Below are 55120 nucleotides of genomic sequence, written 5' to 3'. Positions count from 1 at the left end.
CGGGCCGGCGTATTCGGCGTCGAGCGGGGTGGCCAGCGACAGGCGGCAGCCGCCGAAATCGAGGCGGCGCAGGGTGAAGTAACGCGGGTCTTCACCCTGGGCGCGGCGGCTGAGCAGCTCTTCTTCCAGCACGTTCTCGCCGATGATGCCCAGATCGACCACGCCGTCCATCACCAGGCCTGGAATGTCGTCGTCGCGCACGCGCAGGATGTCGATCGGCATGTTCTCGGCGAAGGCGATCAGACGCTGCTGCTGCAGGTTGATCTTGATGCCGCAGCGCGCCAGCAGCTCCTGGGATTCATCGCTCAGGCGGCCCGACTTCTGCATTGCGATCCGTAAACGTGTCTTGTCCAGCATGGTAACCTCTGTTTAATCTGTAATTTTATGAATTTATTGTAAAAACTATTCTTTTCTGTCTGTCCGGAGCCAAAAAAAAACCCTCGGAAGAAATCTTCCGAGGGCTCTCTCTTGCGTTCTGCGCGCCACTGGAAGATTAACAAACCGTCTTCCAGCACTCATCGCCTGAAAGACTAGTCAGGGTGATGGTGATGATGGTGGTTGAACTGAACGCGTGTCATGGTGTTTTCTCTCAGCAAAAGTCGGTAAAAAACCGTATGCCAATTAAGCTAAACTATCCGCTGTCCGCCGTGCAACTCTTTTTTATCGTCATAAATTTAATTTATTGAAACAGGTTGGGTTATTAGCCATAGACGGCTTTACCTAACCTTAAGCCGGGCAGATTGTATCGCCGCGCGCAGTGGCGTAGCCTTAGAAGTAGAGCGCTGCATTCTTCAGGAGAGGAAGAGGATGAAAAAGGTAGCCATTATTGGCCTGGGTTGGTTGGGCATGCCGCTGGCGTTGTCGCTGATGGGCCGCGGGTACGATGTGGTCGGCAGCAAAACCACGCCGGACGGCGTCGAGGCCGCGCGCATGAGCGGTATCGAATGCTATCAGTTGGAGCTGACGCCGGAGTTGGTCTGCGATGCGGACGATCTGGAGTCGCTGTTGCGCGTGGATGCGCTGGTGGTGACGCTGCCCGCGCGCCGCACCGTCGAAGGCAGCGAGAACTATTTCAATGCGGTGCGCATGCTGGTGGACAGCGCGATGGCCTTCGGCGTGCCGCGGGTAATCTTCACCAGTTCCACCTCGGTATACGGCGAAACGGCCGGCACGCTGCGCGAAGAGTCGCCGCTGCGGCCGGTCTCGCCGTCGGGCCGGGTCTTAGCCGAATTGGAACGTTGGCTGCATGAGTTGCCGAACACCTCGGTGGACATTTTGCGGCTGGCGGGGCTGGTGGGCGCCGATCGTCACCCCGGCCGCTTCCTGGCCGGCAAACTCGACGTGAAGGGCGGTTCGCAGGGGGTGAATCTGGTGCATCAGGACGACGTGATCGCCGCTATCCAACTGCTGCTGAAGCTGCCGAAGGGCGGCCATGTGTACAACCTGTGCGCACCGCGTCATCCGGCCAAACGCGAGTTCTATCCGGCGCTGGCCGAGCAGCTGCACCTGGAGCCGCCACAATTCGCCGATGAAGCGGAGCAGGATGAGCGGCTGGTGGACGGCAATCGCATCTGCAATGAGCTGGGCTTCGAGTACCAGTATCCCGACCCGGCGCGCATGCCGGTCAGTTAAACGTCATCATGCCCCGCAAATGCGGGTTTTTTTTCGCCAGCGCGCACCAAATCCTCCAGCAGCGCGTTCAGCGCCTCGTCGGGCTCGACGGGGCGGCTGACCAGGCTGAGTACGGCGCGGTATGAGAGCGCCGCGCCGCCCAGCTGCCGCAGCAGCCCCTGTTCCACCCAGCGCGCCGCGTAGTGGGTGGGCAAATAGCCAAGACAGGTGCCGCTCAACACCAGATGGGCGACGCTCTCCATATGATGAGCCACCGCAGCCAGGTGGGGCGGCGCGATCGGGCATAACTGCTGCGCCAGCAGGTAGCCACGCTTAACCCAGCGCGCGTTTTCGATCTGCTCGCGTTCGGGGGTTTCCACAGCGAACAGCGGGTGATCCGCGCTGCAATAGATCGCCTGCGTCTCCTCCAGCCACGGCTGATAGCGCAGCGCCTCCAACTGCTGACCGAAGTAGCCGATGCCCAGATCGAGCTGCCGGTGCAGCAGCCCCTGTTCAATCTCGCTCGGTGAACAGATGCGGCACTGCAGCTGCACGTCCTGATGCCGGCGTTGAAAGTGTTTGATGGCCTGGCTGAACGGATTGCCCGGTAGCGAGACCAGATTATCTACCAGCCCAATCTGCAGATCGCCGGTCAGCAGGCCGTTCAGCGACTGGCTGACCCGGGTGAAGTCGCGGGCGGCGTTGAACAACGAGCGGCAGGCGATCAGCATGCGTTCACCCTTGGGCGTCAGCCGGAAGCCGGAGCGGCCGCGCTGGCACAGGCGAAAACCCAGCCGGGTTTCCAACGAAGCCAGGTGAGTGCTGATGGTGGACTGATTCATCATCAACGTTTCCTGCGCGGCGCTGACGCCCTGGGATTCCGCCACCGCAACAAACACCCGCAGCAGTTTCAGATCGATATCGCTTAGGTTGGTGAGCATCTGCCCCTCCGCAGAGCATCGGCCGGTTAACTCATTTTTAACATTGCGAAAATGGGTACGGCGCTGAAGATATGGCCTTCCTTATGGCATGAAGTTGAAATAAAAATCAATACTTCAATAGGTTAGTTACATCGCGTTTTTCGATGTTTACATGCAAAAGCGGGAATGGTAGTCGAGGCGGCCAACGGGGTAGTCTGCGAATGTTGCTTAAATGTTTCAATCTATCGCAGACTACGACAAGGAAACGCCATGCTGAACCAACCCCAAAGCGGCAACGACATGCCGCGCTTTGCCGGTATCCCCACCATGATGCGCCTGCCCGCCGCCGAACAGGCGCGCGGTCTGAACGCCGCCTTTGTCGGCATTCCGCTGGATATCGGCACCTCCAACCGCAGCGGTACCCGCTATGGTCCGCGCCAGATCCGCCAGGAGTCGGTAATGATCCGCCCCTACAACATGGGCACCGGCTCTGCCCCGTTTGAACGGCTGCAGGTGGCCGATCTGGGGGATGTCGCCATCAACCCCTACAGCCTGGCGGACAGCGTGCAGCGCATCGAGGCGGCTTATCACGAGATCCTGGCGCACGGTTGTACGCCGTTGACGCTCGGCGGCGATCACACCCTGACGCTGCCGGTGCTGCGCGCCATTGCCCGTCGGCATGGCCCGGTGGGGCTGATCCACGTCGATGCGCATTCCGACACCAACGAGGAGATGTTCGGCGAGCGGCTGGCGCACGGCACCACCTTCCGCCGTGCGTTTGAGGAAGGACTCTTGGCGCCGGAAAAGGTGGTGCAGATCGGTCTGCGCGGCAGCGGCTATGCGGCCGACGACTTCGACTGGTCGCGTCGCCAGGGCTTCCGCGTCGTGCCGGCCGAAGCCTGTTGGCACCGGTCGCTGACGCCGCTGATGGCCGAGATCCGCGAACAGATGGGCGACGCGCCGGTTTACCTCAGCTTCGATATCGACGGGCTGGATCCGGCCTTTGCACCGGGCACTGGTACGCCGGAGGTCGGCGGGCTGTCGGTCTGGCAGGGGCTGGAGATCGTGCGCGGCTGCCATGGGCTGAACCTGATCGGCGGCGATGTCGTGGAGGTGTCGCCGCCTTACGATCGCTCCGGCAACACCGCGCTGCTGGCGGCCAACCTGCTGTTTGAAATGCTGTGCGTGCTGCCGGTCCGCTGAGGCCGGCGCACTGACCCTACCGGCGGAGCGGTTGCGTCGGGCCCCCTGATAACAATAACAACGGTGTGGAGGTACCCATGAATCTCGATCTGCTGGTTGTGGTGTTTTACTTTCTGGTGATAGGCGCGGTGGGGTGGATGGGCATTCGCCGCGCCAATTCCAAAGAGGCGTATCTGGTCGCCGGGCGCAACCTGGGGCCAGGACTGTATCTGGGCACGCTGTCGGCGGTGGTGCTCGGCGGCGCGTCGACCATCGGCAGCGTCAAGCTCGGCTACACCTACGGCATCTCCGGCGTCTGGCTGTGCGGCGCGCTCGGGCTGGGCATCGTGGTGCTGAGCCTGGTGCTGGCCAAGCCGCTGCTCAAGCTGAAGCTATATACCGTCAGCCAGGTGCTGTCGCGTCGCTATCATCCGGCGGCGCGCGTCACCAGCGGTGCGATCATGCTGGCCTATGACCTGATGGTGGCGGTGACCTCGATCATCGCCATCGGCAGCGTGATGCAGGTGATGTTCGGCCTGTCGTTCGCCGCGTCGATTCTGCTCGGCGGCGGGCTGGTGGTGCTGTATTCGACGCTGGGCGGCATGTGGTCGCTGACGCTGACCGACATCATTCAGTTCATCATCATGACCGTCGGCATGATGCTGGTGCTGATGCCGATGAGCATCGTCAAGGCCGGCGGCTGGGAAGCGTTCGCCAGCCAACTGCCCGCCGGTTACTACTAGCTGTCGTCGATCGGGCTGGACACCATTCTGGTGTTCTTCCTGATCTACTTCTTCGGCATTCTGATCGGCCAGGACATCTGGCAGCGGGTGTTCACCGCCCGCAGCGCCAATGTGGCGCGCTTCGCCGGGCTGGGGGCGGGCGTCTACTGCGTGCTGTACGGCGTGACCGGCGCGCTGATCGGCATGGCCGGCAAGATCGTGCTGCCGTCGCTCAACAATACCGATGGCGCCTTTGCCGCCATCGCGCAAGCGGTGTTGCCGGTCGGCGTCAGCGGGCTGGTGGCCGCGGCGGCACTGGCGGCGCTGATGTCCACCGCCAGCGCCTGCCTGCTGGCGTCTTCCACCATCGCGCTGGAAGACGTGCTGCCGGCCATTCGCCGCAAACCGTCCGGCGGGCTGGCCGCCGGGCGCTTTGCCACGCTTTTCATGGGTGCGGTCATGCTGGGGCTGGCGTTTGTGGTGCGCGACGTGCTGGCGGCGCTGACGCTGGCTTATAACCTGCTGGTGGGCGGCATGCTGATCCCGCTGGTGGGGGCGATCTTCTGGCCGCGTGCCACCAGCGTCGGCGCCATCGCCAGCATGCTGACCGGCAGCCTGTGTGTGGTGGGGCTGATGGTCTGGCACGGCATCGACGCTAACAGCCCGATCTACGGCGGCCTGTTAGGCGGCGGCGTCGCCTTCGTGCTGGGCAGCCTGCTGAGCCGCCCTGCGCCGCAGCTGCAGGCTCAAACTGAACGCTGAGGCGCGATCCGGGCTTTTATCACGGCGCCTTTACTGATTTACTGAGGAGCAGGGCGCATCGCCGCCCTGTCGGTTTAACGGTGAGGGTAAGGAGAAAGTGAGTCATGGGTAAAATCAGCGTCGCATGCTGCCAGTTAGCGCTGCGGGTAGGGGAAGCAGAGCATAATCGGGCGCTGTCTGCTCAGGCGATCCGTCATGCGGCGCAGCGCGGCGCCAACGTCATCGTGCTGCCGGAGCTGGTGAACAGCGGTTATGTGTTTCGCGATAAGGCGGAGGCGCTGACGTTGGCCGAGGCCGACGACGGGCCAAGCGTCAGCTTGTGGGTTGCCCTGGCGTGCGAATGGGATGTGGCGATTGTCGCCGGTTTCTGCGAGCGGCTGCCCGATGGCGGGGTGGCCAACAGCGCGGCGTTGATCGATGCGCAAGGCGTGAGGGCGATTTATCGCAAGGTTCACCTGTGGCATGAGGAGAGCACGATCTTTACCCCCGGCGATCGGCCGCCGCCGGTCGTCGAGACGCGCTTTGGCCGGTTGGCGGTGATGATCTGCTACGATCTTGAATTCCCTGAGTGGGTGCGGCTACCGGCGCTGGCCGGTGCTCAGCTGCTGTGCGCACCGGTCAACTGGCCGCTGGCGCCGCGCCCACAGGGCGAACGGCCGGCGGAGATGGTGAAGGCGCAGGCCAACGCCGCCGTCAATCGGCTGTTCATCGCGGTGTGCGATCGCTGCGAAACGGAACGCGGCGTCGAGTGGATCGGCGGCTCGGCGATCGTCGACGCCGACGGTTACCCGTTGACGCAGAGCCTGGCTGGCGAAGGCATGGTGCTGGCGGAAATGGATATCAGTACGGCTGATGACAAGCGCATCGGCCGCTACAATCATGTGCATTGCGATCGGCGGCCGCTACTGTATTGAAGCGGCGGGGCGGGCTGCCCCGCCGAGGTTTTTTGCCGACGGGAACCGCCGCTGTTTTGGCGCTTACAGCCAGCCTGATTTCTTCAGCTTCTGATACAGGAAAATGCAGCCGACGGCGGTCACTCCCAGCGTGGCGTGATAGGCCCACGGGAATTTCAGTTCCGGCATGTCGGCGAAGTTCATCCCGTACAGGCTGAAGATCACCGTCGGGATAGCCAAAATCGCCCCCCAGCCCGCCAGCCGTTTCACCACTTCGTTCTGTTTGACCGTCACCAGCGCCAGATTGACGTGCATGGCGTTGGTCAGCATTTCGCGCATGTCGTCGATGTTGCTGACCACCTGATGCGCATGATCCTGCACGTCGCGCACGTAGGCGCGCAGCTCTTTCGGGATCACTTCTTCGTGCAGACGGATCAGCTGGTTGCAGATTTCATCCATCGGCAGCGCGGCGTTGCGCAGCGCCAGCAGGTGGCGGCGCAGAGTATAGACGTTCTCAATCGCCGCCTGATCGAACTCCGACTGGAACATGTTGGCTTCGATGTTCTCGATGGTGCTCTCGAAGCGCGCCACCACACTGCGGTAGTTATCCACCACGAAGTCCAGCACCGAATAAAGCGCGAAGCCCGGCCCGCGGCACATCTGCTTGTGATTCTCTTCCGCCTTGGCGCGGATCGGCGCATAGCTGGGCGAAGCGCCGTGGCGCACCGTCACCAGAAAGTTTTTGCCGACGAAGAAGTGCGTCTCGCCGTATTCGATTTCGTCGTTCTCGCCCCATTGCGCGGTTTTCACCACGATGAACAGCGAGTCGCCATAGGTCTCCAGCTTCGGCCGCTGGTGTGCGCACAGCGCGTCTTCGATCGCCAGGTCATGCAGCCCGAACTCTTCCTGCACCTTGCGCATAAACGCCGGCTCCGGCTGCCGGAGCCCCAGCCAGATGAAAGTGTCCGGTTGTTTGACCACCTCGCTGATATCGTCGATGGTCACTTCGCCCAGCCGTTGGCCGGCTTTGTACGCCACGCAGTTCACCACCATGCTTTTGCTGTCCATCGGTCCGTCCATTAATCAGTCAGGGTTTTGGTGAGAAAATAGCACTCATGTTCCACCGGATAATCTTTCAACGTCATTTGCAGTTGATAGCCGAGCTTTTCGTAAAACGGTCGCGCCTGGAAGCTGAAGGTGTCCAGACGGGCGTAGCGGCAGCCGCGCGCCTGCGCCTCTTGTTCGGCGGCGCGCATCAATCGGCCGCCCAGGCCGCTGCCGCGTTGGGAGTCCGCCACCCACAGCCACTCGACGCTCAGCCAGTTGCCCCAGGTTTCGGCGGTCAGCCCGCCGATCACTGTGCCGGACTCGTCTCGCGCATAGACGCTGAGCGGCTTGCGGTGACGGGCATCGATATGCGGCAGGTTGTAAGCGCGCAGGCCTTGCCTGATCGCATCAAGGGTTTGTTCGTCGATCGCGTCGGTAACGGTAATGTCCATTTTTCCTCCTGGGTGATGCGTTAACTTAAGCACACTACGGCTAAAAGGCAACCTGTTGAAATGTAATGTAAACGACCATTCCGACTGGGTGAGCTACACTAAACGGGTCATTTTATCCTCAGGAGGACGCCATGCCCCGATTGACTCTGCTGGCCGGGTTGCTGCTGTGCAGCGGCCTGCTGCACGCCGCGCCGACGGTCAGCCAACTGCAGGACGGCCTGGAACATCCGTGGTCGCTGGCCTTTTTGCCGGCGGAGCAAGGCCTGCTTATCACCGAACGGCCCGGCCGGCTGCGGCTGTGGCAGCAGGGCAAGGGCCTGTCGCCGCCGATCGCCGGCGTGCCGCAGGTCTACGCCGAGGGGCAGGGCGGCCTGCTGGAAGTGTTGCCGGCCCCCGACTTTAGCGCCAGTCGCCGGGTATATCTCAGCTTCGCCGAACCGGGCGAGGGCGGCAAAGCCGGTACGGCGGTCGGCTATGGCCGCCTGAGCGACGATGGCCGGCGGCTGGAAAACTTTAAGGTGATCTTCCGTCAGCAGCCCAAGCTGTCGGTCGGCAATCATTTTGGCGGCAAGCTGGCGTTCGACAGGCAGGGCTATCTGTTCATCGCGCTGGGTGAAAACAACCAGCGGCCGACGGCGCAAGAGACCGACAAACTGCAGGGCAAACTGGTGCGGCTGACCGCCGAAGGTGCGGTACCGCCGGATAACCCCTGGGTCGGCCAGGCTGGCAAGCGGCCGGAGGTTTGGTCTTACGGCCACCGCAATCCGCAAGGGCTGGCGTTGAACCCGTGGAGCGGCGCGATCTGGGAACATGAGCACGGCCCGCGCGGCGGCGATGAGCTCAATATCCCGCTGCCGGGTAAAAACTACGGCTGGCCGCTGGCCACCTACGGCATCAACTATTCCGGCCAACCGATACCGGAGGCCAAAGGGGAACGGGTGCCCGGCACCGAACAACCGCTGCACTACTGGCGAGTCTCGCCCGGCCTCAGCGGCATGGCGTTTTATGACGGCCAACGCTTCCCCGCCTGGCGGCACTCGCTGTTCATCGGCGCGCTGGCGCAAAAGGAACTGATTCGCCTGACGCTGGAGGGCGACAAGGTGGTGGCGGAAGAGCGGCTGTTGGGCGATCGCGGCGAACGCATCCGCGAGGTGCGCAGCGGGCCGGATGGCTACCTGTATCTGCTGACGGACGAACGGAACGGCAAGCTGCTGAAGGTCGGGGCGTCGTAGCGCCCCGCATCGATTAGGTGAGCGCGCTCATTACGCCGCGCTGGTAGGCTGGGCGAGCGCGCAGCTGCTGATACCAGCGCTCCATGTTCGGCCGTGAGCGACGGGCGATAGGCATTTCGAACCAGGCGTAGGCGAAGCTGCCGAGCGGAATATCGCCGAAGCCGAACGCTTCGCCGGAGAGGTAGGGCTGGCGCGCCAGCGTCTGTTCGATGACGTCGAAGTGTTTTTCCAGCGTGGCGATCGCCGCATCGATTTTCGCCATGTCGCGCAGCTCGGGCGCGGTACGCACCAGGCCCCAAAAGACGATGGTGAAGGCCGGGACGATGGTTGAGGTGGTCCAGTCCATCCATTTCTCGGCGGCGGCGCGCGCCTGCAGATCCTGCGGATAGAACGTCGCATCGCCGAATTTCGCCGCCAGGTAGCGCACGATGGTGTTGGATTCCCACAGTACGAAGTCATCGTCCTGCAGCAGCGGCACCAGGCCGTTCGGGTTCAGCGCGCGGTAGCTCTCTTCGTTTACCTTGCCGAACGCGCCGCCGGCGTTGATGTGGGTGAAGCTCAGCTCCAGTTCGGCGGCGCACCACAGCACCTTCCTGACGTTGTTCGAATTCTCACGACCCCAAATGGTCAGCATTGGATAGCTCCGTTAGCGGATTAAGGACCCTTAATACCTACGCCACAACGCGCTTTTTGTCACACCGCAGGGCACTTTTTGTCTGCCGCTCAGCGTTCCCAACGGCACACTTCCCAGCCGCGTTCCACCGCCAGCGCGTTCAACTCGCTGTCGGGGTTGATCACCGTGGCGCTGTCGACGAATTGCAGCATCGCCTTGTCGTTGAGGGAGTCGCTGTAGCCGTGGCTATGCTCGAATTTCAGATGTGGATGCTGCGCCAGCCAGTGCTGCAGGCGGATCACCTTGCCCTGCTGATAGGTCATGGTGCCGTAAGTGTTGCCGGTAAAGCGGCCATCGCTGATTTCCACGCCAATCGCCAGCGCATCGTCGGCACCGAGCTGTTCGGCTATTGGCGCCACCAGATGCTCGCCGGTGGCGGAGATCACCAGAATGCAGTCGCCGCGCTCGTGGTGCCACTGCAGGCGTTCACGGGCGGCGGGGTAGACGCGCGGCAGGATGTCGCGCCGGATGTAACGCTGCACCCAGCCGGCCACGGTTTGCACGCTCAGGCCGGTCAACGGTGCCAGCGTAGCCTGCATATAGTCCTCCATCGACAGCTTGCCCTGATAATAGAGCTGCATCAGCTGCTGCTCCTGCAGTTCAAGCTCCGCCGGCGCGAATCCCTGGCCGACCAGCCAGCGGATCCACAGGCTGGCGCTGTCATCGTCAATCAGGGTTTCATCCAGGTCGAATAAGGCTAAATCCATCAGTATTTCTCCGGCAGGCAGGGTATGAGGTCGTTTACAGGATAGCGGATAGCGCACGTCGCCAGCCAGCGGCGTCGGCGAAATTGCGCAGAGCATAAGAAACATTGATGACGCTTTTGCGACAGTTTGTTGAACGTTTGCATAACTTAGAACGCAACAATATTGGCCGCCCCGGCGAACGCGGTGCTAACTAGAAGACCAATGCAGCCACCCGCTGGGGGGAGTGACCATGTTGATTATTCGCCTGTATGGCAGCCCGATCGTGATCGGGGAAGACGAGGAACCGCAAGATGACGCACCTGACGACGCTGAAAACGCTGCCGCTGCTGGATCTTTCGCAGCTTGACGGCGATGCGCGCCAGCGGCGCGCCTTTCTTGACGATTTGCGCGCGGCGGCGCGCGACGTCGGTTTTTTCTATCTGCGTGGTCACGGCGTGGACGGCGCGTTGAATGCGCGGTTGCAGCACGCCGCGCGGCAATTTTTCGCCCTGCCGGAAGCCGACAAGCTGGCGGTGCAGATGGTGCGCTCACCGCATTTTCGCGGTTATAACCGGGCGGCGGCGGAGCTCACGCGCGGCCAGCCGGACTGGCGCGAGCAGTTCGATATCGGCGCCGAACGTCCGGCGCTGACGCTGGCTGACGACACCCCGCGTTGGGCGCGCCTGCAGGGGCCAAATCAGTGGCCGGCGGCGCTGCCGGCGCTGAAACCGCTGCTGCTGCAGTGGCAGCAGGCGATGACCGCCATGTCGTTGCGGCTGCTGCGCGCTTTCGCGCTGGCGCTGTCGCTGCCGGAGCAGGCTTTCGATCGCTTGTACGGCGATAAGCCCAACGAACACATCAAACTGATTCGCTACCCGGGGCGGGACGCTACCGGCAGCGCACAGGGCGTCGGCGCACACAAGGACTCGGGTTTTCTCAGCTTCTTGCTGCAGGATGCGCAAAAAGGGCTGCAGGTGGAGGTCAGTGAGGGGCGATGGATAGACGCACAGCCGCGTGAAGACACTTTCGTGGTGAACATCGGCGAGCTGCTGGAACTGGCGACCAACGGTTATCTGCGCGCCACGGTGCACCGGGTGGAAACGCCGCCGGCGGGGCGTGACAGATTATCGATCGCGTTCTTCCTCGGCGCGCGTCTGGACGCGGTGGTGCCGCTGTATCAACTGCCGCCGCAGCTGGCGGCGCAGGCGCGCGGCCCGGCCAGCGATCCGCTCAACCCGCTGCTGCGCGATGTCGGTTACAACTACCTGAAAGGGCGCATCCGCTCCCACCCCGATGTAGCGCATCGCTTTTATCAGGACGTTATCTGCCTCTGAATATCAGGCATAAAAAAGCCCGGCGTGGCGGCCGGGCTGAGAGGTGCGCTGATGCAGCGGTTATTCCGCCAGCGCTTGCTGCAGATCGGCGATCAGATCTTCCACATCTTCAATCCCTACCGACAGGCGTACCAGCTGTGGCGTGATGCCGGTTTGCAGGCGCTGTTCCAGCGGAATGGAGGCGTGCGTCATGCTGAATGGCTGGCTGATCAGGCTTTCCACGCCGCCCAGGCTTTCCGCCAGGGTGAACAGGCGCGAACGCTTGATGACCCGGCGCGCATAGGCGTCGTCGCCTTTCAACCGTACCGAGATCATGCCGCCGAAGCGCGTCATCTGGCGCGCCGCCAGCTCGTGCTGCGGATGGCTCGGCAGGCCGGGATAGTAGACGTTTTCCACCTGCGGCTGGCTCTCTAGCCATTGAGCGATGCGCAGCGCGCTGTCGCTGTGGCGCTGCATGCGCAGCGCCAGGGTACGAATGCCGCGCAGCGTCAGGAAGCTGCTGAACGGATCGAGAATACCGCCGACCGCGTTTTGCAGGAAGCCGAGCTGTTCCGCCAGCGCCGGGTTATCGCCCACCGCCGCGACGCCGGCCACCACGTCGGAGTGGCCGTTGAGGTATTTGGTGGCGGAGTGCACCACCACGTCAAAGCCCAGATCCAGCGGGCGTTGCAGATACGGCGAGGCGAAGGTGTTGTCCGCCACGCTGATAAGTTGATGCTTTTTGGCGATCGCGGCGATGGCGCTCAGATCCGCCAGTTTCAGCAATGGGTTGGTCGGGGTTTCCACCCAGATCATTTTGGTATCCGGTTCGATCGCCTGCTCCAGCCCGGCGAGATCCGCCGGTGACACGTAGGTGACGCGCAGGCCGGCGGTGCGGCTGCGCACCTTTTCCAGCAGGCGATAGGTGCCGCCGTACAGGTCGTCCACCGCGATCAGGTGGCTGTCCTTGTCGAGCAGCTCCAGCACCGTGGAGCAGGCCGCCAGACCGGAGGCGAAGGCGTAACCGCGGCTGCCGCCTTCCAGTTCGGCGATGGCGCTTTCCAGCGCGGTGCGCGTCGGGTTGGCGCTGCGGGAATACTCATAGCCGGTATGCTCGCCCGGCGCCGGTTGGGCGTAGGTAGAGGTGGCGTAAATCGCCGGCATCACTGCGCCGGTCGCATCCGGGGTGTAACCGGCGTGAACGGTCAACGTATCAAACTTGGCCATAATGGGTCCTTATTAACGTAATTTTTGGCGCCAGGCGTTAAGCACGTCTGTGCGGGTAATCAGGCCGAGGAAGCGCTCGCCGTCGAGCACCACCGCGACGTGGCCATGGTTGAAGGTGGCCTGCAGTTCCTGATAGCCGGCTTCCTTTTGCAGCGTATTGACCCGCTTGGTCATCGCGCTGCTGGCCGGCAGGCTGAAGTGGGCGGCGTCGGCCTGGACGGCGTTCAGCAGATCCCACTCATCGATCAAACCGACCACCCGATCGCCTTCCAGCACCGGCAGCTGCGAGATGTCGTACAGCCGCATGCGGGCGTGCACGATCGCCAGCGTGTCGTCCGGCGCGGCGGAAACGGCGGCGCCCTCGTCGTGGCGGTAGGCGATCAGATCGCGCAGATCGCCGTGCTGTGGCTTGCTCAGCAAGCCCTGTTCCAGCATCCAGTGATCGTTATACATTTTAGACAGGTATTTGTTGCCGCTGTCGCAGACGAAGGTCACCACTCGCTTGGGTTCGGTCTGTGCGCGGCAGTAACGCAATGCGGCGGCCAGCAGGGTGCCGGTGGACGATCCCGCCAGCACGCCTTCCTTGCGCAGCAGGTCGCGCGCGGTGGTGAAGGCTTCGGCGTCGCCGATGCGGTAAGCGTTGCGCACCTGGTCAAAGTCGCTGAGCGGCGGGACGAAGTCTTCGCCGATGCCTTCCACCAGCCAACTGCCCGCTTCGCCGACTTGGCCGTTGTCGAGATAGTCCGCCAGAATAGAGCCGGCAGGGTCGGCCAGCACGAATTCCGTCTGCGGCGATACTTCGGCGAAATAGCGGCTCAGCCCGCCCAGTGTGCCGCCGGAACCGACGCCGACCACGATGGCGTCTACGTCATGTTCCATCTGTCGCCACAGTTCGGGCGCCGTGGTGGTGGTATGGGCCGCCGGGTTGGCCGGATTATTGAACTGGTCGATATAAAAAGCGCCGGGGATCTCTTCCGCCAGGCGTTTAGCGTAATCCTGATAGTAAGCCGGATGCCCCTTGCCGACGTCCGAGCGGGTCAACAGCACTTCCACGCCCAGCGCGCGCAGGTGGAAGATCTTCTCGCGGCTCATCTTGTCCGGCACCACCAGCAGTAGCTTATAGCCTTTCAATGCCGCCACCAGCGCCAATCCCAGGCCGGTATTGCCAGCGGTGGCTTCGATGATGGTGCCGCCCGGCTGCAGTTTGCCGTCGCGCTCGGCCTGTTCGATCATCGACAGCGCCACGCGGTCTTTGATCGAACCGCCGGGGTTTTGATTCTCCAGCTTGACGAACAGCCGGCACGGGCCGGTATCGAACTGGGTCAGTTCCAGCATCGGGGTATTGCCAATCATCTCGATGACGGAATGGGGGATCGCCATGACTCATCTCCAGGATTATTCGGTATAAAAGTCTTTGTGTGGATGATAGCGCTGAGGATAAGCGCTTTAAAAAGAACAAATAACGGCTCTATATGCCATTATGGAATATATTAATCTTTTTTAGACGTATGGATGCGCAGATGTTTAGCGGTGCAGATGCTTGGCCGTGTAGCCGTGAGTGGGCGGAGAAATAGACGGTGCGGCGCTTTTTTGAGCGATAAGCGGGGGCCTGCGTACAGTTATGTAAAAATGCTGAAAATTCACGCTAAACCCTGCAAAAATAAGATAAATCACATAAACTCACAGAAAGGGCATTTTCGGTGCGTTGCGTTACCCATTACGGGCGCCGCAGGGGGTTGCGGCCGGCACGCGCGCACCGGGCCACTCTCGCTGGTTGGCTTAAAACGTGAACATGTTTGAAAGTTAACGCTATTTCAATGGTTTGAATGGACACTCTGGCGACGTCATGATGAAAAAAAACTTATCCACTTCCCTGAAAAAACTGACCTTCAGCGTAGGCATCCTGTTGCTGGCCGCACCGGCCGTGCACGCGGCCGAGCCGCCGGCGCCGCCGCAGGTAGACGCCAAGGCCTTCATTCTGATGGATTACAACAGCGGCAAGGTGCTGACCGAAGGTAACTCCGACACCCGCCTCGATCCCGCCAGCCTGACCAAGATCATGTCCAGCTACGTGATCGGGCAGGCTATCAAGGCCGGCAAGATCAAGCCGGAAGACATGGTCACCGTCGGCAAAGACGCCTGGGCGCCCGGTAACCCGGCGCTGCGCGGTTCTTCGCTGATGTTCATCAAGCCGGGCGATCAGGTGCCGGTGCTGGAGCTGAATAAGGGCATCGTGATTCAGTCGGGCAACGACGCCAGCATCGCGCTGGCGGACTACGTGGCGGGCAGCCAGGATTCGTTCGTCGGCCTGATGAACAACTACGCCAAGTCTCTGGGCCTGCAGAATACCCACTTCCTGACGGTGCATGGCCTGGATGCGGAAGGGCAGTACAGCACCGCGCGCGACATGGCGCTGCTGAGCCAGGCGCTGATCCGCGACGTGCCGGACGAATACGCGCTGCATAAAGAGAAAGAGTTCACCTTTAACAAGATCCGCCAGATTAACCGCAACCGTCTGCTGTGGAGCAGCAACCTGAACGTCGACGGTATCAAGACCGGTTACACCAGCGGCGCCGGTCACAACCTGGTGGCGTCGGCTACCGACGGCCCGATGCGCCTGATCTCGGTCGTGCTGGGCGCGCCGAGCGATCGCGTGCGCTTCAGCGAAAGCGAAAAGCTGCTGACCTGGGGCTTCCGCTTCTATGAAACCGCAACGCCGATCAAGGCCGATAAACCGTTCGTTACCCAGAAGGTGTGGTTCGGCGACGTCAGCGAAGTCCCGCTCGGCGTGGCGAAAGACGCCTCGGTCACCATTCCGAAAGGGCAGATGAAAAACCTGAAGGCCAGCTACAAACTGACCCAACCGACGCTGGAAGCGCCGCTGGCGAAAAATCAGGTGGTCGGCACCATCGACTTCCAGCTGGACGGAAAAACCATCGAGCAGCACCCGCTGGTGGTGATGCAAGAGGTGAAAGAGGGCAACTTCTTCAGCCGCATCTGGGATATGGTGATGATGAAGCTGAGCCAGTGGTTCGGCGGGATCTTCGGCTAAATACCCTGATGTGAGGAGCGCGCCTCAGGCGCACGATCCTTGACCAAGCCGCAACGGAGACGTTGCGGCTTTTTTTTCGCGAGTTGCTGAGATGCGGGTGTTTAAAAGTAGTCCACCAGCATGGTGGCGCCGCTGGTGAAATCACCTTCTGCCAGGGAGACGGCGCTGTTTTTTACCGGTACCGCATCAAGCGTCGGTGGATTGGCGTAATCGATGTTCAGCGGTTTATTGATGGCGAAGGCCTTGCCGTTGGCCAACAGCTTGATGCCCAAGCCATTAACGCTGCTGGTTAACACGCTGCCGTCGAAGGCCGCCGCGCTGCCCATGATCTTCATTTTCAGCTGGCGGCTGTTATCCAGAAACTCGCATTTGATGCTGTAATCGATGCGTTGCATATAGCGAGTGCCGTCGATGCGCTTGATGCCGACCTTGCCGAAGTCGATATCGATGGTGCGCCCGTCGTTGATCACGCAAGGCGGGGGCGCCACCACGGTGGCGGTGATGTTGACCTTGGTACCCTGGTCGGCGGCCTGAGCGGCGGCGCTCATCAGGCTTAGCGCCCACAGCAGAGCGCAGCTCTTTTTCCTCGTCATGTTCATCCTGGCTCCCGTCTCAAGGTGCGCTGAAAATCAGCGTGGCCGAACCCGACAGCGGGCCGGTGGCGATGCTGGTGTAAGGAACATTGTTCTTCACCGGCACAAAGGTCACGGTATCGTTGCCCAGACCGTTGACGATACGCGTTCTGAAGGCATTATTGGGCTTTACCACCGCGCCGTTGTACACCATGGCCACGCCGACGTTGGGGTTGCTGGTCTTGATAAAATCGCTGGAGAAACCGCTGGCGTCGCTGACCATGCGGATCAGAATATCCTGCGTCGCGCTCTGGTCGTCGCATTGGTAGCTGAGCGCTTTGTCCTGTTTTATCTGGGCATCGCTGGCGCTCTGGGTCAGAAAGTCCTGGCGGATCTGACCGAAGTCGACGTTAATCTGCTGGCCATTGTTGATGGTGCAACTGGTGGTGACGAAGTAGGCGTCGTTGTCGGCGATCAGGCGCCAGCGATAAACGCCGCACTGCGGGCAACCCGGCTGATCGTTGGTCTGAATAAAGTTGATTTGGCCGATGACGTCGCCCTTGTTCACCTTGATGTCCGGCGTTGGGAAACGGTTCAACACGATATAGACCCGGATGGCGACCGACTGGGTCTGTAACCCGGTAAGGCTGAGTACGCTGATACCTGATGGCACCGGAGAGTTGTAATCGCTGCCGTTGATGGTGGTACCGCTGCCGATGGTGCCAAAAATCGCACTGTTCATCGACAGCGCCGGACTGTCGGTTTTGAGATAGTCATACCAGCTCGCGACGTCGTTTTTACAGGTGACCTGGCTGACGTTGACGATTTCGTTTTTGCCATAAGAAAGCTGTGGCCCGATGCGTACCCGGACGTCAACCGGCGTGGTCGAGCCCCCAGGGGGAATCAGTCCGCCATCGGACGTGCGGCAGGTAAATGCGTTGGCATTGCCAAGCAGCAGGAAGAAAGATAATGCCAGGCAGCAGCGTAAAAATAGCAGGGCTGTTTTTATCACGATAATATCCCAATATATATAAATAGTGTGCGGCGTTACTCCGCAATGAAATATTGCCAATCAGGCCGGCTACGCCATATTTATTCCGTTAAAGAAGAATGGGGTGTATCTCTGTTGGATCTGTCGTCGTTATCACCGCTCAACAATGCGGTGGGATACCACCTCAATGAGTTGTTGATGGAACCGTCCGTCACAATCACTTTTTGCCGGGCGACAAGATCCAGCAGCAGCCGCCGAGCCCGGTAAACACCGACGTTGACGGCATTGGCCAGTTGCCGCGTCGATAGCCATTGCTGCTGTGGCGGCAGCCCGGCGACGGGGCACTTGCGGGGTGACTTTGCGAATAATATTTGCAGCAGATCATGCTGCAATTGCCGTATTTCCTTTTGTTTCGGAGATAACGCTTCCATAGCACTTCCTCTGTATTCCGATTGCCGTATTCCTAAGAAAAAACAAACTTTCGCTGCCTACCAACAACGAGGTAAAACGCGAACAAAGAAAATTCCTATCTATTTATCAGGATTGAAAAAAAAGGCGTTGCCCGCCCCGTTTTTACCTATGCCTAGGCAGGGGTGGCGTCACGCTGAAACCTAAAATTTTGGTTTATTATATTCACAAAGCGCCACTTTGCGATCTGATTACTTGGGAATCAGAGAAAAACAGGATATTGCTCTATAAAAGTATCTTTTACGATCTATGAGCCTAAAAATAACAGTAAATTAACTTCAATTAGGAAATAAATTGCGAATGTTCGCCTTGATCAAAAAAAGCCTTTTTTTGCCGAGAGGCATTTGCCAGAATATTCATCGCCGAACAAGAAGGGCGGATTAGAAAGTATTGGCCTCGGCTTGTTGTGATTTCGTTTATTTTTGAATGGCGATCTCATTAATGAGTGGGCTGCTGCGAACTTGCCGTTATCGACGAGTTTATTGTCGGTTTCCTTGGGTTTTGGCAGTTAACCAACCAGCAAGATGCTAAAGAATCAGGGCTGCGCACATATAAGCGCGAGCGGGTTTCCTGTTGCTCTTTTTCTTGATTGGAATATGCATTTTTTCTTATAAGGAATATAGGTTCTATGAAACTTAACAAAATCATGATGGCTGCAGTGATTGCATTTGGCGCAAGTTCTTTTGCACAGGCAGCCGATCAGGGACACGGTAAGGTCACCTTCACGGGCTCTATTATTGATGCGCCATGCTCTATTGCGCCTGAGTCGATCGATCAGACCGTAGATCTGGGCCAGGTATCCAACGTGGCGTTGAAAAACGGCGGCAAATCCAACCCGCGTCCGTTTGAAATCAAACTGGAGCAGTGCGACATCACCACGCTGAAAACCGTTAAAACCACCTTCAGCGGCGTAGCATCGTCCACCGACAAGGATCTGTTGGGTATCGCGGGCACCGCCAGCGGCGCCGGTGTCGCCATTTCATACAACGGTCAGCCGATCAAACTGGGTGAGGCAACGACCGCGCAAACCCTGAACACCGGCAACAACACCCTGCATTTCGCTGCCTACCTGCAGGGCGAAGGCGCTTCCGCCGCCATCGTTCCGGGCGACTTCACTGCCGTAGCCGATTTCACCCTGGCTTATCAGTAAGTGAGTCTGAAGGCTTAATCAACCAGGCATGGGGTGCGCCGCATGCCTGGTGAATCTCCCTGTCAAAGGAATGTCGCGATGTTTTTACCAAGGAATCGAGCGGGTGCCGTTCTTTTGGCGTCGTTGGCGTTTGCGCCCGGCTATGCAACTTCCGCCGCGCAGGGGTGGGGCAAAGTCAACATGCACGGCGCCATTATCGACACCGCCTGCGCCATTGCCGCCGGCAGCCGCGATCAGACGATCGATATGGACACTATTCCTCTCGGGCAGATCATTCGTGACGGCCAGGGGATGACCAAACCTTTCAGTATCGAATTGGTCAATTGCATTTTGGAACGGCCGGAAAACAAGCCTGATTGGAAATTCTTTCAGGTCACGTTTGATGGTTATGCGGAAGGCGCTCTGTTTGGCGTACAGGGCGATGCGCGCGGCATCGCATTAAAGATAAAAGACAGCAGCGGCACGGTGGTTATTCCAGGGAAACCTTTGCCGATGGAGGGAGTAATACCGGGAAACCGAGTGCTGAATTATTCCATGACCTTGATGCCGAATCACCAGCCGTTGAAGGTGGGAGCGTATTTTTCCACAGTGCGTTTTAAGCTGGATTATTTTTGATTTTTTCTCGTACTGACGGTTAATTCGTTATTGAAAGGACTTTATTATGCTTTCACCGGCAGGGAAGTTATTTCGTCTTCAGGCCTTGGGGCTTTGCGTTGCCCTTTCTCTGGGAAATCCCATCGCGTTGGTTTATGCCGCCGACGTTATTCAATTCAATACCGACGTATTGGACATCAACGATCGTAAAAATATCGATCTGAGCCAATTCACGCGCAGCGGCTACATCATGCCGGGCGTTTATACCATGGTGGTGCACGTCAATAAGAACGATCTGGCGGAACAGCCGGTGACGTTTGTGGCGCCCGAGACCGATCCTAAAGGCAGCGAAGCCTGTCTTTCGCCGGAGCTGGTCAACCAACTGGGGCTGAAAGAAAAGCTGCTGGGCTCGCTGAATTGGACGCACGGCGGCCGCTGTCTCGATGCCTCCAGCTTGTCTGGTATGGAGGCGCGCGGCGATCTTGCCAGCTCCTCGCTGTATCTCAATATTCCTCAGGCCTATCTGGAGTACAGCTCGGAAAACTGGGATCCGCCTTCGCGTTGGGATGACGGTATTCCCGGGCTGCTGTTTGACTATAACGTCAACGCCCAAACGCAAAAACATCAGAAAGGCGGCAGCAGTTACAGCCTGAGCGGCAACGGCACCGGCGGCGCCAACCTGGGCGCCTGGCGTCTGCGCGCCGACTGGCAGGCCAACCTTAACCATCAGACCGGCTCATCTGAGGCGACCGACAAACAGTTCGACTGGAGCCGCTATTACGCCTACCGGGCGATCCCGGCGCTGCGTTCGCGGTTGACGATGGGTGAGGATTACCTGAACTCCGACATTTTCGACAGCTTGCGCTTTACCGGCGTCAGTCTGCGATCCGACGACAGCATGTTGCCGCCCAACCTGCGCGGCTATGCGCCGGAAGTGACGGGCGTGGCGAAGACCAACGCCAAGGTAGTGGTCAGCCAGCAGGGGCGCGTGCTGTATGAAACGCAGGTGGCGGCGGGGCCGTTCCGCATTCAGGACATCAACGATGCGGTTTCCGGCGAGCTGGACGTGCGCGTCGAAGAGCAAGACGGCAGCGTGCAGGAGTTCAAGATGAACACCGCCAACATCCCTTATCTGACGCGGCCGGGTACGGTGCGCTACAAGCTGGCGACGGGCAAGCCCTCGGAGTGGGGGCACCATCTGCGCGGGCCGATGTTCGGCACCGGCGAGTTCTCCTGGGGGATCAGCAACGGCTGGTCGCTGTACGGCGGGGGCATCGCCGGCGGCGATTACAACGCGCTGTCGCTGGGGATTGGGCGCGATCTGATGGCGCTGGGGGCGCTGTCGTTCGACGCCACGCAGTCGCGTGCGCGTTTGCCGCAGGATGGCACGTTGACCGGCGGTTCGTACCGGCTGAGCTATTCGAAGAACTTCGATGAATACGACAGCCAGGTCACCTTCGCCGGTTACCGCTTCTCCCAGGAAGACTTCATGAGCATGGGAGACTACCTGGATGCGCGTTACGAGGGCGGCCGCAGCGGCAAGAGCAAGGAGATGTACACCATCACCTTCAACAAGCAGTTCCGCGAGCTGGGGCTCAGTACCTATCTCAACTACAGCCACCAAACCTACTGGGATCGGGCGCCGAACGATCGCTACAACCTGATGGTATCGCGCTACTTCGACATCGGTGATTTCAAGAACGTCAGCGTGTCGCTGTCGGCCTATCGCAATCGCTACAACGAGCGCAACGACGACGGGATGTATCTGTCGCTGTCGCTGCCCTGGGGCAGCGCGGGCACGCTCAGTTACAACATGACGCTCGATCGCGAAGAGAACGCCCACCGGGTCGGTTACTACAACCGGGTCGATGAACACAACAACTATCAGATCAGCGCGGGCGCCGCACGCAGCGGGGCGACGGCCAGCGGTTATTACAGCCATCAGGGCGACATGGCGCAGATCAACGCCAACGCCAGCTATCAGGCCGGTCGCTACAGCGCCGTCGGCATCGGCGCGCAGGGCGGCCTGACGATGGCGGCGGAAGGGGCGGTGCTGCACCGCGTCAATACGCCGGGCGGCACGCGCCTGCTGCTCGATACCGAAGGCGTCGCCGGCGTACCGGTGCGCGGCTACGGCAGTACGGTGCTGACCAACCGTTACGGCAAGGCGGTGGTGGCGGATGTAAACAGCTACTACCGCAACAAGGCCAGCATCGATCTCAACAGCCTGAGCGACAACGTCGAGGCGACGCGCTCCGTGGTGCAGGCCACGTTGACCGAGGGGGCCATCGGCTACCGCAAGTTCGAGGTAATTGCCGGCGAGAAGGCGATGGCGATCGTCAAGCTGGCGGACGGCAGCGAGCCGCCGTTCGGCGCCACGGTGCTGAATGCCCGCAAACAGGAGACCGGCATCATCAATGACGGCGGCAGCGTTTACCTGTCCGGCCTCAACCCCGGCGAGCGCATGAGCGTGCACTGGAACGGCGCGGCGCAGTGTGAAATCCAGCTGCCGGCGCCGTTGCCGGCCGAAATGCTGATGAACACGTTGCTGCTGCCTTGCCGTCCTCTCGCCGGCAACAAGCCGGCGGCTGACGCCAACTGACATACACCCGGCGGAGTGCGCTCCGCCGCTAAACCGCCGGGGCGGGCTTGTCCGCCGCCGGCCGACTGGAACCGTGAAGACATGATGAATCTGACTATGACCAGAAAGACCGTTTTCCTTGTGGGCCCGCTCGCCGCCGCGTTGATGGCCGGCGTGGTCAGCCTGCCCGCTCAGGCGGCTATTGCGCTGGATCGCACGCGTGTGATTTTCGACGGCGACCTGAAAACGGTCAGTCTCAACATCAGTAACCAGAACAAACAGTTGCCGTATTTGGCGCAGGGATGGATCGAAGACGATCGCGGCAACAAGATCCAAAGCCCCTTCACCGTGCTGCCTCCGGTGCAACGGGTAGAGCCGGGCAAACCGAGCCAGGTGAAGATCCAATCGTTGCCGGCGGCGCGTCAGCTGCCGCAGGACCGGGAGACGCTGTATTACTTCAACCTGCGGGAAATCCCGCCGCGCAGCAATAAGCCGAACACGCTGCAGATAGCGTTGCAGACCCGCATCAAAATGTTTTATCGCCCGGCGGCGCTCGCCCCGAAGAAGAATGCGGCGCCGTGGCAGGAGCAGCTGACGCTGACCCGGCAGGGTGACAAGTATGTGGTGAATAACCCGACCCCTTATTACGTGACGATCGTTGAGGCGAGCGCCGGCAAGGGCGGCAAAGGGGCGGCCGGCTTTGAACCGTTGATGGTAGCGCCGAAGGCCAGCGCCCCGCTGAATGTGCCCGCCGCGAGCCTCGGCAACGGCCCGTCGCTGGCGTACATCAACGATTACGGCGGGCGGCCGCAGTTGAACTTCCGCTGCGCCGGCAATGCCTGCCAGGTCGTGCCGGTCGCCAAATGACGAGCCGCGCGCAAGCAGGGAAGACCGAGTCATGAACACAGCGGAGTGAACGAATCATGCAACGAAAGATCCCCATGCTGTTGGGAAAGGCCTATGAACGTCATCAGCGACGCACTATCGGCCTGACGGTGTTGGCCGCGCTGATGGTACCGCTGACGGCGGGCACGATGCTGATGCTGATGCCGCCGGCCCGCGCGGTGGACAACTGGGACGTGGAGGGCGCGAACGGCACGCTCCACGTTTACGGTGCCTTGACGGAAAGCGCCTGCAGTCTGGAAATGACCACCGCTCGTCAGGAAGTGTGGCTGGGGGAGACGGGAACGGCGCACTTCCAGCGCCCTGGCGATCGCGGCACGCCGGTGGCGTTCGAGTTGACGCTGAAAGACTGTCTGCGCGCGCCGGCGAGCAGCCGTGACGCCTGGACCGGGGTGTTGGCCTGGAGCGGCAGCCAGCCTGCGGTATCCGTGGCGTTTGCCGCGCCGACGGATGACGACGCGCCGGGGTTGATCAGGGTTGCCGGCGTCACCGGGTTGGGGTTGCAGCTGGCGGATGCCAGCGGCCTGCCGGTGCGCCTTGGTGCACGTAACAAACCGGTATTGCTGACGCCAGGGCAGAACACCCTGACGTATACGGTGACGCCGGTACGCACCCCGGCGACGCTGAGCGCCGGTGCCTACCGCGCGGCGATCGATTTCCGCCTTTATTACGATTAATACGCCGCTTGCGCCGGACCGGCGCAAGCATAACCAAAGGGAGTGGCGTTATGCGCGCGACAGAGACGAACCGGCGCCGGAGCGCGCTGTTGGGGGCCGGCATGATCATGGCGGCCAGCATGATGGCTCAGCCGGCGGCCGCGGCGGAAAACATGCGCTTTCACGGTACGCTGGTGGCTGAGCCGTGCGTCATTCAGCCGGGAGATGAGGATATCCAACTGGATTTCGGCACCATCGTCGACAAATACCTGTATCTGAACACCCGCACCCATAGCCAAACCTTCGCGTTGCACCTGACCGAGTGCGATCTCAGCCTGGGCAATACGGTAGCCATCACGTTTACCGGCACCGAGAACATCAAGCTGCCCGGCCTGTTGGCGCTGGATGCCGGCAGCCTGGCCTCGGGGATCGGCATCGGGCTGGAGGACAGCAGCGGCAAGGCGCTGCCGCTCAATCACGCCAGCGATAAATTCCGCCTGAATGCCGGCAACACCACGCTTACGCTGCAGGCCTATGTGCAGGGGGAGCCGGAAGCCATCCAAACGAAGTCCATCGGCCGCGGCACCTTCAGCGCGGTGGCCACTTTTACGTTGGAATACGAATAAGCGTCTACAAGGACAAAAAACGCAATGATGATTAAGCCCCTCAATCGCGCCCTGCGCCTGGGTTTGCTGTGCCTATTGGCGCTGAGCGCCGCCGCCTGTCAAAGCCAAAAGTCGGGCAAGCCCGCCGTGAACGCCAAAAATCAGACTGTGCAAGCGCCGTCGGAAGAGGCTTTGCGCAAGCAGCGTGAGGCCGAGCAGCTGCAGCAGTGCCAGCAGCAACTGGGCGCATTGCGCGCGATCGACGAGAAACAGTATCAGCGCTATAAGCAGGCCTTCGACAGCCTGATGAGCGGCGCTTCGCAGTACGCCAGCCTGCGCGCCCGGGTAAACGGCGACACGCAGGAGACGGTGGATGCGCTGTATCGCTACAAGGTCAGCTATCTGTGCGCCGGGGTGAATCAGGCGGTGTTGAGTGGCTTGGCGGATCGCGGGGAGCAGGTTAAATGAGGCTGCGTCTGCTGGGCTGCGCCGTTTTGCTATTCACCGGCGTCGCGCAGGCGGACGACGGCGTGCCGGCGCTGCTGCAGTTTGCCGAGCAGTATCAACGGCAGAACACCGAACCGGCGAGCGAAGAAAAAGCGGCGCCGGCCGAACGCGAATCGGGGCAAAAAAAGCGTGAACCCGCGAAGCGCCCGTCGGACAACAATAAGCCAGCCTCACCGGCTAAAGCTTTTACGCTGAGCCAGGAATCATTGGCGCGCGATCAACAGTTGGCGCGCCAGCGAATGGAACTGACGATGCTGCGTCAGGAACTCGCTGCGCTGCGGGAGAGGCAAGCGACGCCATCCACCGCGACGTTGCCCGACACGTCATTGCTTCGGCAGTGGATCGCCGGGTTGGGCGCCGCCTGGCGCGGTTCACCCGATACGCAGCGCGCCGAAGCGCTGCTGCGTCAGGCGACGCAGGAAACCGCCCAAACCCAAGCGGCGGCGGCGCAGGCCGAACGGCGCGCTGCCGAGCTGGAGTCTGCGGCACAGGCATCGGCACAGACGCTTGCACAACGCCAACGCGAGCACCAGGAGGAGCTGCACGCTTTGCGCGCCGCGTTGGAAGCGAGTGAGCAGAAGCGGGCCGGAGAGCAGAAGGTGACCCAGCAGACGCGCGAAGCGCTGTTGGCGCTGCGTAAGCGGCTGCAATGGGAGATAACGCCGGAGCAGTTGAAGGATGAAAGGAAGCGCTTGTCCTATGCGGCGGGCAGTGCGCTGGGGCGGGACATTCAGGGGGTAATGACGGAGCGCCAAGGTTGGGGCGTACCGGTGGATCGCGACAGCCTGTTGGCGGGCGTCATCGATAGCGTGTCGGGGCGTTTACAGCTGCCGCCGAATGAACTGACTGCGTTGACGGCGCAGGCGGACGCCGCCGCGGTGGCCGCGCGCGAGAAACGCGTTAACGAGCAGCAGCGGCGTGATGAAGATTATCTGGCGCAGTTCCGTCAACAAAAGGGCGTAAAGCCATCGGCGATGGGCTTCTGGTATCGGGTGGATTACGCCGGGGAGGGCGCGCTGGCGCCAACGGCGGTGGTCGATGTGGTCGTGAAAGAGACGTTGACCGACGGTACGGTGATCCAGGATATGGAACTGAGCGGCAAGGTGCTGTCGCAACCGCTTTCCGAGTATCCGCCGCTGTTCCGGGAGGCGATAAGTCATCTGCACAACCACGGATCGCTGACGATGGTCGTGCCGCCCGCGCTGGCCTACGGCGAAACCGGCTATCCGCCGAAAGTGCCCCCCAACGCCACCATGGTTTATGAATTGCGTATCGACAACAGTCAGGCGCCGGCAAAGGGCGTCCAGGCGGTTAAACGGGGAGCCGGAACGGCGGGAGGGCAGGGATGAACACGATGATAAAAATCGCGCTATTTGATGAGAATCGTTACTTCAGCGCCGGTTGGCAAGAGGCGCTGGCGCTGCATTTCAGCACTTACGGCAAGCGCATGCTGTTATTGGATGCGCAGCAGGTTCACGAAGCCGATCTGGTGTTCTGCTATTTTCCTCCCGGCGTGCAAAGCTGTTTTTGTCACTTCTCGGAGGCGCAGCCTGCGGGGCGAAAAACGCTGTATTTCTCGTTGCGAACGCCGGAAGGACGGCATAAACGCACCGTCGGCAACCGATGCGCGCTGGAGGCCGGTATCATCTACCACGATATGCCGCTGGTATCGGCGCTGTATCAGGTGAGCGCCGAACTGGAGCGGCACCGCAAATGGCCGAGCAGGCTGAGCTGTGGCGCGAACTGCGTATGCCAACACCGGGACCTGACGCTGCGCGAACAGGAGATCATGCGCTGTATGACGCGGGAAATGGGGGTAACGCAAATCGCACGGCTGCTGGACATCAGCGTGAAAACCGTCAGCAACCACAAGATGAGCGTGATGCGCAAGATGGGGTTCCGGCGTAATGCCGAGCTTTACGGTTGGCTACGGCACAGCGCACGCCCTGGCGCCGTGGGGGCTCGAGCCGGCACAGCGCCGGGCGTTGCGGCAGGGAAGGGGCGGCATTGAGACGGCGCCGGCCAAATCGGGCCGGCCGGCGCTGTTAAGAGCCTCGCTGTCGCGATCAGTTGCAGGCCACGACCTTGATCGCCAGACCGCCCTGTGACGTTTCACGGTATTTGGCGTTCATGTCTTTACCGGTCTCGTACATGGTTTCGATCACCTTATCCAGGCAAACCCGAGGCTCGCTGGTGCGGCGCATCGCCATGCGCGCGGCGTTGACCGCCTTGACGGCGGAAATGGCGTTGCGTTCAATGCATGGCACCTGAACCTGGCCGGCGAGCGGATCGCAGGTCAGCCCCAAATGGTGTTCCATGGCGATCTCCGCCGCGATGCATACCTGCGCCGGGCTGCCGCCCAGCAGCTCGGTCAATCCCGCCGCCGCCATCGAACAGGCCACGCCGACTTCCCCCTGACAGCCCACTTCGGCGCCGGAGATCGAGGCGTTCATTTTGTACAATGCGCCAATCACGCCGGACGCCAGGAAGTAGCGGGTGTAGGAGTTGGCGTTCACCGGGCGGATGAACTTGTCGTAGTAGGCCAGCACCGCAGGGATGATGCCACACGCGCCGTTGGTCGGGGCGGTGACCACGCGGCCGCCGGCGGCGTTCTCTTCGTTGACCGCCAACGCGAACATGTTGATCCAATCGACCACGTTCATCGGGTCGATATTGTTCTTGTCTCCGGTCACCAGAATGCGGCGCAGCGCGGCGGCGCGGCGCGGCACTTTCATCGGGCCGGGCAGCAGACCTTCGGTATTGATGCCGCGCTCGATACCGGCGCTCATCACCTGCCAGACGTCGGCGAAGTGCGCGTCGATATCCGCCTTGCTGCGCAGCGCCAGCTCGTTCTGCATCACCAGGCCGGACAACGACAGCCCGGTCTCTTTACAATGTTGCTGCAGATCGTGCGCCGATTTGAACGGGTAGGGCACCGGCGTTGCACCTTCGGCAGACTGGCCAAAGTGTTCTTCGTCGACGATGAAACCGCCGCCGATCGAGTAATAGGTTTTGCTGTGCAGCAGGCGTTCACCGGCAAAGGCGCGGATGCGCATGCCGTTTTCATGCAGCGGCAGATTGTCGCTGTGGAAGTTCATGCCGCCGTGCAGCGGGAAATCCACCTCGTGGTGGCCGTTGGCCAACGGCAGGCGGCCGCGTTGTTCGACGTCGCGGATAAAGCCCGGAATGCTGTCGATGTCCACATCGTGCGGCAGGTTGCCGGCCAGGCCCATAATGATGGCGATGTCGGTGTGGTGACCTTTGCCGGTCAACGACAGCGAACCGTACACGTCGACCACCACGCGGGTGGTGTCCTGCAGCTGTTGGTGGGCGATCAGATCGTCGACGAACTGTTTGCCGGCCTTCATCGGGCCGACGGTGTGGGAGCTGGATGGGCCGATGCCAATTTTGAAAATATCGAAAACGCTGACCATGGTCTCGCCTCCTTCTTCAGGTTTCAGGCGGTTAATACGGGAAATGGGGGCAGTGCGGGAGGGCCGGCGCGCAGCGGCGCCGGCCGGACGTGATTAGCCGAGCAGGCTGAACACGATTGCAGAGATGGCGATCAAACCCATCACAACCACGAACACGTTGCTGATGTGGCCGCTGTACTTGCGCATGGCAGGCACTTTACGGATGGCGTACATCGGCATCAGGAACAGCAGCATGGCGATGATTGGGCCGCCCAGGGTTTCGATCATGCCCAGGATGCTTGGGTTCAGAGTAGCGACGATCCAGGTGGTCACCAGCATGAAGATGGCGGTCATGCGGTTCAGCTTGGCGGTGCTGACAGTTTTGCCGCGGCTCTTCATCGATTTGGCGACCAGGCCGTTGAAGCCTTCACGGGCGCCCAGGTAGTGGCCCAGGAACGATTTGGTGATGGCGACGAAGGCGATAACCGGCGCGATGTACTCGATCATCGGGTTGTTAAAGTGGTTAGCCAGGTAAGACAGAATCGAGATGTTCTGCGCCTTGGCTTCCGCCAGGTTTTCCGGCGTCAGGCTCAGCACGCAGCTGAACACGAAGAACATCACGGTCAGCACCATCATGATGTGCGCGTAAGCCAGAATGCGTGAGCATTTCTTCTCGGCGTCTGCGCCGTACTCTTCGCGTTTGGCGACGGCGAAGGCGGAGATGATCGGCGAGTGGTTGAAGGAGAACACCATTACCGGGATCGCCAGCCACAGGGTCATGATCAGGCCGTGACCCATGCCGGTACCGCTGCCGGACAGCGACACGTTTTCGAAGATGGCGCCGGTCCAGTTAGGGATAAGATAGACGGCCAGCAGCATCAGCACCGCGACAAACGGGAAGACCAGGATGCTCATGGTTTTCACGATGGCTTGCTCGCCGAAGCGCACGATGGTCATCAGGCCGACGATCAGAATCAGCGACAGGATGGCGCGCGGCGGCGAGGTCATGCCCAACTGGTGGGTGATGAAGCTGTCGACGGTGTTGGTGATCGCCACGCTGTAAACCAGCAGAATAGGGTAGATGGCGAAGAAGTACAGCAGGGTAATCAGTTTACCGGCGGTGATGCCGAAGTGCTCTTCCACCACGGCGGTGATGTCTTCACCAGGATTTTTGCCGGACAGCACGAAACGGCACAGGCCGCGGTGGGCAAAGAAAGTCATCGGGAAAGCGATGATGGCCATGATGATAAGAGGAATCAAACCGCCGATGCCGGCGTTGATTGGCAAGAACAGAACGCCTGCGCCGATGGCGGTGCCGTACAGGCCCAACATCCACATGGTATCCGTTTTACGCCAGGTACTGCTGGAGCCCGAGGCCGCAGAGGCAATTGTGCCGGTCTGTGTAGTGTCCATAAATATCTCCGAAGTGAACACGAATTTAAAATTAAAAGGCAAAACTTAAGGTTAAACCGTCAAACGTCCTATTCAGGCAACGCTTGCGGTAAGAATCAGGTGTTGCTTGCGGGGATGTTTTGGCGTCCCCCTGGTTGTTTATTGCGTTCATTACCAAGGCACAGCGCCGGGTAATTCACTAAAGACTTTTCACCGTCACGGGGTGATAAAAGTCGTTACCGCTGCCGACAGGTCTTTGCCTGTCGATTTTTGTTGGCGGCAAGATAACGATTTACAGTAGAAACAACCGTGATCCTGCTCTCAAATGCGCAATATGTGCAGTTATCCGCTTTTTCATCGATTTTTCGCGCATTTGTTGCACATTTGTGTAAGATTTTGTGCTGAGAACGCTCTCATAAAAATTTCTGCGATTATGCGGTTTGTACAATAATTGGCCGTATAAAGCGCTGTGCTCAGCAGCAAGCCGAGCAATATATTTTATGCGTGGTTTTGGATCTAGCGAAAAACCCGGATTAAGCAGTTTTAGTGACGCAGATCACATTGTGTTTTTAAGTGAAATATTGTCTATATTTTTGTTTTTAAATGTTTTTATTTAAAAATCACCGCTAATAACGAAGGGAAATTACTTACGTGGTTAGCGGATAAAAATGCGTAACCATTCATCATATAAATAACAGATAACTAACAGCTATTGGCGATATTTGCTGCAATCGCTTAAACCGCTGTTTAATTAAACAATCCGGCCTTTGGCGTTATTTATCATATAAAAGCCATAAATAGTCGTTAATTCACCCAACCGACGGCGGGTTTAGCCTGCCAGAAAATAATCACTCGGGTGACCTGTTGCATTTTATTAACCTGATGTTGCGTGCGGATAAGCGAAAAACGCGAATCGGTTGCGCATTATTTGTTCATTTTCGGGCGGGAAAAGGGTGTGTTTCAGCGGTGCGCCGCCGGCATTGGCGGCGCTGAAGGCGTGTTAATAGCGGGCAGCGATGGCGTTATCGTTGAAGAACGCCATGAAGTCGGCGTCCGGTTGGCGATCGGTGATCACCCGATCGAACTGCGTCAATGGGCCGATGCAGGCCGGTTTGGTTTTGCCGAACTTGCTGTGATCCGCCACCAGGATCTTTTGCTGCGCCATCGCCATGGCGCGATGTTTCATCTCCAGTTCGTCGAAGTTGAAGCAGGTGGCGCCGTGCTGCAGGCTGAGGCCAGCGGCGGAGATAAAGGCGATGTTCGGGCAGATGTGATCGAACTCGTTGCGACCGCCGACGCTGGAAAAGATGTAGTTATTCGGTTTGAACTCGCCGCCGCACAGGATCACCTTGCAGTTCGGTTTGTCCTGCAGCGCCAGGAAGGTGTTCAGCGAATGGCACACGGCGGTGAAAGTCAGTTCGTCGGCAATGGCGTCGATGATCGCCGGGGTGGTGGTGCCGCAGTCGAAAAACACCGTGTCGTTTTCATTGATCAGCGGCGCCGCCAGCAGGCCGATGCGTCGCTTTTCCGTCACCTGTTTGGCTTTTTGATCGGAAACGAAGTAGTTGGTTACGCCGTTGCTGCGCGGATCGGCCACCACGTAACCGCCCAGCAGCACCACTGCGGCCGGCTCGGCGCTCAGATCGCGGCGAATGGTCATCTCCGAGACCCCCAGCAGCACGGCGGCTTCTTTCAGGTGGATCTTGTCAGCGCGTTTTAACGCCTGAACTAGCCGGTTGATACGTTCTTCGCGCCGCGTTTCCATAGATCCGTCTTCCCACAGGTTGTAGAGGTAAAAGGCGTGCCGCCGTTTCCGGCGTTGAACACAACAATGCGGGCCAATATCGGGCCGCGTCAGCCGCCCGTATTGTCCCGCATCGAATGGTATAGGCTGCGCCCGCCAAGGCGCGCCGACGATCAGTAGCTGCCTGCCGCCGCCTGAGCGCCGGAGACGATGGCGACGCCGGAGCTGGTGCCGATACGCGTGGCGCCGGCTTTGATCATCTTCTCGGCGGTAGCGCGATCGCGCACGGCGCCGGAGGCTTTCACGCCCATTTCGCTGCCCACAGTCTCGCGCATCAGTTTGACGTGCTCTTCCCGAGCGCCGCCGGTGCTGAAGCCGGTGGAGGTTTTAACGAAGGCCACATCGAGTTCGCGACACATTTCACAAACCTGGACGATCTGCGCATCGCTGAGCAGGCAAGTCTCCAATATTACCTTCAACGGGATCGCCGCGCAAACCTCGCGCACGGCGGCGATGTCGGCTTTCACTTCGTCCAGCAGGCCGCTCTTCAGCCAGCCGACGTTGATCACCATGTCGATCTCTTGTGCGCCGGCGGCGATCGCCGCTTTGGCTTCAAAGGCTTTGGCGACGGTCAGGCCGGCACCCAGCGGGAAACCGATCACCGAGCAAACTTTCACGGTGCTTTCCTGCAGCAGCTGGGCCGCCAGCGGTACGTAGCCGGAGTTGACGCACACCGCATAGAAGTTGTGCTGCTGTGCTTCTTCGCACAGTTTGGCGATCTGCAGTTCGGTAGCGTCCATTGCCAGCAGAGTGTGGTCAACGTAGCTGGCGTAATCGATGTTTTCGGTGGTCATCGCGATTCCTTAGTGAGGTTAAGACAGTAAGCTGGATGAAATATGTGAAAATAATAACATTCCGATGTCGATAAACCTAGCGATGTTTCAAAAATGTCGACCCGATCGTCGCTATCAGGCTGTTATACATATAACTTAAAGGCGAGTCATTTGTTATTAAAATAACATTTCAGGTGTGCTCGCGGTCTGAGCGGGCGAAACGTTGAGGGAAAAAAGATGAAGATCAATATCGATCTGGCTCCTGAAGCTTTCGGAACACAGCGGCAGGAACTGTTCCGCAATGCGGACTTCGCGGTGAGCGCGCAACGCTGTACTGCTCGTGGGCCGACGCTGACATTGGCGAATCGCCGTGGCGCGCTGACGGTCTTGCCCTATCAAGGCCTTGCGATCTGGGACGCCGAGTTTGACGGCTACTCGCTGAAGTCGGGCCGGCGCAGCGTGCGGGGCGGTGGAAGAAAACGCGATGATACCGCCGCGTTCTGCCCCGCCTGGCCTCATCAGGACGGTGCGCCGCTCCAGATGCAACGCGTGTGGCTGCAGCTGGCGGGCGACGAGCTGACGCTGCGCGGCGAGGGGGAGCGGCCGGGCGCATGCTGGCGCATTAGCCCGGCGTTGCGTTTAGCGGCGCAGAGTGCGCAGTTCACCATTGAGATGCAGGTCACCAACCTGGCCGATCGGCCGCAGCCGCTGCAGTATGTGTGCCGTCTCAATTACGATTGCATTCCCGATGCGGTGTTCCGCCAGAATCTGCCGACGCCGGCTCTGTTGGGCGATGCGCTCGGGCGGGAGCTGCTGTGCTCCGACGATCTGTCGCGCTACGTGGATCAGGCCGAGTTCTTCATGCTGGCGCCGCAAGGCCGGCGCTATGTGACGCGCTTCGCCACCGGGCAATTCAACTATGGTCTTCGACGCATCGCCGTTCAGGGCAACCGGCAGTTGCTCTCCTTTATCCAGCCGGCGAACTGTCGCCCGAATGCGCCGGAAGGAGAGGCGGGGGTGATGTTGGGAGCGGGAAAAACGCGGGCGTTCTGCGTGACCACCGGCGTGGTGTGAAAGAGACAGGGGCGGTAATGCCCCTGTCATGTTGTACGATTACTCTTTTACCCAGCCGCGGCGAATGGCGAAGGCGAACAGGAAACGATACAGGCGCGACAGCTTGTCGGCGATGACATCGCCGAACAGATTCCACACCAGTTGGGCAAACAGGCAGCCGACCATGCCGAGCAGGAAACCGCCGACCATATCCAGCGGCCAGTGCACGCCGAGGTAAACGCGCGACCAGGCGATGCCGGCGGCGACGATCATCAGCAGCACGCCGGACCAGACGCGGTGCCAGAACAGGAACGCCAGCGCAAAGGTAAAGATGGCGGTGCCGTGATCGCTCGGGAACGAGCTGTCCGGTGCGTGCGGCAGGAAGGTATAGCCAACGCCGGCGACGAACGGACGCTCATGCGGCAGCAGCGCACCGATGGTGGCGGCGGCGAGCATGGCGAACAGCAGCGCGATAGTGGTTTTCGCCACCACCTGGCGTTGCGATACCAGCTGGCTTTGCGGCCCCCACAGCCACAGGCCGACGATCAGCAGCGGCACGATGATGATCAGGTCGCGTGCCAAAAAGGTGGCAAAATCGATCATCCATTCAGGAGACGCCGGGGTCGCATTGATCCAGGCGAAAAGAAAATGGTTCAACTGTTCCATAACCGTTACCTCGTCTTGCGGCGCCAATAGCCGCTAACCGTCCAATAAATAGCCAACTGGCTTAACCAAACCCACCAACCTGCCCACAGGTTATGGGTAAGAAAATGTGCGCCGCGCATGATCTGGCCAAAGCCCATCAACATGCCGAGCGCAATGCCGCCGCACCAGCACCACCATGCCAGGCGCGGACGTTGCGGATAAAACAGGAAAAACAACGCCATGATCGCGAAACCGCTCGAGGCGTGCCCACCGGGGAAACAGCGGCCGGGGCCCGGCAGCACCGGCTGCGCGCCGAACAGCGGGAAGGACATCGCCTTACCGCCGTATTCGATCAGATCCCACGGGCAGGAGTGCGCGCTGGTGGCCTTGAGAATACCCACCACCAGAGGACCGATGCCGATAAGCAGCATGGTCACGATCAGGCGCGCGCTGCGGCGATAGATACCCCAAAACAGCGTCAACACCGCCCCAACAATCACAATCTGCTTCAACAGACGGTGGTTGATCAGATCCAGCCAATAATTGTTTTGCCACGGGAAATGCCCGCTGGCGGCATCGAACCAATAGTTGCTGATCGCCCAGTCCAGCTGTTCGTTGCGGGAGAGCCACAGGAACACCAGGCCGCTGAGCAGCAGGCCAAAAGCCTGCCAACGGTAAAAGGATGTCGGCAGGGAGTAAAGGGCGGTTGTCTTAATTTGCGGTGCCGTTGAGGATTGATTTAATGACGATTCTGGATTCACGCGCAGGCTCGGTGACAGGATTGAATGACGCCACTGTAATAATTCTGTCTTAAGAAAACCTTAGTCCGCCGGTAAGAAAACCCTATCCGACGCTACCGCCTTCGGCTAAGGTAATCGTTTGCTTTTTCGGGATGAGAGTGTGGTGATGAAGAATAAAGCGCGTGTCTTACTGTTGGCGGCCGCCGGTGCGGCCTTTTCTCCGCTGAGCTTTGGCCAACCTGCGGCCACCGGGCCGATCGTGGTGCAGGGCGCAATGCCAGTGGAAGCGGAACGTTTCGCCCAGCGGCTGGAGAACCCACGTGAGGAGCAGATCGGCGGCTGGCGCTTTTGGCACGGCACCGTAGACGGCTACCCGGTGGTGGTGTCGGAGACCCTGAAGGGCATGTCCAATGCGGCGGCGGCCACGGCGATCGCCGCCACGCAGTTCCATCCGGTGGCGATCATCAACCAGGGCACTGCCGGCGGTCACGATCCGGCCCTTAAGGTGTATGACATCGTGCTGGGCAAATATTCGGTCAATCTTGGGGCGTTCAAAACGCCGGTCAAGGCGTTGGGGGAAGGCAGCGACTCGCGGCAGTGGCAGCCGATGGATCTGTTGGCTTCCAAGGGCAGCGCCGGTGAGGACCAAAAGGCGCACAGCCTGCGTCAGTTTCCCGCCGACCCCAAACTGCTGGCGATTGCGCAAAGCGTTAAGAGCGATTACCGACAGGGCAAAGTAGTGGAAGGGGGGATCGGTTCGGCCGACGTGTGGAACAGCGAGCTGGATCGCATTCGCTATTTCCACGACAGCTACCGGACGTCGGTCGAAGAGATGGAGACCGCCTCCGCTGCGCAGATTGCCGCCGAGTTCAAGGTGCCGTTCGTCGGCATTCGCGTGTTGTCCAACAACATCACCAATCAGGGCAAATACGATCCGCAAACCGGGCTGGCGTGCCAGGATTACGTCTATCAGGTGGTGAAGGCCTATATCGCCCAACTGAAGACACACTGAGCCATTGCTCCAGATAATCGACGATACCAGGCGATTGTCACTATTTATCGCCTATTGTAAAGAAGATTAAACCTGTGGCGAGCTTGGCGGTAGTGTATTAGTTTATAGGCGGATTATTTGACAAAAAGTGTAGGGATAAACATGAACAAGGCATCCGTTGTATTTTCCGGCCTGCTGATGGCCGTTTCCGCCAGCGCCATGGCGGCTACCTCTGGCGATGACGCGGATATCAGCAAACAGCCGCTGGAAAAGGTCGCACCTTACCCGAAAGCCGAGAAAGGCATGAACCGCCAGGTGATCTACCTGCCGAAGCAAGAGCACGAAGAGAACTATAAGGTCGAGCTGCTGATCGGCAAGACGCTGGAAGTGGACTGCAACCGCCATATGATTGGCGGCACCCTGGAGATCAAAACATTGTCTGGCTGGGGCTACGACTACCTGGTGCTGGAGAAGCTGTCCGAGCCGGCCTCGACCATGATGGCCTGCCCGGATAACACCAAGACCAAGAAATTCATCGCCGCTAACCTGGGCGACGCCGCGATGCAGCGCTACAACAGCCGCCTGCCGATCGTGGTGTATGCGCCGAAAGACGCGGAAGTGAAATACCGCATCTGGAAAGCGGAAGACACCGTAAGCCAGGCCGAGCAGAAGTAAACCGACGCGCATCGTACAGCGTTGCGTTTTGTATCAGCCCGCCGGCGATGCGCCGGCGGGCTTTTTATATTCAGACACCGCACGCCTTTAAAGCCGCCGGCAAAGATTTGCCAGCATGTCATCAATCACGCTAACCAACCTGATAAATCGCGGGCATCCGTTTTAATGCGGGAAACAAATCTATTGCCACGGGTTTTTGGGGCTTTCCGCAGCAGCGCGGGAATGGAAGGGAGCGGCGAATGGGTGGGGAGCGCTTTGTGTGTTTCCTACGGTTAACCGCAGAGGGAGGTGGTGGCCCATCCCATTACCTGGCGCAAGAAGTTTGGCGGCATGGAAGTATCCGAAGTGAAGCGGCTCAAGTCACTTGAAGAGGAAAACGCCCGCCTTAATAAGTTGCTCGCTGAAGCCAGGTTGGAGAAGGAGGCGTTCAGGTGGCGCGGTGCCGAACGTTGTAATGACCGGCCAGAAGCGGGAAGCCATGTGTCAGTCATGCCAGGAAGACGAGCCGTGAATGGTGTCAGGATTGCAACGCGTGTCGCCCGCACGCCACGCTGAACTATCAGACGCTGTCTGGCCTGGAGAAAGGGGCTTTCTGAGAGTGAAGGATCCGACATGACTCACTGAACGTTGTATTTAATCCTGGGGGCGGGTCTAAGACACGATATTAGAACACGTAGCCCTAGAAAAATTAAAGGGTGATTAATCACAATTTGAAATTATTAATCGCGATGGATAATTGCTTGGTTCAGTGCGCTGATGACTGTGTGAATATATTTTTCATCTTCGCTTTCTAATGCTTGGCTTTCGCCAGATGAACTATTTAGATAAACGCTGTGTTTAGCTTTAAGGCCTTTGTATATCAAAGCACCAAAGCAAATAATCGTACCGCCCCCTGAGCTTAGAGGCTCCGTTCAGGCCCAGTAAAAGCAATATGCCAAAGATGAGCAATATAATTGCTCCGGCACGCGAGGGCGTAACGCTGGTTTTTTTAACAGAGGTTACACCTGTCATTGCATATGTACTGCTCCCCACGACGAAGCGAGCATTTGTTATAAGAACATTTCCATTTCTGAAAAACTCAGTTTCTTCCATTTCTATTTTTCTCTGAAGGTGGTGCGAAAGTCATAAATGAGACGATTGCTGCGCCTTAAAACAAACACCTAATTTGTTGTTGTTTCTTCTACCTTACAACGTCATCGCATTGTCGCTGCCCGCGTCGTGCTGGCATCCTTTCAGCATGAACAATCAATATGACATTTCGCGCCTTCTGCGCAACCTGAGCCGCATTGGCACGGTGAACGCTGTTGACCTCGACAACGGCCTGCGCCGTGCCGAAACCGGCGGCAATCTTAACGACTGGCTCAACTACAGCGGTGGATCTTTTTTGTCGAATGACATTGTTGTTGATAAACACACCCACGGCGGCGTCCAGACCGGCGGCGGGCAAACGGGGAAACCAATATGAACAGCGCCAAATATATCGGCATGAGCCGAGGCTCCGGCCGTACGTTGACGGACATCGAGCATATTCGCCAATCCTTGGCGGACATCCTGATCACGCCGCAGGGTTCGCGCCCGATACGTCGGGCTTATGGATCGTTGCTCGCAGAACGGCTCGACCCGTCGCAGAACGACACGCTGCGCCTGCAGATAAAAGCTGTCTGCTACAGCGTGATATTGGCGTGGGAGCCGCGCGTCAAACTGACCGGCATCGCCTTGACTACCATCTATGACGACAAGAGGGTGACCGACATCGCCGGCACCCCGCACCGATACCCCGGTGCGCTGTCAATGTCTGTTCCTGTGAGCTAACCATGGCAACAATTGATCTTTCACAGCTGCCCGCGCCAATTGCCGTCGAGGCGTGGGGTTATGAAGCCATTTTGGCGGAGCGTAAGGCTACTCTGAGAGCGGCCGGTTCCTATCGTTTTCACGCCCGCTCGGCCGATGGCCGGGTGGCTGATGTGGCGGCAGTCAGCCCCTCAGCGGCTAACGTGACACTCACCGTGCTGTCACGCGATGGCGGCGGCACCGCCAGCCCCGAACTGCTGCAGGTTGTCCGCGACGCGCTGAATGATGAAGACGTGCGCCCGGTCGCCGGTCGCGTCATCGTGCAATCGGCCAAAATTGCCCCGTATGTTATCGAGGCCGTTTTATACAAGTATCCCGGCCCGGAGTTGACGCCGAGCCTCGACACGGCAAACAAACGGCTACGCGCCTATGTGCAAAACAGGCGGCGCCTCGGGCGCAGTATCCGGCGCTCAAGCAAGAATGCGGCATTGGCCGTTGAAGGTGTTGAATACGTGGAAATTATCAAGCCTGCTGCTGACATAGTGCTGGATAAAACGCTGGCGGGTTACTGCACCAGAGCGAACATGACACAGGGGCGCGCCGATGACTAAACGCTTATTGCCGGTTGGCTGCTCACCGTTGGAGGTTGCCGCCGCCGCCGCATGCACCGAGCTGGAGCGCGTGCCGGTTCCCCTGCGTGACCTGTGGAATCCGAAAACCTGCCCGGTGCATCTGCTGCCCTATCTGGCGTGGGCGCTCTCTGTCGATCGCTGGGATGAGGCGTGGCCGGAGGACGTCAAGCGGGGCGTGGTGTCCGCTGCGTTCTACATTCACCGGCACAAGGGCACCATCGGCGCCGTGCGCCGCGTAGTGGAGCCGCTCGGCTACCTGATTAACGTTATCGAATGGTTTCACACCGACGGCACCGATCCGCCTGGCACCTTCAGGCTCGATATTGGCGTGCTGGAAACCGGCATCACTGAGGAAATGTATCAGGAAATGGAGCGCCTTATCGCCGACGCCAAGCCCCTGAGCCGACACCTGATCGGCCTCAACATTTTGCAAGACATCCCCGGCCGGATTTACACCGGCGCGGCCGCCATTGATGGCGATGTCATTACCGTTTACCCCGGATAAGAGAAAAAATCATGAGCAAATACAAAGCGATTATTACCACTGCCGGGGCGGCCAAGATTGCCGCCGCCAGCGCGGGCGGAACGCAGTTGAAAATCACCTCAATGGCCGTCGGCGACGGGAACGGCACGCTGCCGACGCCCAATCCGGAGCAAACAAAACTCATCAGCGAGAAATACCGTGCGGCGCTCAACGGGCTGACTATCGACAAGAACCTGAAAAATCACATTCTGGCCGAGATGATTATTCCGGCGAGCGTCGGCGGCTTCTGGCTGCGTGAAATGGGCCTCTATGACGAGGCCGGGACGCTGATTGCCGTCAGCAATATGGCGGAGAGCTACAAGCCGAAACTGGAAGAGGGCAGCGGCCGCACGCAGACGCTGCGCATGATCCTGATTGTCAGCAGCACCGAGGCGATTCAGGTGATCGCCGGTGGCGACACCGTGCTGGCGACCAAGGATTTTGTGGCCGATGCGATCGCAGCGCATGAGAAAACCCGCAACCACCCGGATGCCAGCACCACGGCGAAGGGACTGGTACAGCTGAGCAGCGCGACAACCAGCACCGATGAAACTAAAGCCAGCACGCCGAAGGCGCTTAAAACGGTCAGTGATGCCAGCCTGAAAAAGGCCGCCAATCTGTCCGACCTGAATGACAAGGCCACCGCGCGTGGCAATCTGGCGCTGGGCGATGCCGCGACGCGTAATGTTGGGGTGGAAGGTGGGCAACTGATGGCCGTCGGTGCGTTTGGTCTGGGTGTCGGTGCGCGGGCCTTTGATAATGCTTATTGCAATACGGCGCAGCTCTACCGGCTGAATTCGGCCTCTGAGAACAAGCCGCCGATCGCCGGAAATATTGCCGCCGGGGTGCTGAGCCTGCCTTGCGACGCCGCCCCATCAACCGGTTACATCAGTGTGTCGGGGCTGGGGGATGGCTTCATCGGTTACTCAAACCGACCGGAAAACGGGGTGAAGTGGTCGCGTATATACACCACGGACTACAAACCGACGGCAGCCGACGTTCAAGCAGCCGATCACAGGAACAACTTTGCGGCCCGAATGGGGGTTCAGCGCGTTCTTAACGGCGCAGATATGCCAACGTCGGCGGGTGTCTGGAGCGTTGAAAATAGCACATGGACACCCGTTCCGTGGGGGTCCCTTTATGTGACGACGAATCAATCCACCTTGAGCACAGAGCCGGGAAATCAGCGATTTATTCACTATCTGTTTATCGGTCATGGCAACGGCAACAAGCTCTATGCGGCCACGAATAATAACGGCTCGTTTAGTGGCTGGTCGCAATATTACTCAACGGCTGGTAAACCAACGGCGGCTGATGTTGGCGCTCTGACTGACGCACAGGCTGCACAGAAATACGCGTTGCGCTCTATCAAGGTGAACGGTAAACCGCTGTCCGCTGATGTGAATTTGTTGGCCGGGGACGTCAACGCCTGGAGTAAAACCGAGGCTGATGGCCGTTATTTGGCGAAGTCTGGCGGACAGCTTACCGGGGCGGTCAAAACCAGTGCGGAGATCCAATCAACCAGCTCCGATAACTACCGGCTGATCGGCGGTGATTACGGCTCGTTCTGGCGTAATGACGGCAACGCGTTGTATTTGTTGCTGACTAATGCAAAAGACCAGTACGGGACGTGGAACAGCCTCCGCCCGTTTACCATTGACGTGAAAACAGGGCTGAGCACATTTGCGCACTCAATGGGTATCAATGACAGCCTGACTGTCAATCGCTACATCCGCGCCGACAAAAACGTCTCCGTAGGTGAGGATTTGTACGTTGACCGCAACGCCACGGTAACGGGCAGCCTGAAAGTAGGAGCCAGCACCCACGCCAGCGACGGCAACATCATGGGCAGCCGCTGGGGCAATAAATGGCTGTGGGATGCCATTCTCGAACAGGTGAGCGGCCGCGTTGATTGGAACTCATTCAACAACCGAGCTCATGTTGCCGGTGGGCGCGGCGGTTGGTGGTACAAGGACGAATTGACAGGATTCATTATTCAGGGAGGCGTGGTGAACCGTGGGGCTAATTTGACGAGAGTCGGATTTTCGCGTGCGTTTCAGCGTGAGTGTTTTGGCGTTCAAATGACGTTGGGCCAGCTCTGGGGGGAATCGAATAATAATATTGAGGTGCGCGATTTGGGGAATGACGGATTTACGGCTTATATGGCTGAACGAGAAACAAACGCCTACTTTTGGGCTGTGGGGGTATGATGATTAGCTACGGATACAGCGCCAGTACGACGAGTTTCTACGTTCTCGAAGAGCGTGAAGGCTATGAAAAATATAATAACTGGCCGGACGATGTGAAACCTGTCGCTGCCAGCGTGTGGGAAAAATATTGCGGTCAGTGGCCCACTGGCAAAATGCGCGGCGCAGATGAGAATGGTGATCCGTGCTGGGTTGATATACCGCCACCAACGAAGGCCGAACAGCGGGAAACCGCTGAACGCCAAAAGGCTCAAAGACTGGAGAAGGCCAGTAAGGCGATCGCCCCGCTGCAGGATGCGGATGATTTGGGGATGGCGACGGAGGAAGAAACCGCACAGCTCAAGCGCTGGAAAATCTACCGGGTGCAGCTGAGCCGCATTAACCCGCAGGATGCGCCGGATATTGACTGGCCGGTGGCGCCCGGCGCCTAAGAAAAAAGCCCGTCACGATGCGGGCAGCACAGGCGAAGTGGGAAAGGCGCCTGTGCGGTGTGGGCGGGGGGCTGAAGCCATCGTTTTTTCGCCACCCGCTGCAGCCTGTCAGAGAGCAGTTTGGTGGCGTGCTCGCCCGCACGGCACCGGTAAAACGCAACCGGCCCTTGCATAGGATGCACTGGTATTTGGGTATCCGTGTGTTATTAACATGAAGTGGTCACTTCATGCTCAAATGAGAGAATTATGGTTAATCTAGATAATTATAAAGGTTTAAAGGCTAATTTCCAGGCTAAAGGCGACGGTGTAACTGATGATACCTTAGCAATTAAGCGTTTCTTAGACTACTTGGCCACAAATGGCGGTACGGGCTTAGTCGAGCCCGGTGTGTATATGTTGACGTAATACCTGCGAAAAAATAAAGGTGGAGATAAATCATTTAATATCGTTGGGATAGGTTCAGACAAGCCTGTTTTTAAAAGTATCGGGACAGTAGCTCTTTTTCAATGGGAAAAAGCAAATTCAATAACCGTTGAAAATATAAGCCTTGATTGTCAATACACCTCTTTCCCCATGACGGAAGCAAAACAGCGTAAGCATGGAATGGTATTTTCAAGCTGTAATGATGTTTTAGTGAAAAAATTGTAGCGTAGTGGATTTTTGTGGTTCTGGGATTATAGGTTACAGGGCGTCAGGAGATACGGAAATATATCGTAATTTGAAAATACGAAATTGTTATGCCAAAGCGACAAAGGCTCTCGAAGATTATAACAATGCTCAGGGTCCGAGTGAAAAAGATAGAACAACATGTATTGGAATGTTAATTTCAGACTACTGGGACAGTGAAATTTCGGATTGTACCGCTGAAGATATGTCTTTTTTTTTGCGTGGAATTAAAAAATCACTCCCACTGGAATAGAGTTACAAATTGTCTGGTAAAAAATTGTCAGCATGGTTTTGGTATGGGCCAGCAAACGCCAGATGATACAGGTTGTGAACATAGCATTTTCAACAGCATTCTCGTGAAATCTTGTCAGGTTGGAGGTATTATCGGCAAAGGGAAAAATAATCTCATGACTAATATAAATATTGATTTTTCATCCATGGATGCAACTAAAGTTAAAAATGCATTCAATTTTCAGCTAAAGGCTAGAAATAACTCTCTAATCGGTTTGCATGTTTCTAATATGCCATCGGGGAAATCAGTTGTTGCCTATCTTAGTGGGGAGAATAATAATAGGACTGAGATATCCGGTTATTATGGTGAAACTGGTGATGAATCATCAATTATTGCTTCACATGCAGTTGACTCTGAAACAACTAATAACTTTACATCGCTGAGCCTTACAAATCTTAAAATGAAAAATATCTCGTCAACGGGAAATGTACATACAAATAAAGTTTGGTATGACTGGGATAATACCCCTATTGTACCGAAATAATTCCACTGAATTTCTTTGATTCTGTTGCATTAAAGGGGGGGGGGGAGGTGAACCCGCCAGTTATCCAGACGGGTCTACTTCTCCAAACTTCACCCGCCTACGGCGGGTGAAGTTTGGAGATCGGAAATTATTGTACGTTTAGCGAATTATTTAATCAATCCGGCCCGTAAGGGATTGATTTAGTGCCAGTGGCTATCGCTTTTAAATTATCGCGTATTCCGTATCGCATTTAGGTTATCCGATTAGACAAAATCCACGCGACACGGCGTATAGCGTAGGAGTACACCTCATTACTATAGGTAAGTCTGTTCATGGTTAGGAGATTGGATCGACCATTTTTGAGATCTCTCACCATAGATCCTTGCGAGGCATACTCTCAGATGGCGGGGAGTAGCGAGCGATTAAGCGTGAAAATACCTGTTTTGCTGTTTTTTAATCCCAAACCCATTTTTCAGGCGCAATTATCCAGCAACGAGGTCTGAAGCCATCGTTTTTTCGCCATCCGGTGCAGCCTGTCAGAGAGCAGTTTGGTGGCATGAGTGCCCGCCACGGTGCCGGCAAAACGCAGTCGGCCCTTGCAGAGGATACACTGGTACGGATCAGTGTCCAGGAAGCTCTTCATCAGTACTACGAACCCGGGCCGCTTCGGTTTTTCCCGTACCGCCATCGCCAGCGCGTTGTAAACCTTCGGCAGCAGCGAACCCCGCTTGCGGTTGGCCAGAAAATCGTAATAGGGCACCATCTTAAAATGTCGGGCCGGGATATGGCTGACGTAGCGCTGCAATATCTCCTCCTGGCTGATTTTCTGGCGTTTGTTTTGCTGTGTGCGGTGATCGTAATACTGATGGACCACAGACCCGCCGCAGTAATGCCGGAGCTGAGAAGCCGCCACTGGCGGGCGCTTCAGGTATCGACTGAGGTATTTCACGCTGCACCAGGTGCCGCGGGTCTTTTTGGCGAAGTGCACTTTCCAGGCGCGGCGATATTGGGCATGCAGATAATGGCGTCACCGGTCTTCGTTACGGATATGGCCGAGGCCCGGCAGGCCGCCGGTGTTGATGCGTGCATAGTTTTCGCGCAGCAGGTAAATGACGACGTTGCGCCAGATGGCTTCGACGGCTTTCTTTTTAAAGAACAGCGGCCGCCAGGTGCTGTGTTTGATGTCTAGGCCACCGCGGGTAACGGAAATGTGGATATGTGGGTGCTGATTCAGCCGTCGGCCGTAGGTATAGAGCGCACAGAAGATACCGACTTCGATCCCCTGTTGGAGCGCCCAGCGGAGCATGGCACGGGTGGCTCAGCGAAACAGGTCATTGAGCAGGGCCAGTTGTTGTTGAAGAATGGCCACAGCAGGTGAGGCAGGGTGAAGGTGATGTGCGGCCAGTCGCAGTCGGGCAGGATGAGCTGCTGTTCGGCAATCCACTGCTCGGAGGCCTTGGGCTTGCAGCTCTGGCAGAAAAAGCGGGAATGGGTGCAGTCCGGTGAGGCGCAGCAGTAGCGGCGTACGCCCATGGCACAGGTTCCGCAGGCAAGCATGCGTTCGACGGCGAGTTTGGTCCAGTCGCTGAGGGCGTCGCCGTGTTTGTCGAGATAGCGGCTCCAGCCGTCATCATGCTGGAACAGCAGTTTTGCGGGTTGCGGAATATACATGGTGCAGAGTCTACAGGGTGGCAGTGGGCAGGAAGAGGGCATCGTCGTCAGCCGGCTTACGCCACAGGCGTGCTCATTTTATGTGTGTGTCAACGCGGCGGGGGCATACGCCACCTCGCGGCCGGTCGGGCCGTCAGGCGGCACCGGCGTTGATGTGAGGCTGGGGCTTAAAGACGGTTGAGGCTGCAAAGCAGCCGTGCTCGCCCCGTAGGGGCGCTACGTTCTCATCGCCGTTCGCGATTGGGCGGGCCAACATCTCCCTAAAAATGTTGGTACGCATCAGCGGGTTTAAAGCGGCGATCGATGCACAAGCCTGGGTGGTGAGCAAAGTCACGTACAATCTGAGTAACGGAGGTTTTACGACGGCGCTGGAGTTGAGGTTTTGCTGTCGGGTGTGACTGATGAGATCTCGTAATGTGAATTTTAATTTGTAAATTCACTTTACGGGCGCTTTGTTCTCGAGCAGGTAGGGTACTATCGCGACAATGAGAGAGTGGGAATGGAATACCAACATGATGCATTGCCCGCTTTGCCGAACTGCCGCCCATGCCCGCACAAGCCGCTATCTCAGTGAGAACACTAAAGAGCGTTATCATCAATGCCAAAACATAAATTGCAGTTGTACTTTTGTGACGTTGGAATCTATTCAGCGGCAGATCGTATCACCGGGCAAAGTTGATATCGCTCCGCCACACCCAACGCGAAGCAATCAGGGAACACTTTGGATTTAACAAGAAGCCTGCGAAAGCAGGTTTTTTTATGCCCGTAAAATGGCTGTCGCCACTTTGTCGCCACAGGGTAGTTATGTGCTTTGTGTGGCATTGTTTTATAAGGATATTTTTTCAAGGCAACAAAAAACCCGATAATCTTGAACCTAAAAGGCGGGATTATCGGGCTCCACAAAATGGGGACATCAAAGAAAAGCAGTGGCACTAATTCAGACTGCGGCCCCAAACGAAAGTTCTGGCCGGCGACAAAAAAATCAAAATATTTTTATCGCCGATCCATCTCTCCCGCTAATCGATCAGCCGAGTATGCCCGGCCATAGCACTACGATGAGTGAACCCGCCAGCGTTAACAGCACGTTAGCGATGGCGTAGGTGCCGGCGTAGCCCAACGCCGGGATGTTGCTGCGCGCGGTATCGCTGATAATTTCCATCGCCGGCGCGCAGGTGCGGGCGCCCATGATGGCGCCAAACAGCAGGGCGCGGTTCATGCGCAGCACGTAGGCGCCGAACAGGAAGCAGATAATCACCGGCACCAGGCTGACGATCAGCCCGGCGATCAGCATCTGGCCGCCGACCGCGCCCAGGCTGTGGCCGATGCCGGCGCCGGCGCTCAGGCCCACGCCCGCCATAAACACCATCAGGCCAAACTCTTTCACCATGTTCAGCGCGCCCTGCGGAATGTAGCCGAAGGTTGGGTGGTTGGCGCGCAGGAAGCCGAGCATGATGCCGGACATCAGCAGACCGGCAGCGTTGCCGATGCCGAACGAGAAATTGCTGAACTGAATGGTGATCTGGCCAATCAGCAGGCCGATGATGAAGAAGGCGCAGAACGCCAGCAGGTCGGTCACCTGGCTGTGGATCGAGATAAAGCCAATCTTCTCCGCCACGCTCTTCACCCGGCGCGCGTCGCCGCTCACCTGCAGTACGTCGCCTTTGTTGAGCACGATGCTGTCATCGATCGGCATTTCGATCTGGCTGCGGATCACGCGGTTGAGGAAGCAGCCGTGGTCGGTCAGCTTCAGCTGGCTCAGGCGCTTGTTCACCGCGTTGCTGTTCTTCACCACGATCTCTTCGGTGACGATGCGCATGTCGAGCAGATCGCGATCGAACACTTCCTTGCCGTTGCGGAAGCTCGGGTCCAGCCGCGCGTGGGCGTCCGGGTAGCCGACCAGCGAAATCTCATCGCCCACCTGCAGCACCGCGTCGCCGTCCGGGTTGGCCAGAATGCCGTTGCGGCGGATGCGTTCGATGTAGCAGCCGGTCTGGCGATAGATGCCCAGCTCGCGCAGGTTCTTGCCGTCGGCCCAGGCCACCAGCTCGGGGCCGACGCGGTAGGCGCGGATCACCGGCAGGTAGACCTTGCGTTGGCTGTCGGTGTCCAGGCCGCGCTCGCGGGCGATCTGTTGGGCGGAGGTGGACAGATCCTGGTGCTGCAGCTTCGGCAGGTAACGCGCGCCGAAGATCAGGCTGACCAGACCGATCAGGTAGGTGAGGGCATAGCCGAGGCTCAGATGATCCTGCGCCGCCAGCAGCGCCGGGCCGTTGACGATGGTGTTGCGCAGCGTATCGCCGGCGCCCACCAGCACTGGGGTCGAGGTCATCGATCCGGCCAACATGCCGGCGGTCAGGCCGATGTCCCAGTGGAACAGCTTGCCGAGACCGATGGCGATCACCATCGCCGAGCCGACCATCACCAGCGCCAGCATCAGGTAATTTTTACCGTCGCGGAAGAAAATCGAGAAAAAGTTGGGCCCGGCTTCCACGCCGACGCAGAAAATAAACAGCATGAAGCCGAGATTCAGCGCCTCGGTGTTAATGGCGAAGTGTTGCTGGCCGAGCAGCAGCGAAACCACCAAAACGCCAATGGAATTACCGAGTTGGACGGAGCCCAGACGGAGTTTACCGAGGCACAGCCCCAGTGCGAGTACCACGAACAGTAACAGAATGTAGTTACCGTTTAACAAACTAGCGACGTTTATGTTCACGGAGGATAACTTATTGTTTACCAGTAAGTGCTTGATATAGATAACTATAAGAGATAAATTCAGCCTTAAAACGACGTCATAAATCACCACCAGCGTAAGGCGAAGCGAACCATCGTTCGGCGGCGTTCATTCTAGACGCTATGACCGATGACAGCCAGCACAGAAAGCTGATTTCCTGCGCCGCCGTGCGCATTTAACTCTCTTTTGACCAAGGAAAAAATTCGGTTCAGCGTCACCGCACGGGTGACCGGACTGATTTCTATTGATGCAGTAATTGGGCGGGGGAGAATTCGCATGACGAGTTATAGATATTGGCTGGGCATTCTCAGCTGTTTTCTGTTGTTCAGCCTGGTGTTTCTCGGCCAGCAAACCGGCCTGTTCGGCAGCACGGATCATGAGCACCACGGCGAAACCGGCCTGCTGCTGTTCGTAGTCCCCGGTGCGATCGCCAGCTATCTGTCGAGCCGCAAGCGGCTGCTTTGCCCGCTGCTGGGCGCGCTGTATGCATTGCCGCTGTGTCTGGTGATCCGCCACTTCTGGCTGACGCCGTCCTCTTCGTTCTGGCAGGAGCTGGCTTACGCCACCAGCGCGGTGTTCTGGTGCGTGTTCGGCGCGATGCTGATGCTATTCGCCCTCGGTCTGTTGCAGGCGCTGCAACAGCTGCACCGGCGGCAGCGGCAATAAAAAAAGGCGCGTTAAGCGCCTTTTTCGTCGTTCAAGAACTTACTGGAACAGGTTCAGGTGTTCTTTCGCGTAAGCTTCGAAATCGGTGCAACCGCCGATGTGCTTCTCATCCAGGAAGATCTGCGGCACGGTTTCAACCGGTTTGCCGACGGTTTTTTCCAGATCGGCCTTAGTGATGCCTTCCGCGTGGATGTCAACGTAACGGAAGTTGAAATCGTCGCGTTCTTCAGTCAGTTTTTCCGCCAGCTCTTTAGCGCGGACACAATAAGGACAGCCAGGACGCCCGAAGATTACTGCAAACATGCAACGCTCCTTAGATTGGATTTTCAATAAATTATTCGCGATCGCAACGACATCCCGTCACCGAAAAAGTCATTACCCGCATCAGATGGCGCCTACTATGCCCGTTGAGGCCATGAAAAAAAAGCAGGAATTACCTGTTAATCTGATTCATGTAACCAATTAGTCCACCGGGGCTGTCGCCGTTGACGGGAATTCACTACACTGGGGGCAGACCTTCTGGAGAAGAAAAATATGCGTTCATTCGGAGACTTACCGCGTCCGGTGCTGGTGTTGGAAGGGCTGGGCATCGTGATGTTGGTGCTGGCCTACCTCAGCATTCATGGCCACCTGCAGTTGCCGGGCTGGCTGGCGTCGCAGCAGGCGGCGGTCGGCATGATTTTCCTCGGCGTGGCGCTGATGGTGCCGGCGGCGGCGTTTCTGGTATGGCGCGTGGTGCAGGGCTTCGGGCCACTGATACGCGGCGGCCTGCCGCCGGAAAACGATCGCCGCAGGCCGCATGATACGGACGCATCGAAAAATCATCAGGACAGCGATCCGCGCGCCTGAACGCCGCGGCCGCTAACCCGCCTGCGGGGCAGGCGTTGGCCTTTTTGGAGTGACGAGTGAAAATTGCCATTCTTTCTCGCGACGGAACGCTGTACTCATGCAAGCGGCTGCGTGAAGCGGCGGAAGATCGCGGGCACAGCATCGATATCATCGATCCGCTCTCCTGTTATATGAACATCAATCCGGCGGCGCCGACCATCCACTACCGCGGCCGCCAGCTGGAACGCTATGACGCGGTGATCCCGCGCATCGGCTCCGCCATCACCTTTTACGGCACCGCAGTGCTGCGCCAGTTCGAGCTGCTCGGCAGCTATCCGTTAAACGAATCCGTAGCCATTACCCGCGCCCGCGACAAATTGCGCTCGCTGCAGTTGCTGGCGCGGCAGGGCATCGATCTGCCGATCACCGGCTTCGCCCATTCACCGGACGATACCGGCGATCTCATTGAGCTGGTCGGCGGCGCGCCGCTGGTGGTCAAGCTGGTGGAAGGCACGCAGGGCATCGGGGTGGTGCTGGCGGAAACCCGGCAGGCGGCGGAAAGCGTGATCGACGCCTTTCGCGGGCTGAATGCCCACATTCTGGTGCAGGAGTACGTGCGCGAGGCGCAGGGGCGCGACGTGCGCTGCCTGGTGGTGGGCGGCCGGGTGGTGGCCGCCATCGAGCGCCAGGCCAAGCCGGGCGAATTTCGTTCCAACCTGCACCGCGGCGGCACCGCGCGCAAAGTGACCATCACCGCCAGGGAGCGGGCGATCGCGGTCAAAGCGGCAAGCACGTTGGGGCTGGACGTCGCCGGGGTGGATATCCTGCGCGCCGAGCGCGGCCCGCTGGTGATGGAGGTCAATGCTTCACCGGGGCTGGAAGGGGTAGAAACCACCACCGGGCTGGACATCGCCGGCATGATGCTCGACTACATCGAGCAGCGCGGTCGGCCGGGATTCCGCCTGAAATCGGGCGGTTGACGGGGTGGGCGGCGCGCTTTTCCCGCCGTGCAATATCTGAAATAGTGAATTAAGCCGCATTGATCGTGGCGTATCGGGTGAATATTCCGTAAGCTATGCGCCTTTTCACGTTTTGAATATTGTGAGGCTGGCTATATGGATTCACTCATTGTCCCCGATTTGGCGCTGTTGCGGCGCTGGCTGGATCAGTCGGGCATTTCTTTCTTTGAGTGCGATTCCTGCCAGGCGCTGCACCTGCCGCACATGCAGAACTTCGACGGCGTGTTCGACGCCAAGATTGATCTGGTGGACAACGTCATTCTGTTCTCCGCGTTGGCCGAGGTGAAGCCGACCGCGCTGATCCCGCTGGTGGCGGATCTGAGCCAGATCAACGCCAGTTCGCTCACTATCAAGGCGTTTGTCGACATTCAGGACGACAACCTGCCGAAGCTGATCGTCTGCCAGTCGCTGAGCGTGGCGGTCGGCGTCACCTACGAGCAGTTCACCCACTTCATGCAACAGGGCGAAGAGCAGGTCTCGATGGTGATCCTCGAAGCACGGGCGAACGATCTGCTGTTTATGGGGGACGAAGAAGAGATCCCCGCTGGCGCCGTGCGCCAGCCGATGCTGCACTGATCCTCGCCGTACATTAAGCATGCCGCTGTTTCCGGCGGCATGCAGCCGTTATTTCCCTCCGCAATAAGATATTCTGCACTTTGGCCTTTGCCGCCCGATCTTTCTCGCCGTTTACGCCGCTAATGGCGTATCACATAGAGAAAAACTGCATAAAAAATCGATAAAAGGCGTTTTTTCCTCCAGGGGCTGGCGGGTTCAGGCCGCAGCGGCTATGCTGCTGATTCTGCTAAGGGCTTGCGATTTCCCTTGTGACCACGCGAGCAGGGCAGTGCAAAAAGGCGTATGCAATCATATGCATAGCCATTCAGTTCGCGGTTGCAACGATTGCGCTCAATCAGGAAAGGTTTTGTATCGCTGCAGATACAAGTTCAATTCTATGATTCACCCTGTTTTGGAGGAAGTTACGGATGGTCACCCAACGTAAAAAGTGGTTATCGGGTGTGGTTGCCGGCCTGCTGATGGCCGCGTCCGTCACGGCGTCAGCCGAAGAGAAAACGCTGCACGTGTATAACTGGTCCGACTATATCGCGCCGGATACCCTGGCCAAATTCCAGAAGGAAACCGGTATCAAGGTGGTGTACGACGTCTTTGACTCCAACGAAGTGTTGGAAGGCAAACTCATGGCGGGCAGCACCGGTTACGATTTGGTCGTCCCTTCATCCAACTTCCTCGAGCGTCAGTCGCAGGCCGGCATCTTCGAGCCGCTCGACAAGAGCAAGATCCCCAACTACAAAAATCTCGATCCCGAGATGCTGAAGCTGGTGGCGCATAACGACAAAGACAACAAATACGGTATTCCGTACATGATGGTGACCACCGGCATCGGCTATAACGTCGATAAGGTGAAAGCGGCGCTGGGCAAAGACGCGCCGGTCAACAGTTGGGATCTGATCTTCAAGCCGGAAAACCTCGAGAAGCTCAAGAGCTGCGGCGTTTCCTTCCTCGATGCGCCGAGCGAGGTCTACGCCACGGTGCTGCATTACCTGGGCAAGGATCCCAACAGCACCAACGCGGCGGACTACACCGGCGCGGCCAACGATCTGCTGCTGAAGCTGCGGCCTAACATTCGCTATTTCCACTCTTCGCAGTACATCAACGATCTGGCGAACGGCGACATCTGCGTGGCCATTGGCTGGTCCGGCGACGTGATGCAGGCGGCCAACCGTGCCAAAGAGGCGAAAAACGGCGTGAACGTCGCCTACGCAATCCCGAAAGAGGGCGCATTGACCTATTTTGACATGTTCGCCATGCCGGCGGACGCCAAGAATAAGGACGCCGCCTATCAGTTCCTGAACTTCCTGCTGAAGCCGGATGTGATGGCGGACATCAGCAACCATGTTTACTACGCCAACGCCGTGAAGGACGCGACGCCGCTGGTGAGCGCCGAAGTGCGCGATAACCCGAACGTCTATCCGCCGGCCGACATCCGCGCCAAGCTGTTCACGCTCAACGTGCAGTCGCCGAAGCTGGATCGTGTCATTACCCGCGCATGGACTAAAGTTAAAAGCGGGAAGTGATGATGGGGAATATCCCCTGAATATCGGTAAACCGGCAGGCGGGCACCCCCCGCCTGCATCGCCGTTTTGGGCCACGGCGCGCGCCGTGGTGTTGTAGCGCTTTACGCCGGAGAGCACCCCGATTGAACGACGCCATTCCTCGTCCTCAAACCAAGTCGCAGAAGGTTTTCACCCCTCTGCTGGAAATTCGTAACCTCACCAAAACGTTCGACGGGCAGAACGCGGTCGAAGACGTCAGCCTCACCATCTATAAAGGCGAGATCTTTGCGTTGCTCGGCCCGTCCGGCTGCGGCAAGTCCACCTTGCTGCGCATGCTGGCCGGCTTTGAGCAGCCGTCGGAAGGGCAGATCGTGCTCGACGGGCAGGATATGTCGCATGTGCCGCCGTACCAGCGGCCGATCAACATGATGTTCCAATCCTATGCGCTGTTCCCGCACATGACGGTGGAGCAGAACATCGCCTTCGGCCTGAAGCAGGACAAAATGCCACGGGCGGAGATCGCCGAGCGGGTGGCGGAAATGCTGGCGCTGGTGCACATGCAAGAGTATGCCAAGCGCAAGCCGCACCAGCTTTCCGGCGGCCAGCGGCAGCGGGTGGCGCTGGCGCGCAGCCTGGCCAAGCGGCCGAAGCTGCTGTTGCTGGATGAGCCGATGGGCGCATTGGACAAGAAGCTGCGCGATCGCATGCAGCTGGAAGTGACCGACATTCTGGAGCGCGTCGGCGTGACCTGCGTGATGGTAACCCACGATCAGGAGGAGGCGATGACCATGGCGGGGCGCATCGCCATCATGAACCGCGGCAAGTTCGTGCAGATCGGTGAGCCGGAAGAGATCTACGAGCATCCGAACAGCCGCTTCAGCGCCGAATTCATCGGCTCGGTCAACGTCTTCGACTGTGTGCTGCTGGAGCGCCACGACGACGCGCTGATCCTGCAAAGCCCCGGGTTGCGCCATGCGATCAAGGTCGATCCGGACGCTTCGGTGGTGGACGGCGTGCCGATCCAGGTGGCGCTGCGGCCGGAAAAGATCCTGCTGTGCGAACAGGTGCCGGAAGACGGCTGCAACTTCGCGGTGGGGGAAGTGGCGCACATTTCTTACCTGGGCGATCTGTCCATCTACCACGTGAAATTGCACAGCGGCCAGATCATCAGCGCCCAGCTGCAAAACGGCCACCGTTTTCGCAAAGGGATGCCTACCTGGGGCGATGAAGTGCGTTTGTGTTGGGAAACCGACAGCTGCGTAGTGTTGACGGTGTAGTGGAGCCGGTGAGGAGTAACCCGTATGACCCTGCTTTCTGAACGCACGCCGGAACCGCCGGCCAAAACGCCCGGCGGCCTCAAGGCGCTGTTCCACCGCCTGCTGATGGCCCACGGCCGCAAGCTGGTGATCGCACTGCCGTATTTATGGCTGACGCTGCTGTTTATGCTGCCGTTCCTGATCGTGTTCAAGATCAGCCTGGCGGATCTGGCGCTGGCGGTGCCACCCTACACTGAGCTGCTGAGCTGGGCGGACGGCAAGCTGAACATCGCGCTTAACTTCGCCAACTACCTGCAGCTGACCGACGATCCGCTGTATATCGACGCCTACCTGCAGTCGCTGCGCGTAGCGGCGGTCTCGACGCTGTGCTGCCTGATCATCGGCTATCCGCTGGCCTGGGCGGTGGCCCACAGCAAGGCCTCGACCCGCAACATTCTGCTGCTGCTGGTGATCCTGCCTTCCTGGACCTCGTTCCTGATCCGCGTTTACGCCTGGATGGGCATTCTGAAAAACAACGGCACGCTGAATAACTTCCTGATGTGGTTAGGGGTGATCGATCAGCCGCTGGTGATCCTGCACACCAATCTGGCGGTGTATATCGGCATTGTCTATTCCTACCTGCCGTTTATGGTGTTGCCGATCTACACGGCGTTGATCCGGCTGGATTACTCGCTGGTAGAGGCATCGCTGGATCTGGGCGCCCGGCCGCTGAAAACCTTCTTCAGCGTGATCGTGCCGCTGACGCGCGGCGGCATCATCGCCGGTTCGATGCTGGTGTTCATTCCGGCGGTGGGCGAGTTCGTGATCCCGGAACTGCTCGGCGGGCCAGACAGCATCATGATCGGCCGCGTGCTGTGGCAGGAGTTCTTCAATAACCGCGACTGGCCGGTGGCCTCGGCGGTCGCCACCGTCATGCTGGTGCTGCTGATCGTGCCAATTTTGTGGTTCCACAAGCACCAGAACAAGGAAATGGGGGGGCAGGAATGAACAACTTGCCGGTAGTGCGTTCACCGTGGCGTATTGCCATCCTGACGATCGGCTTTACCTTCCTGTATGCGCCGATGCTGATGCTGGTGATCTACTCTTTTAACAGCTCCAAGCTGGTGACGGTGTGGGCCGGCTGGTCCACGCGCTGGTATACCGAACTGTTCCACGATTCGGCGATGATTAGCGCGGTGGGGCTTAGCCTGACCATCGCCGCCGCTTCCGCCACCGCTGCGGTGGTATTGGGCGCTATCGCCGCCGTGGTGATGGTGCGTTTCGGCCGCTTTCGCGGTTCAACCGGCTTTGCGTTTATGCTGACCGCGCCGCTGGTCATGCCGGACGTGATCACCGGCCTGTCGTTGCTGCTGCTGTTCGTGGCGATGGGGCACGCTTTCGGTTGGCCGTCGGAACGCGGCATGTTCACCATCTGGCTGGCGCATGTCACCTTCTGTACCGCTTACGTAGCGGTGGTCATCAGCTCGCGCCTGCGCGAGGTGGATCGTTCAATTGAAGAGGCGGCGATGGATCTGGGGGCGACGCCGCTGAAGGTGTTCTTCGTCATCACCTTGCCGATGATCGCGC

General features: G+C 58.7%; 57 protein-coding genes, 4 pseudogenes and 1 other annotated feature (2 of these 62 cut by a window edge). Of the genes and pseudogenes, 38 read left to right on the top strand and 23 right to left on the bottom strand.

Going from position 1 to position 55120, the window contains the following annotated elements:
* Both hisG and hisL read right to left on the bottom strand, forming a co-directional pair.
* Positions 1–357: the beginning of an ATP phosphoribosyltransferase gene (hisG, locus tag AC6BYQ_RS04910; protein ID WP_015377256.1), read on the bottom strand. The gene continues 543 nt to the left of window position 1, outside the view; the window shows 357 of its 900 coding nt (coding positions 1–357); the start codon lies at positions 355–357; its stop codon lies off the left edge, out of view.
* Positions 358–428: 71 nt separating this feature from the next.
* Positions 429–555 (bottom strand) — a sequence feature (His leader region).
* Positions 531–578 carry a his operon leader peptide gene (gene hisL, locus AC6BYQ_RS04905; protein WP_100396937.1) on the bottom strand — a complete coding sequence of 16 codons (48 nt, stop codon included), beginning with the start codon at positions 576–578 and terminating at the stop codon, positions 531–533. It overlaps the preceding feature by 25 nt.
* Positions 579–807: 229 nt before the next feature.
* Here hisL and AC6BYQ_RS04900 point away from each other — a divergent pair, with 229 nt between their 5' ends.
* The gene (locus tag AC6BYQ_RS04900) at positions 808–1632 is read left to right on the top strand and encodes an SDR family oxidoreductase (protein ID WP_019454365.1); all 825 of its coding nucleotides are present in this window, start codon (positions 808–810) and stop codon (positions 1630–1632) included.
* Here the strand turns inward: AC6BYQ_RS04900 and AC6BYQ_RS04895 are convergent.
* Positions 1629–2552: a LysR family transcriptional regulator gene (locus tag AC6BYQ_RS04895; protein WP_498056391.1), complete on the bottom strand. Its 924-nt coding sequence runs from the start codon at positions 2550–2552 to the stop codon at positions 1629–1631. The genes AC6BYQ_RS04900 and AC6BYQ_RS04895 overlap by 4 nt on opposite strands.
* Positions 2553–2801: 249 nt before the next feature.
* Between AC6BYQ_RS04895 and speB the strand changes: the two genes are divergently transcribed.
* The 3 genes and pseudogenes from speB to AC6BYQ_RS04880 all read left to right on the top strand — a co-directional run bounded on the left by speB (position 2802) and on the right by AC6BYQ_RS04880 (position 6111).
* Complete coding sequence (speB, locus tag AC6BYQ_RS04890) at positions 2802–3734, top strand: agmatinase (RefSeq protein ID WP_019454363.1); 933 nt, start codon at positions 2802–2804, stop codon at positions 3732–3734.
* A gap of 77 nt (positions 3735–3811) precedes the next feature.
* Positions 3812–5197 (top strand): annotated as a pseudogene (locus AC6BYQ_RS04885) (sodium:solute symporter family protein).
* A gap of 104 nt (positions 5198–5301) precedes the next feature.
* Positions 5302–6111 carry a nitrilase-related carbon-nitrogen hydrolase gene (locus AC6BYQ_RS04880; RefSeq protein WP_025920996.1) on the top strand — a complete coding sequence of 270 codons (810 nt, stop codon included), beginning with the start codon at positions 5302–5304 and terminating at the stop codon, positions 6109–6111.
* A 63-nt stretch (positions 6112–6174) separates the two neighbouring features.
* On the opposite strand, the gene corA is transcribed toward AC6BYQ_RS04880, so the two are convergent.
* A complete protein-coding gene (gene corA / locus AC6BYQ_RS04875; RefSeq protein ID WP_025920995.1) occupies positions 6175–7158 on the bottom strand; it encodes a magnesium/cobalt transporter CorA in 984 nt (327 codons plus the stop codon).
* A gap of 11 nt (positions 7159–7169) precedes the next feature.
* Complete coding sequence (locus AC6BYQ_RS04870; protein WP_063919087.1) at positions 7170–7589, bottom strand: GNAT family N-acetyltransferase; 420 nt, start codon at positions 7587–7589, stop codon at positions 7170–7172.
* Positions 7590–7720: 131 nt separating this feature from the next.
* Between AC6BYQ_RS04870 and AC6BYQ_RS04865 the strand changes: the two genes are divergently transcribed.
* Positions 7721–8821, top strand: coding sequence for a PQQ-dependent sugar dehydrogenase (locus AC6BYQ_RS04865; protein WP_498056390.1), 1101 nt, complete (start codon positions 7721–7723; stop codon positions 8819–8821).
* Between the two features lie 13 nt (positions 8822–8834).
* On the opposite strand, the gene AC6BYQ_RS04860 is transcribed toward AC6BYQ_RS04865, so the two are convergent.
* Complete coding sequence (locus AC6BYQ_RS04860) at positions 8835–9455, bottom strand: glutathione S-transferase family protein (protein WP_432525371.1); 621 nt, start codon at positions 9453–9455, stop codon at positions 8835–8837.
* A gap of 89 nt (positions 9456–9544) precedes the next feature.
* Positions 9545–10201 (bottom strand): HAD family hydrolase, encoded by a 657-nt coding sequence (locus AC6BYQ_RS04855; RefSeq protein ID WP_498056389.1) that lies wholly within the window; start codon positions 10199–10201, stop codon positions 9545–9547.
* Positions 10202–10491: 290 nt separating this feature from the next.
* Here AC6BYQ_RS04855 and AC6BYQ_RS04850 point away from each other — a divergent pair, with 290 nt between their 5' ends.
* Complete coding sequence (locus tag AC6BYQ_RS04850; protein ID WP_498056388.1) at positions 10492–11514, top strand: isopenicillin N synthase family dioxygenase; 1023 nt, start codon at positions 10492–10494, stop codon at positions 11512–11514.
* 60 nt (positions 11515–11574) lie between these two features.
* On the opposite strand, the gene AC6BYQ_RS04845 is transcribed toward AC6BYQ_RS04850, so the two are convergent.
* Both AC6BYQ_RS04845 and AC6BYQ_RS04840 read right to left on the bottom strand, forming a co-directional pair.
* On the bottom strand, positions 11575–12720 hold the full coding sequence (locus AC6BYQ_RS04845; protein WP_019454612.1) for a trans-sulfuration enzyme family protein: 1146 nt from the start codon (positions 12718–12720) through the stop codon (positions 11575–11577).
* 12 nt (positions 12721–12732) lie between these two features.
* The gene (locus AC6BYQ_RS04840; protein WP_063919092.1) at positions 12733–14100 is read right to left on the bottom strand and encodes a pyridoxal-phosphate dependent enzyme; all 1368 of its coding nucleotides are present in this window, start codon (positions 14098–14100) and stop codon (positions 12733–12735) included.
* Positions 14101–14566: 466 nt separating this feature from the next.
* Here AC6BYQ_RS04840 and AC6BYQ_RS04835 point away from each other — a divergent pair, with 466 nt between their 5' ends.
* Positions 14567–15772 carry a serine hydrolase gene (locus AC6BYQ_RS04835; protein ID WP_074054639.1) on the top strand — a complete coding sequence of 402 codons (1206 nt, stop codon included), beginning with the start codon at positions 14567–14569 and terminating at the stop codon, positions 15770–15772.
* 101 nt (positions 15773–15873) lie between these two features.
* Here AC6BYQ_RS04835 and AC6BYQ_RS04830 read toward each other — a convergent pair whose 3' ends face one another.
* From AC6BYQ_RS04830 to AC6BYQ_RS04820, 3 genes are all read right to left on the bottom strand, one after another.
* On the bottom strand, positions 15874–16365 hold the full coding sequence (locus AC6BYQ_RS04830) for a fimbrial protein (protein WP_498056387.1): 492 nt from the start codon (positions 16363–16365) through the stop codon (positions 15874–15876).
* Between the two features lie 19 nt (positions 16366–16384).
* On the bottom strand, positions 16385–17356 hold the full coding sequence (locus AC6BYQ_RS04825; RefSeq protein ID WP_275507216.1) for a fimbrial protein: 972 nt from the start codon (positions 17354–17356) through the stop codon (positions 16385–16387).
* A gap of 80 nt (positions 17357–17436) precedes the next feature.
* A complete protein-coding gene (locus AC6BYQ_RS04820; protein WP_498056386.1) occupies positions 17437–17766 on the bottom strand; it encodes a hypothetical protein in 330 nt (109 codons plus the stop codon).
* 665 nt (positions 17767–18431) lie between these two features.
* Between AC6BYQ_RS04820 and AC6BYQ_RS04815 the strand changes: the two genes are divergently transcribed.
* The 9 genes from AC6BYQ_RS04815 (at position 18432) to AC6BYQ_RS04775 (ending at position 26810) form a co-directional block, all read left to right on the top strand.
* The gene (locus AC6BYQ_RS04815) at positions 18432–18953 is read left to right on the top strand and encodes a fimbrial protein (protein WP_025302212.1); all 522 of its coding nucleotides are present in this window, start codon (positions 18432–18434) and stop codon (positions 18951–18953) included.
* 78 nt (positions 18954–19031) lie between these two features.
* Entirely contained in the window at positions 19032–19568 is a 537-nt protein-coding gene (locus tag AC6BYQ_RS04810) for a fimbrial protein (RefSeq protein ID WP_019454605.1), read from the top strand.
* A 46-nt stretch (positions 19569–19614) separates the two neighbouring features.
* A complete protein-coding gene (locus AC6BYQ_RS04805) occupies positions 19615–22149 on the top strand; it encodes an outer membrane usher protein (protein ID WP_498056385.1) in 2535 nt (844 codons plus the stop codon).
* Between the two features lie 81 nt (positions 22150–22230).
* Positions 22231–22995: a fimbria/pilus periplasmic chaperone gene (locus AC6BYQ_RS04800; RefSeq protein ID WP_198635496.1), complete on the top strand. Its 765-nt coding sequence runs from the start codon at positions 22231–22233 to the stop codon at positions 22993–22995.
* A 74-nt stretch (positions 22996–23069) separates the two neighbouring features.
* Complete coding sequence (locus tag AC6BYQ_RS04795; protein ID WP_019454602.1) at positions 23070–23708, top strand: fimbrial protein; 639 nt, start codon at positions 23070–23072, stop codon at positions 23706–23708.
* Between the two features lie 50 nt (positions 23709–23758).
* Positions 23759–24313: a fimbrial protein gene (locus AC6BYQ_RS04790; protein WP_498056384.1), complete on the top strand. Its 555-nt coding sequence runs from the start codon at positions 23759–23761 to the stop codon at positions 24311–24313.
* A 24-nt stretch (positions 24314–24337) separates the two neighbouring features.
* Positions 24338–24760, top strand: a complete 423-nt coding sequence (locus tag AC6BYQ_RS04785) for a YuaE family lipoprotein (RefSeq protein WP_019454600.1) — start codon at positions 24338–24340, stop codon at positions 24758–24760.
* Entirely contained in the window at positions 24757–26148 is a 1392-nt protein-coding gene (locus AC6BYQ_RS04780) for an FKBP-type peptidyl-prolyl cis-trans isomerase N-terminal domain-containing protein (RefSeq protein WP_498056383.1), read from the top strand. The genes AC6BYQ_RS04785 and AC6BYQ_RS04780 overlap by 4 nt, the downstream gene beginning before the upstream one ends.
* Positions 26145–26810, top strand: a complete 666-nt coding sequence (locus AC6BYQ_RS04775; protein ID WP_432525365.1) for a response regulator transcription factor — start codon at positions 26145–26147, stop codon at positions 26808–26810. The genes AC6BYQ_RS04780 and AC6BYQ_RS04775 overlap by 4 nt, the downstream gene beginning before the upstream one ends.
* 55 nt (positions 26811–26865) lie before the next feature.
* Here AC6BYQ_RS04775 and AC6BYQ_RS04770 read toward each other — a convergent pair whose 3' ends face one another.
* From AC6BYQ_RS04770 to deoC, 4 genes are all read right to left on the bottom strand, one after another.
* Complete coding sequence (locus AC6BYQ_RS04770) at positions 26866–28233, bottom strand: L-serine ammonia-lyase (RefSeq protein ID WP_004938700.1); 1368 nt, start codon at positions 28231–28233, stop codon at positions 26866–26868.
* A 93-nt stretch (positions 28234–28326) separates the two neighbouring features.
* Positions 28327–29625, bottom strand: a complete 1299-nt coding sequence (locus AC6BYQ_RS04765) for an HAAAP family serine/threonine permease (RefSeq protein ID WP_004938697.1) — start codon at positions 29623–29625, stop codon at positions 28327–28329.
* Between the two features lie 979 nt (positions 29626–30604).
* The gene (gene deoR, locus AC6BYQ_RS04760) at positions 30605–31369 is read right to left on the bottom strand and encodes a DNA-binding transcriptional repressor DeoR (protein WP_019454597.1); all 765 of its coding nucleotides are present in this window, start codon (positions 31367–31369) and stop codon (positions 30605–30607) included.
* Positions 31370–31521: 152 nt separating this feature from the next.
* Positions 31522–32202, bottom strand: coding sequence for a deoxyribose-phosphate aldolase (gene deoC / locus AC6BYQ_RS04755; protein ID WP_019454596.1), 681 nt, complete (start codon positions 32200–32202; stop codon positions 31522–31524).
* Positions 32203–32418: 216 nt separating this feature from the next.
* Here deoC and AC6BYQ_RS04750 point away from each other — a divergent pair, with 216 nt between their 5' ends.
* Entirely contained in the window at positions 32419–33255 is an 837-nt protein-coding gene (locus AC6BYQ_RS04750) for an aldose epimerase family protein (protein ID WP_019454595.1), read from the top strand.
* Positions 33256–33294: 39 nt separating this feature from the next.
* On the opposite strand, the gene ybjG is transcribed toward AC6BYQ_RS04750, so the two are convergent.
* Together ybjG and AC6BYQ_RS04740 are read right to left on the bottom strand one after the other, a co-directional pair.
* Complete coding sequence (ybjG, locus tag AC6BYQ_RS04745; RefSeq protein WP_025159691.1) at positions 33295–33900, bottom strand: undecaprenyl-diphosphate phosphatase; 606 nt, start codon at positions 33898–33900, stop codon at positions 33295–33297.
* 5 nt (positions 33901–33905) lie between these two features.
* Entirely contained in the window at positions 33906–34640 is a 735-nt protein-coding gene (locus tag AC6BYQ_RS04740; protein ID WP_498056382.1) for a phosphatase PAP2 family protein, read from the bottom strand.
* 145 nt (positions 34641–34785) lie between these two features.
* Between AC6BYQ_RS04740 and AC6BYQ_RS04735 the strand changes: the two genes are divergently transcribed.
* From AC6BYQ_RS04735 to AC6BYQ_RS04725, 3 genes and pseudogenes are all read left to right on the top strand, one after another.
* Positions 34786–35631: a 5'-methylthioadenosine/S-adenosylhomocysteine nucleosidase gene (locus AC6BYQ_RS04735; protein WP_498056595.1), complete on the top strand. Its 846-nt coding sequence runs from the start codon at positions 34786–34788 to the stop codon at positions 35629–35631.
* A 141-nt stretch (positions 35632–35772) separates the two neighbouring features.
* Entirely contained in the window at positions 35773–36285 is a 513-nt protein-coding gene (eco, locus tag AC6BYQ_RS04730) for a serine protease inhibitor ecotin (RefSeq protein ID WP_498056381.1), read from the top strand.
* Between the two features lie 306 nt (positions 36286–36591).
* Positions 36592–36778 (top strand): annotated as a pseudogene (locus AC6BYQ_RS04725) (transposase); the annotation flags it as partial.
* Between the two features lie 226 nt (positions 36779–37004).
* Here the strand turns inward: AC6BYQ_RS04725 and AC6BYQ_RS04720 are convergent.
* Positions 37005–37166: a DUF6232 family protein gene (locus AC6BYQ_RS04720; protein WP_498056594.1), complete on the bottom strand. Its 162-nt coding sequence runs from the start codon at positions 37164–37166 to the stop codon at positions 37005–37007.
* Positions 37167–37522: 356 nt separating this feature from the next.
* Here AC6BYQ_RS04720 and AC6BYQ_RS04715 point away from each other — a divergent pair, with 356 nt between their 5' ends.
* Genes AC6BYQ_RS04715 through AC6BYQ_RS04690 form a run of 6 tightly spaced genes read left to right on the top strand, consistent with a single transcriptional unit; the run spans position 37523 to position 41869 of the window.
* Positions 37523–37750: a hypothetical protein gene (locus AC6BYQ_RS04715; protein WP_498056380.1), complete on the top strand. Its 228-nt coding sequence runs from the start codon at positions 37523–37525 to the stop codon at positions 37748–37750.
* On the top strand, positions 37747–38097 hold the full coding sequence (locus AC6BYQ_RS04710) for a GPW/gp25 family protein (protein ID WP_498056379.1): 351 nt from the start codon (positions 37747–37749) through the stop codon (positions 38095–38097). The genes AC6BYQ_RS04715 and AC6BYQ_RS04710 overlap by 4 nt, the downstream gene beginning before the upstream one ends.
* 2 nt (positions 38098–38099) lie before the next feature.
* Complete coding sequence (locus AC6BYQ_RS04705; protein WP_498056378.1) at positions 38100–38687, top strand: baseplate J/gp47 family protein; 588 nt, start codon at positions 38100–38102, stop codon at positions 38685–38687.
* A complete protein-coding gene (locus AC6BYQ_RS04700) occupies positions 38680–39213 on the top strand; it encodes a phage tail protein I (RefSeq protein ID WP_498056377.1) in 534 nt (177 codons plus the stop codon). The genes AC6BYQ_RS04705 and AC6BYQ_RS04700 overlap by 8 nt, the downstream gene beginning before the upstream one ends.
* Before the next feature lie 11 nt (positions 39214–39224).
* The gene (locus tag AC6BYQ_RS04695; protein WP_498056376.1) at positions 39225–41441 is read left to right on the top strand and encodes a phage tail protein; all 2217 of its coding nucleotides are present in this window, start codon (positions 39225–39227) and stop codon (positions 41439–41441) included.
* A complete protein-coding gene (locus AC6BYQ_RS04690; protein ID WP_498056375.1) occupies positions 41438–41869 on the top strand; it encodes a tail fiber assembly protein in 432 nt (143 codons plus the stop codon). Before AC6BYQ_RS04695 ends, AC6BYQ_RS04690 begins: the two co-directional genes overlap by 4 nt.
* On the opposite strand, the pseudogene AC6BYQ_RS04685 reads toward AC6BYQ_RS04690, so the two are convergent.
* Positions 41866–42056, bottom strand: a pseudogene (locus AC6BYQ_RS04685) (hypothetical protein); the annotation flags it as partial. The gene AC6BYQ_RS04690 and the pseudogene AC6BYQ_RS04685 sit on opposite strands and share 4 nt — an antisense overlap.
* Before the next feature lie 59 nt (positions 42057–42115).
* Here AC6BYQ_RS04685 and AC6BYQ_RS04680 point away from each other — a divergent pair.
* Positions 42116–42274 carry a hypothetical protein gene (locus AC6BYQ_RS04680; RefSeq protein WP_498056374.1) on the top strand — a complete coding sequence of 53 codons (159 nt, stop codon included), beginning with the start codon at positions 42116–42118 and terminating at the stop codon, positions 42272–42274.
* Positions 42275–42831: 557 nt separating this feature from the next.
* A complete protein-coding gene (locus AC6BYQ_RS04675; protein ID WP_498056373.1) occupies positions 42832–43311 on the top strand; it encodes a hypothetical protein in 480 nt (159 codons plus the stop codon).
* A 451-nt stretch (positions 43312–43762) separates the two neighbouring features.
* On the opposite strand, the pseudogene AC6BYQ_RS04670 reads toward AC6BYQ_RS04675, so the two are convergent.
* Positions 43763–44961 (bottom strand): annotated as a pseudogene (locus tag AC6BYQ_RS04670) (IS91 family transposase).
* On the opposite strand from AC6BYQ_RS04670, the gene AC6BYQ_RS04665 reads away from it, so the two are divergent.
* Positions 44960–45142, top strand: a complete 183-nt coding sequence (locus tag AC6BYQ_RS04665) for a hypothetical protein (protein WP_498056372.1) — start codon at positions 44960–44962, stop codon at positions 45140–45142. The pseudogene AC6BYQ_RS04670 and the gene AC6BYQ_RS04665 overlap by 2 nt on opposite strands.
* Positions 45143–45473: 331 nt before the next feature.
* Positions 45474–45692: a DNA-binding transcriptional regulator gene (locus AC6BYQ_RS04660; RefSeq protein WP_072265518.1), complete on the top strand. Its 219-nt coding sequence runs from the start codon at positions 45474–45476 to the stop codon at positions 45690–45692.
* Between the two features lie 293 nt (positions 45693–45985).
* Here AC6BYQ_RS04660 and AC6BYQ_RS04655 read toward each other — a convergent pair whose 3' ends face one another.
* Positions 45986–47674 carry an aspartate:alanine antiporter gene (locus AC6BYQ_RS04655; protein WP_004938680.1) on the bottom strand — a complete coding sequence of 563 codons (1689 nt, stop codon included), beginning with the start codon at positions 47672–47674 and terminating at the stop codon, positions 45986–45988.
* Between the two features lie 294 nt (positions 47675–47968).
* On the opposite strand from AC6BYQ_RS04655, the gene AC6BYQ_RS04650 reads away from it, so the two are divergent.
* Positions 47969–48358 (top strand): inner membrane protein YbjM, encoded by a 390-nt coding sequence (locus AC6BYQ_RS04650; RefSeq protein WP_074054629.1) that lies wholly within the window; start codon positions 47969–47971, stop codon positions 48356–48358.
* A 39-nt stretch (positions 48359–48397) separates the two neighbouring features.
* On the opposite strand, the gene AC6BYQ_RS04645 is transcribed toward AC6BYQ_RS04650, so the two are convergent.
* Positions 48398–48661 carry a GrxA family glutaredoxin gene (locus tag AC6BYQ_RS04645; RefSeq protein WP_004938676.1) on the bottom strand — a complete coding sequence of 88 codons (264 nt, stop codon included), beginning with the start codon at positions 48659–48661 and terminating at the stop codon, positions 48398–48400.
* A gap of 231 nt (positions 48662–48892) precedes the next feature.
* Between AC6BYQ_RS04645 and AC6BYQ_RS04640 the strand changes: the two genes are divergently transcribed.
* From AC6BYQ_RS04640 to potI, 7 genes are all read left to right on the top strand, one after another.
* Positions 48893–49207: a YbjC family protein gene (locus AC6BYQ_RS04640; RefSeq protein WP_498056371.1), complete on the top strand. Its 315-nt coding sequence runs from the start codon at positions 48893–48895 to the stop codon at positions 49205–49207.
* A 56-nt stretch (positions 49208–49263) separates the two neighbouring features.
* Positions 49264–50166: a 30S ribosomal protein S6--L-glutamate ligase gene (rimK, locus tag AC6BYQ_RS04635; protein WP_498056370.1), complete on the top strand. Its 903-nt coding sequence runs from the start codon at positions 49264–49266 to the stop codon at positions 50164–50166.
* Between the two features lie 135 nt (positions 50167–50301).
* Positions 50302–50781, top strand: a complete 480-nt coding sequence (locus AC6BYQ_RS04630; RefSeq protein ID WP_019454584.1) for a type III secretion system chaperone family protein — start codon at positions 50302–50304, stop codon at positions 50779–50781.
* Between the two features lie 407 nt (positions 50782–51188).
* Entirely contained in the window at positions 51189–52298 is a 1110-nt protein-coding gene (potF, locus tag AC6BYQ_RS04625; RefSeq protein ID WP_019454583.1) for a spermidine/putrescine ABC transporter substrate-binding protein PotF, read from the top strand.
* Positions 52299–52420: 122 nt separating this feature from the next.
* Positions 52421–53554: a putrescine ABC transporter ATP-binding subunit PotG gene (potG, locus tag AC6BYQ_RS04620; RefSeq protein ID WP_019454582.1), complete on the top strand. Its 1134-nt coding sequence runs from the start codon at positions 52421–52423 to the stop codon at positions 53552–53554.
* Between the two features lie 24 nt (positions 53555–53578).
* Complete coding sequence (gene potH / locus AC6BYQ_RS04615) at positions 53579–54541, top strand: putrescine ABC transporter permease PotH (RefSeq protein WP_019454581.1); 963 nt, start codon at positions 53579–53581, stop codon at positions 54539–54541.
* Positions 54538–55120: the 5' portion of a putrescine ABC transporter permease PotI gene (gene potI / locus AC6BYQ_RS04610; RefSeq protein ID WP_019454580.1), read on the top strand. 263 nt of this gene lie beyond the right edge of the window; only the first 583 of its 846 coding nucleotides appear in the window; the start codon lies at positions 54538–54540; the stop codon falls past the right edge of the window. The genes potH and potI overlap by 4 nt, the downstream gene beginning before the upstream one ends.

The sequence above is a fragment of the Serratia sp. LTN-2 genome (genome assembly GCF_059740205.1).
The sequence above is the reverse complement of the archived record's forward strand: the minus strand, read 5'-3'. Positions and strand labels throughout refer to the sequence as shown.

Excerpts from the sequence above, each read along its gene's own strand:
- AC6BYQ_RS04900 (WP_019454365.1), top strand. The coding sequence starts at position 808 with ATGAAAAAGGTAGCCATTATTGGCCTGGGTTGGTTGGGCATGCCGCTG.
- AC6BYQ_RS04895 (WP_498056391.1), bottom strand. The coding sequence starts at position 2,552 with ATGCTCACCAACCTAAGCGATATCGATCTGAAACTGCTGCGGGTGTTT.
- speB (WP_019454363.1), top strand. The coding sequence starts at position 2,802 with ATGCTGAACCAACCCCAAAGCGGCAACGACATGCCGCGCTTTGCCGGT.
- AC6BYQ_RS04880 (WP_025920996.1), top strand. The coding sequence starts at position 5,302 with ATGGGTAAAATCAGCGTCGCATGCTGCCAGTTAGCGCTGCGGGTAGGG.
- corA (WP_025920995.1), bottom strand. The coding sequence starts at position 7,158 with ATGGACAGCAAAAGCATGGTGGTGAACTGCGTGGCGTACAAAGCCGGC.
- AC6BYQ_RS04870 (WP_063919087.1), bottom strand. The coding sequence starts at position 7,589 with ATGGACATTACCGTTACCGACGCGATCGACGAACAAACCCTTGATGCG.
- AC6BYQ_RS04865 (WP_498056390.1), top strand. The coding sequence starts at position 7,721 with ATGCCCCGATTGACTCTGCTGGCCGGGTTGCTGCTGTGCAGCGGCCTG.
- AC6BYQ_RS04860 (WP_432525371.1), bottom strand. The coding sequence starts at position 9,455 with ATGCTGACCATTTGGGGTCGTGAGAATTCGAACAACGTCAGGAAGGTG.
- AC6BYQ_RS04855 (WP_498056389.1), bottom strand. The coding sequence starts at position 10,201 with ATGGATTTAGCCTTATTCGACCTGGATGAAACCCTGATTGACGATGAC.
- AC6BYQ_RS04850 (WP_498056388.1), top strand. The coding sequence starts at position 10,492 with ATGACGCACCTGACGACGCTGAAAACGCTGCCGCTGCTGGATCTTTCG.
- AC6BYQ_RS04845 (WP_019454612.1), bottom strand. The coding sequence starts at position 12,720 with ATGGCCAAGTTTGATACGTTGACCGTTCACGCCGGTTACACCCCGGAT.
- AC6BYQ_RS04840 (WP_063919092.1), bottom strand. The coding sequence starts at position 14,100 with ATGGCGATCCCCCATTCCGTCATCGAGATGATTGGCAATACCCCGATG.
- AC6BYQ_RS04835 (WP_074054639.1), top strand. The coding sequence starts at position 14,567 with ATGATGAAAAAAAACTTATCCACTTCCCTGAAAAAACTGACCTTCAGC.
- AC6BYQ_RS04830 (WP_498056387.1), bottom strand. The coding sequence starts at position 16,365 with ATGACGAGGAAAAAGAGCTGCGCTCTGCTGTGGGCGCTAAGCCTGATG.
- AC6BYQ_RS04820 (WP_498056386.1), bottom strand. The coding sequence starts at position 17,766 with ATGGAAGCGTTATCTCCGAAACAAAAGGAAATACGGCAATTGCAGCAT.
- AC6BYQ_RS04815 (WP_025302212.1), top strand. The coding sequence starts at position 18,432 with ATGAAACTTAACAAAATCATGATGGCTGCAGTGATTGCATTTGGCGCA.
- AC6BYQ_RS04810 (WP_019454605.1), top strand. The coding sequence starts at position 19,032 with ATGTTTTTACCAAGGAATCGAGCGGGTGCCGTTCTTTTGGCGTCGTTG.
- AC6BYQ_RS04805 (WP_498056385.1), top strand. The coding sequence starts at position 19,615 with ATGCTTTCACCGGCAGGGAAGTTATTTCGTCTTCAGGCCTTGGGGCTT.
- AC6BYQ_RS04800 (WP_198635496.1), top strand. The coding sequence starts at position 22,231 with ATGATGAATCTGACTATGACCAGAAAGACCGTTTTCCTTGTGGGCCCG.
- AC6BYQ_RS04795 (WP_019454602.1), top strand. The coding sequence starts at position 23,070 with ATGCTGTTGGGAAAGGCCTATGAACGTCATCAGCGACGCACTATCGGC.
- AC6BYQ_RS04790 (WP_498056384.1), top strand. The coding sequence starts at position 23,759 with ATGCGCGCGACAGAGACGAACCGGCGCCGGAGCGCGCTGTTGGGGGCC.
- AC6BYQ_RS04785 (WP_019454600.1), top strand. The coding sequence starts at position 24,338 with ATGATGATTAAGCCCCTCAATCGCGCCCTGCGCCTGGGTTTGCTGTGC.
- AC6BYQ_RS04780 (WP_498056383.1), top strand. The coding sequence starts at position 24,757 with ATGAGGCTGCGTCTGCTGGGCTGCGCCGTTTTGCTATTCACCGGCGTC.
- AC6BYQ_RS04775 (WP_432525365.1), top strand. The coding sequence starts at position 26,145 with ATGAACACGATGATAAAAATCGCGCTATTTGATGAGAATCGTTACTTC.
- AC6BYQ_RS04770 (WP_004938700.1), bottom strand. The coding sequence starts at position 28,233 with ATGGTCAGCGTTTTCGATATTTTCAAAATTGGCATCGGCCCATCCAGC.
- AC6BYQ_RS04765 (WP_004938697.1), bottom strand. The coding sequence starts at position 29,625 with ATGGACACTACACAGACCGGCACAATTGCCTCTGCGGCCTCGGGCTCC.
- deoR (WP_019454597.1), bottom strand. The coding sequence starts at position 31,369 with ATGGAAACGCGGCGCGAAGAACGTATCAACCGGCTAGTTCAGGCGTTA.
- deoC (WP_019454596.1), bottom strand. The coding sequence starts at position 32,202 with ATGACCACCGAAAACATCGATTACGCCAGCTACGTTGACCACACTCTG.
- AC6BYQ_RS04750 (WP_019454595.1), top strand. The coding sequence starts at position 32,419 with ATGAAGATCAATATCGATCTGGCTCCTGAAGCTTTCGGAACACAGCGG.
- ybjG (WP_025159691.1), bottom strand. The coding sequence starts at position 33,900 with ATGGAACAGTTGAACCATTTTCTTTTCGCCTGGATCAATGCGACCCCG.
- AC6BYQ_RS04735 (WP_498056595.1), top strand. The coding sequence starts at position 34,786 with ATGAAGAATAAAGCGCGTGTCTTACTGTTGGCGGCCGCCGGTGCGGCC.
- eco (WP_498056381.1), top strand. The coding sequence starts at position 35,773 with ATGAACAAGGCATCCGTTGTATTTTCCGGCCTGCTGATGGCCGTTTCC.
- AC6BYQ_RS04715 (WP_498056380.1), top strand. The coding sequence starts at position 37,523 with ATGAACAATCAATATGACATTTCGCGCCTTCTGCGCAACCTGAGCCGC.
- AC6BYQ_RS04710 (WP_498056379.1), top strand. The coding sequence starts at position 37,747 with ATGAACAGCGCCAAATATATCGGCATGAGCCGAGGCTCCGGCCGTACG.
- AC6BYQ_RS04705 (WP_498056378.1), top strand. The coding sequence starts at position 38,100 with ATGGCAACAATTGATCTTTCACAGCTGCCCGCGCCAATTGCCGTCGAG.
- AC6BYQ_RS04700 (WP_498056377.1), top strand. The coding sequence starts at position 38,680 with ATGACTAAACGCTTATTGCCGGTTGGCTGCTCACCGTTGGAGGTTGCC.
- AC6BYQ_RS04695 (WP_498056376.1), top strand. The coding sequence starts at position 39,225 with ATGAGCAAATACAAAGCGATTATTACCACTGCCGGGGCGGCCAAGATT.
- AC6BYQ_RS04690 (WP_498056375.1), top strand. The coding sequence starts at position 41,438 with ATGATGATTAGCTACGGATACAGCGCCAGTACGACGAGTTTCTACGTT.
- AC6BYQ_RS04680 (WP_498056374.1), top strand. The coding sequence starts at position 42,116 with ATGGTTAATCTAGATAATTATAAAGGTTTAAAGGCTAATTTCCAGGCT.
- AC6BYQ_RS04675 (WP_498056373.1), top strand. The coding sequence starts at position 42,832 with ATGGGCCAGCAAACGCCAGATGATACAGGTTGTGAACATAGCATTTTC.
- AC6BYQ_RS04665 (WP_498056372.1), top strand. The coding sequence starts at position 44,960 with ATGGTGCAGAGTCTACAGGGTGGCAGTGGGCAGGAAGAGGGCATCGTC.
- AC6BYQ_RS04660 (WP_072265518.1), top strand. The coding sequence starts at position 45,474 with ATGATGCATTGCCCGCTTTGCCGAACTGCCGCCCATGCCCGCACAAGC.
- AC6BYQ_RS04650 (WP_074054629.1), top strand. The coding sequence starts at position 47,969 with ATGACGAGTTATAGATATTGGCTGGGCATTCTCAGCTGTTTTCTGTTG.
- AC6BYQ_RS04645 (WP_004938676.1), bottom strand. The coding sequence starts at position 48,661 with ATGTTTGCAGTAATCTTCGGGCGTCCTGGCTGTCCTTATTGTGTCCGC.
- AC6BYQ_RS04640 (WP_498056371.1), top strand. The coding sequence starts at position 48,893 with ATGCGTTCATTCGGAGACTTACCGCGTCCGGTGCTGGTGTTGGAAGGG.
- AC6BYQ_RS04630 (WP_019454584.1), top strand. The coding sequence starts at position 50,302 with ATGGATTCACTCATTGTCCCCGATTTGGCGCTGTTGCGGCGCTGGCTG.
- potF (WP_019454583.1), top strand. The coding sequence starts at position 51,189 with ATGGTCACCCAACGTAAAAAGTGGTTATCGGGTGTGGTTGCCGGCCTG.
- potH (WP_019454581.1), top strand. The coding sequence starts at position 53,579 with ATGACCCTGCTTTCTGAACGCACGCCGGAACCGCCGGCCAAAACGCCC.